66 protein-coding genes (2 of these 66 only partly in view) are annotated in these 53,220 nt (G+C 61.5%); 37 read left to right on the forward strand and 29 right to left on the reverse strand.

The window, feature by feature from the left end:
* From TNEU_RS05795 to TNEU_RS05825, 7 genes are all read left to right on the forward strand, one after another.
* Positions 1-744 carry the 3' portion of a Panacea domain-containing protein gene (locus tag TNEU_RS05795; RefSeq protein WP_012350504.1) on the forward strand. Its footprint begins 9 nt before the window's first position, so only the last 744 of its 753 coding nucleotides appear in the window; its start codon lies off the left edge, out of view; its stop codon occupies positions 742-744.
* Positions 745-749: 5 nt separating this feature from the next.
* Complete coding sequence (locus TNEU_RS05800; RefSeq protein WP_012350505.1) at positions 750-1,583, forward strand: hypothetical protein; 834 nt, start codon at positions 750-752, stop codon at positions 1,581-1,583.
* 77 nt (positions 1,584-1,660) lie between these two features.
* The gene (locus tag TNEU_RS05805; RefSeq protein ID WP_148682382.1) at positions 1,661-1,915 is read left to right on the forward strand and encodes a hypothetical protein; all 255 of its coding nucleotides are present in this window, start codon (positions 1,661-1,663) and stop codon (positions 1,913-1,915) included.
* Between the two features lie 21 nt (positions 1,916-1,936).
* Positions 1,937-2,938: a WD40 repeat domain-containing protein gene (locus tag TNEU_RS05810; protein ID WP_012350507.1), complete on the forward strand. Its 1,002-nt coding sequence runs from the start codon at positions 1,937-1,939 to the stop codon at positions 2,936-2,938.
* A gap of 61 nt (positions 2,939-2,999) precedes the next feature.
* Positions 3,000-3,203 (forward strand): hypothetical protein, encoded by a 204-nt coding sequence (locus TNEU_RS05815; RefSeq protein ID WP_148682383.1) that lies wholly within the window; start codon positions 3,000-3,002, stop codon positions 3,201-3,203.
* A 264-nt stretch (positions 3,204-3,467) separates the two neighbouring features.
* Positions 3,468-5,468, forward strand: coding sequence for a hypothetical protein (locus TNEU_RS10260; RefSeq protein WP_012350508.1), 2,001 nt, complete (start codon positions 3,468-3,470; stop codon positions 5,466-5,468).
* Positions 5,450-6,127, forward strand: coding sequence for a hypothetical protein (locus tag TNEU_RS05825; RefSeq protein WP_012350509.1), 678 nt, complete (start codon positions 5,450-5,452; stop codon positions 6,125-6,127). Before TNEU_RS10260 ends, TNEU_RS05825 begins: the two co-directional genes overlap by 19 nt.
* Here TNEU_RS05825 and TNEU_RS05830 read toward each other — a convergent pair.
* A complete protein-coding gene (locus TNEU_RS05830) occupies positions 6,066-6,299 on the reverse strand; it encodes a hypothetical protein (RefSeq protein ID WP_148682384.1) in 234 nt (77 codons plus the stop codon). The genes TNEU_RS05825 and TNEU_RS05830 overlap by 62 nt on opposite strands.
* Before the next feature lie 88 nt (positions 6,300-6,387).
* On the opposite strand from TNEU_RS05830, the gene TNEU_RS05835 reads away from it, so the two are divergent.
* Complete coding sequence (locus TNEU_RS05835) at positions 6,388-6,561, forward strand: hypothetical protein (protein ID WP_245521941.1); 174 nt, start codon at positions 6,388-6,390, stop codon at positions 6,559-6,561.
* On the opposite strand, the gene TNEU_RS05840 is transcribed toward TNEU_RS05835, so the two are convergent.
* Positions 6,505-7,314, reverse strand: a complete 810-nt coding sequence (locus tag TNEU_RS05840; protein ID WP_012350511.1) for an SPL family radical SAM protein — start codon at positions 7,312-7,314, stop codon at positions 6,505-6,507. The two genes, TNEU_RS05835 and TNEU_RS05840, sit on opposite strands and share 57 nt — an antisense overlap.
* Positions 7,315-7,393: 79 nt before the next feature.
* On the opposite strand from TNEU_RS05840, the gene TNEU_RS05845 reads away from it, so the two are divergent.
* Positions 7,394-7,873, forward strand: coding sequence for a vitamin K epoxide reductase family protein (locus tag TNEU_RS05845; protein WP_012350512.1), 480 nt, complete (start codon positions 7,394-7,396; stop codon positions 7,871-7,873).
* Here TNEU_RS05845 and TNEU_RS05850 read toward each other — a convergent pair.
* From TNEU_RS05850 to TNEU_RS05870, 5 genes are all read right to left on the reverse strand, one after another.
* Positions 7,838-8,734, reverse strand: a complete 897-nt coding sequence (locus TNEU_RS05850; protein WP_012350513.1) for an aldo/keto reductase — start codon at positions 8,732-8,734, stop codon at positions 7,838-7,840. The two genes, TNEU_RS05845 and TNEU_RS05850, sit on opposite strands and share 36 nt — an antisense overlap.
* A gap of 18 nt (positions 8,735-8,752) precedes the next feature.
* Positions 8,753-9,445, reverse strand: a complete 693-nt coding sequence (locus TNEU_RS05855; RefSeq protein ID WP_012350514.1) for a metallophosphoesterase — start codon at positions 9,443-9,445, stop codon at positions 8,753-8,755.
* Entirely contained in the window at positions 9,442-10,587 is a 1,146-nt protein-coding gene (locus TNEU_RS05860) for an aspartate aminotransferase family protein (protein WP_012350515.1), read from the reverse strand. The genes TNEU_RS05855 and TNEU_RS05860 overlap by 4 nt, the downstream gene beginning before the upstream one ends.
* A gap of 26 nt (positions 10,588-10,613) precedes the next feature.
* Positions 10,614-10,925 (reverse strand): FHA domain-containing protein, encoded by a 312-nt coding sequence (locus TNEU_RS05865; protein ID WP_012350516.1) that lies wholly within the window; start codon positions 10,923-10,925, stop codon positions 10,614-10,616.
* Positions 10,926-11,250: 325 nt separating this feature from the next.
* Positions 11,251-11,871 (reverse strand): uracil-DNA glycosylase, encoded by a 621-nt coding sequence (locus TNEU_RS05870; RefSeq protein ID WP_012350517.1) that lies wholly within the window; start codon positions 11,869-11,871, stop codon positions 11,251-11,253.
* 135 nt (positions 11,872-12,006) lie between these two features.
* Here TNEU_RS05870 and TNEU_RS05875 point away from each other — a divergent pair, with 135 nt between their 5' ends.
* Positions 12,007-12,675 (forward strand): PD-(D/E)XK nuclease family protein, encoded by a 669-nt coding sequence (locus tag TNEU_RS05875; RefSeq protein ID WP_012350518.1) that lies wholly within the window; start codon positions 12,007-12,009, stop codon positions 12,673-12,675.
* Positions 12,676-12,705: 30 nt separating this feature from the next.
* Complete coding sequence (locus TNEU_RS05880) at positions 12,706-12,960, forward strand: DUF504 domain-containing protein (protein ID WP_148682504.1); 255 nt, start codon at positions 12,706-12,708, stop codon at positions 12,958-12,960.
* Here TNEU_RS05880 and TNEU_RS05885 read toward each other — a convergent pair.
* From TNEU_RS05885 to TNEU_RS05900, 4 genes are all read right to left on the reverse strand, one after another.
* Positions 12,920-13,549, reverse strand: a complete 630-nt coding sequence (locus tag TNEU_RS05885; protein WP_245521942.1) for a phosphoribosylanthranilate isomerase — start codon at positions 13,547-13,549, stop codon at positions 12,920-12,922. The two genes, TNEU_RS05880 and TNEU_RS05885, sit on opposite strands and share 41 nt — an antisense overlap.
* A gap of 406 nt (positions 13,550-13,955) precedes the next feature.
* Positions 13,956-14,219 (reverse strand): DUF4405 domain-containing protein, encoded by a 264-nt coding sequence (locus TNEU_RS05890; RefSeq protein WP_245521943.1) that lies wholly within the window; start codon positions 14,217-14,219, stop codon positions 13,956-13,958.
* A complete protein-coding gene (locus TNEU_RS05895; protein WP_012350522.1) occupies positions 14,219-14,440 on the reverse strand; it encodes a hypothetical protein in 222 nt (73 codons plus the stop codon). The genes TNEU_RS05890 and TNEU_RS05895 overlap by 1 nt, the downstream gene beginning before the upstream one ends.
* Before the next feature lie 167 nt (positions 14,441-14,607).
* Entirely contained in the window at positions 14,608-17,061 is a 2,454-nt protein-coding gene (locus TNEU_RS05900) for a plasma-membrane proton-efflux P-type ATPase (RefSeq protein ID WP_012350523.1), read from the reverse strand.
* A gap of 54 nt (positions 17,062-17,115) precedes the next feature.
* On the opposite strand from TNEU_RS05900, the gene TNEU_RS05905 reads away from it, so the two are divergent.
* From TNEU_RS05905 to trpA, 5 genes are read left to right on the forward strand one after another with little or no spacing between them, the layout of a single operon-like run.
* Positions 17,116-18,372: a TrpB-like pyridoxal phosphate-dependent enzyme gene (locus tag TNEU_RS05905; protein WP_012350524.1), complete on the forward strand. Its 1,257-nt coding sequence runs from the start codon at positions 17,116-17,118 to the stop codon at positions 18,370-18,372.
* Complete coding sequence (gene trpD, locus TNEU_RS05910; RefSeq protein WP_012350525.1) at positions 18,373-19,383, forward strand: anthranilate phosphoribosyltransferase; 1,011 nt, start codon at positions 18,373-18,375, stop codon at positions 19,381-19,383.
* Positions 19,380-20,648 (forward strand): chorismate-binding protein, encoded by a 1,269-nt coding sequence (locus TNEU_RS05915; RefSeq protein ID WP_012350526.1) that lies wholly within the window; start codon positions 19,380-19,382, stop codon positions 20,646-20,648. Before trpD ends, TNEU_RS05915 begins: the two co-directional genes overlap by 4 nt.
* Positions 20,639-21,220: an aminodeoxychorismate/anthranilate synthase component II gene (locus TNEU_RS05920; RefSeq protein ID WP_012350527.1), complete on the forward strand. Its 582-nt coding sequence runs from the start codon at positions 20,639-20,641 to the stop codon at positions 21,218-21,220. Before TNEU_RS05915 ends, TNEU_RS05920 begins: the two co-directional genes overlap by 10 nt.
* A complete protein-coding gene (gene trpA, locus TNEU_RS05925) occupies positions 21,217-21,924 on the forward strand; it encodes a tryptophan synthase subunit alpha (RefSeq protein WP_012350528.1) in 708 nt (235 codons plus the stop codon). The genes TNEU_RS05920 and trpA overlap by 4 nt, the downstream gene beginning before the upstream one ends.
* On the opposite strand, the gene TNEU_RS05930 is transcribed toward trpA, so the two are convergent.
* Positions 21,913-23,175 carry an SLC13 family permease gene (locus tag TNEU_RS05930; RefSeq protein ID WP_012350529.1) on the reverse strand — a complete coding sequence of 421 codons (1,263 nt, stop codon included), beginning with the start codon at positions 23,173-23,175 and terminating at the stop codon, positions 21,913-21,915. The genes trpA and TNEU_RS05930 overlap by 12 nt on opposite strands.
* A gap of 41 nt (positions 23,176-23,216) precedes the next feature.
* Between TNEU_RS05930 and TNEU_RS05935 the strand changes: the two genes are divergently transcribed.
* From TNEU_RS05935 to TNEU_RS05965, 7 genes are read left to right on the forward strand one after another with little or no spacing between them, the layout of a single operon-like run.
* On the forward strand, positions 23,217-24,068 hold the full coding sequence (locus TNEU_RS05935) for a sulfite exporter TauE/SafE family protein (protein ID WP_012350530.1): 852 nt from the start codon (positions 23,217-23,219) through the stop codon (positions 24,066-24,068).
* Complete coding sequence (locus TNEU_RS05940; RefSeq protein ID WP_012350531.1) at positions 24,059-24,418, forward strand: DUF1634 domain-containing protein; 360 nt, start codon at positions 24,059-24,061, stop codon at positions 24,416-24,418. Before TNEU_RS05935 ends, TNEU_RS05940 begins: the two co-directional genes overlap by 10 nt.
* Positions 24,411-24,830, forward strand: a complete 420-nt coding sequence (gene tsaA, locus TNEU_RS05945; RefSeq protein WP_012350532.1) for a tRNA (N6-threonylcarbamoyladenosine(37)-N6)-methyltransferase TrmO — start codon at positions 24,411-24,413, stop codon at positions 24,828-24,830. The genes TNEU_RS05940 and tsaA overlap by 8 nt, the downstream gene beginning before the upstream one ends.
* A gap of 31 nt (positions 24,831-24,861) precedes the next feature.
* Positions 24,862-25,029: a 30S ribosomal protein S30e gene (locus TNEU_RS05950; protein ID WP_012350533.1), complete on the forward strand. Its 168-nt coding sequence runs from the start codon at positions 24,862-24,864 to the stop codon at positions 25,027-25,029.
* 4 nt (positions 25,030-25,033) lie between these two features.
* Entirely contained in the window at positions 25,034-26,170 is a 1,137-nt protein-coding gene (locus tag TNEU_RS05955; RefSeq protein WP_012350534.1) for a DUF401 family protein, read from the forward strand.
* A 16-nt stretch (positions 26,171-26,186) separates the two neighbouring features.
* The gene (locus TNEU_RS05960; RefSeq protein ID WP_012350535.1) at positions 26,187-26,741 is read left to right on the forward strand and encodes a thymidine kinase; all 555 of its coding nucleotides are present in this window, start codon (positions 26,187-26,189) and stop codon (positions 26,739-26,741) included.
* Positions 26,742-26,792: 51 nt separating this feature from the next.
* A complete protein-coding gene (locus TNEU_RS05965; protein ID WP_012350536.1) occupies positions 26,793-27,119 on the forward strand; it encodes a 4Fe-4S dicluster domain-containing protein in 327 nt (108 codons plus the stop codon).
* A 1,008-nt stretch (positions 27,120-28,127) separates the two neighbouring features.
* On the opposite strand, the gene TNEU_RS05975 is transcribed toward TNEU_RS05965, so the two are convergent.
* The 4 genes from TNEU_RS05975 to TNEU_RS05990 are packed head-to-tail and all read right to left on the reverse strand — an operon-like array spanning position 28,128 to position 32,138.
* A complete protein-coding gene (locus tag TNEU_RS05975) occupies positions 28,128-29,261 on the reverse strand; it encodes a DUF790 family protein (RefSeq protein WP_012350537.1) in 1,134 nt (377 codons plus the stop codon).
* Positions 29,258-30,613, reverse strand: coding sequence for a DEAD/DEAH box helicase (locus TNEU_RS05980; protein ID WP_012350538.1), 1,356 nt, complete (start codon positions 30,611-30,613; stop codon positions 29,258-29,260). The genes TNEU_RS05975 and TNEU_RS05980 overlap by 4 nt, the downstream gene beginning before the upstream one ends.
* Complete coding sequence (locus tag TNEU_RS05985) at positions 30,604-31,473, reverse strand: ornithine cyclodeaminase family protein (RefSeq protein ID WP_012350539.1); 870 nt, start codon at positions 31,471-31,473, stop codon at positions 30,604-30,606. Before TNEU_RS05985 ends, TNEU_RS05980 begins: the two co-directional genes overlap by 10 nt.
* Before the next feature lie 23 nt (positions 31,474-31,496).
* On the reverse strand, positions 31,497-32,138 hold the full coding sequence (locus TNEU_RS05990) for a CorA family divalent cation transporter (RefSeq protein WP_012350540.1): 642 nt from the start codon (positions 32,136-32,138) through the stop codon (positions 31,497-31,499).
* Between the two features lie 15 nt (positions 32,139-32,153).
* On the opposite strand from TNEU_RS05990, the gene TNEU_RS05995 reads away from it, so the two are divergent.
* Positions 32,154-32,657, forward strand: a complete 504-nt coding sequence (locus TNEU_RS05995) for a CPBP family intramembrane glutamic endopeptidase (protein ID WP_012350541.1) — start codon at positions 32,154-32,156, stop codon at positions 32,655-32,657.
* Here TNEU_RS05995 and TNEU_RS06000 read toward each other — a convergent pair.
* Positions 32,637-34,073 (reverse strand): B12-binding domain-containing radical SAM protein, encoded by a 1,437-nt coding sequence (locus TNEU_RS06000; RefSeq protein WP_012350542.1) that lies wholly within the window; start codon positions 34,071-34,073, stop codon positions 32,637-32,639. The genes TNEU_RS05995 and TNEU_RS06000 overlap by 21 nt on opposite strands.
* Before the next feature lie 30 nt (positions 34,074-34,103).
* Here TNEU_RS06000 and TNEU_RS06005 point away from each other — a divergent pair, with 30 nt between their 5' ends.
* From TNEU_RS06005 to TNEU_RS06030, 6 genes are all read left to right on the forward strand, one after another.
* The gene (locus TNEU_RS06005; protein WP_012350543.1) at positions 34,104-34,523 is read left to right on the forward strand and encodes a phosphate-starvation-inducible PsiE family protein; all 420 of its coding nucleotides are present in this window, start codon (positions 34,104-34,106) and stop codon (positions 34,521-34,523) included.
* A gap of 85 nt (positions 34,524-34,608) precedes the next feature.
* Positions 34,609-34,974 carry a 30S ribosomal protein S24e gene (locus TNEU_RS06010; protein ID WP_148682385.1) on the forward strand — a complete coding sequence of 122 codons (366 nt, stop codon included), beginning with the start codon at positions 34,609-34,611 and terminating at the stop codon, positions 34,972-34,974.
* Positions 34,975-34,976: 2 nt separating this feature from the next.
* Positions 34,977-35,168, forward strand: coding sequence for a 30S ribosomal protein S27ae (locus TNEU_RS06015; protein ID WP_012350545.1), 192 nt, complete (start codon positions 34,977-34,979; stop codon positions 35,166-35,168).
* Positions 35,168-36,178 carry a KEOPS complex N(6)-L-threonylcarbamoyladenine synthase Kae1 gene (gene kae1 / locus TNEU_RS06020; RefSeq protein WP_012350546.1) on the forward strand — a complete coding sequence of 337 codons (1,011 nt, stop codon included), beginning with the start codon at positions 35,168-35,170 and terminating at the stop codon, positions 36,176-36,178. The genes TNEU_RS06015 and kae1 overlap by 1 nt, the downstream gene beginning before the upstream one ends.
* A 19-nt stretch (positions 36,179-36,197) precedes the next feature.
* Positions 36,198-36,521, forward strand: a complete 324-nt coding sequence (locus TNEU_RS06025) for a hypothetical protein (protein WP_012350547.1) — start codon at positions 36,198-36,200, stop codon at positions 36,519-36,521.
* Positions 36,496-36,816 carry a hypothetical protein gene (locus TNEU_RS06030; protein ID WP_012350548.1) on the forward strand — a complete coding sequence of 107 codons (321 nt, stop codon included), beginning with the start codon at positions 36,496-36,498 and terminating at the stop codon, positions 36,814-36,816. Before TNEU_RS06025 ends, TNEU_RS06030 begins: the two co-directional genes overlap by 26 nt.
* Here the strand turns inward: TNEU_RS06030 and TNEU_RS06035 are convergent.
* Positions 36,774-38,012, reverse strand: coding sequence for a TIGR04013 family B12-binding domain/radical SAM domain-containing protein (locus tag TNEU_RS06035; RefSeq protein ID WP_012350549.1), 1,239 nt, complete (start codon positions 38,010-38,012; stop codon positions 36,774-36,776). The genes TNEU_RS06030 and TNEU_RS06035 overlap by 43 nt on opposite strands.
* Positions 38,013-38,043: 31 nt before the next feature.
* Between TNEU_RS06035 and TNEU_RS06040 the strand changes: the two genes are divergently transcribed.
* The 7 genes from TNEU_RS06040 to TNEU_RS06065 all read left to right on the forward strand — a co-directional run bounded on the left by TNEU_RS06040 (position 38,044) and on the right by TNEU_RS06065 (position 44,715).
* A complete protein-coding gene (locus tag TNEU_RS06040; protein ID WP_012350550.1) occupies positions 38,044-38,736 on the forward strand; it encodes a hypothetical protein in 693 nt (230 codons plus the stop codon).
* Between the two features lie 120 nt (positions 38,737-38,856).
* On the forward strand, positions 38,857-41,289 hold the full coding sequence (gene ppsA / locus TNEU_RS06045) for a phosphoenolpyruvate synthase (protein WP_012350551.1): 2,433 nt from the start codon (positions 38,857-38,859) through the stop codon (positions 41,287-41,289).
* 152 nt (positions 41,290-41,441) lie between these two features.
* A complete protein-coding gene (locus TNEU_RS06050) occupies positions 41,442-42,026 on the forward strand; it encodes a mechanosensitive ion channel domain-containing protein (protein WP_245521944.1) in 585 nt (194 codons plus the stop codon).
* A gap of 152 nt (positions 42,027-42,178) precedes the next feature.
* Positions 42,179-42,787: a 30S ribosomal protein S5 gene (locus tag TNEU_RS06055; protein WP_012350552.1), complete on the forward strand. Its 609-nt coding sequence runs from the start codon at positions 42,179-42,181 to the stop codon at positions 42,785-42,787.
* Positions 42,784-43,311 carry a 50S ribosomal protein L30 gene (locus tag TNEU_RS06060; RefSeq protein WP_012350553.1) on the forward strand — a complete coding sequence of 176 codons (528 nt, stop codon included), beginning with the start codon at positions 42,784-42,786 and terminating at the stop codon, positions 43,309-43,311. The genes TNEU_RS06055 and TNEU_RS06060 overlap by 4 nt, the downstream gene beginning before the upstream one ends.
* An 89-nt stretch (positions 43,312-43,400) precedes the next feature.
* Complete coding sequence (locus TNEU_RS10265) at positions 43,401-43,559, forward strand: hypothetical protein (protein WP_187146762.1); 159 nt, start codon at positions 43,401-43,403, stop codon at positions 43,557-43,559.
* Between the two features lie 19 nt (positions 43,560-43,578).
* Positions 43,579-44,715 (forward strand): Nre family DNA repair protein, encoded by a 1,137-nt coding sequence (locus TNEU_RS06065; RefSeq protein ID WP_012350555.1) that lies wholly within the window; start codon positions 43,579-43,581, stop codon positions 44,713-44,715.
* Here TNEU_RS06065 and TNEU_RS06070 read toward each other — a convergent pair.
* The 11 genes in view from TNEU_RS06070 to TNEU_RS06120 are tightly spaced (at most 31 nt apart) and all read right to left on the reverse strand, a layout consistent with a single transcriptional unit that may run on beyond the window.
* The gene (locus tag TNEU_RS06070; protein ID WP_012350556.1) at positions 44,712-45,011 is read right to left on the reverse strand and encodes a hypothetical protein; all 300 of its coding nucleotides are present in this window, start codon (positions 45,009-45,011) and stop codon (positions 44,712-44,714) included. The two genes, TNEU_RS06065 and TNEU_RS06070, sit on opposite strands and share 4 nt — an antisense overlap.
* Positions 45,005-45,274 carry a hypothetical protein gene (locus tag TNEU_RS06075; RefSeq protein WP_012350557.1) on the reverse strand — a complete coding sequence of 90 codons (270 nt, stop codon included), beginning with the start codon at positions 45,272-45,274 and terminating at the stop codon, positions 45,005-45,007. Before TNEU_RS06075 ends, TNEU_RS06070 begins: the two co-directional genes overlap by 7 nt.
* A 30-nt stretch (positions 45,275-45,304) precedes the next feature.
* Positions 45,305-45,805 (reverse strand): hypothetical protein, encoded by a 501-nt coding sequence (locus TNEU_RS06080; protein ID WP_012350558.1) that lies wholly within the window; start codon positions 45,803-45,805, stop codon positions 45,305-45,307.
* Positions 45,799-48,774, reverse strand: a complete 2,976-nt coding sequence (locus tag TNEU_RS06085) for a hypothetical protein (RefSeq protein WP_012350559.1) — start codon at positions 48,772-48,774, stop codon at positions 45,799-45,801. The genes TNEU_RS06080 and TNEU_RS06085 overlap by 7 nt, the downstream gene beginning before the upstream one ends.
* 30 nt (positions 48,775-48,804) lie before the next feature.
* Entirely contained in the window at positions 48,805-49,455 is a 651-nt protein-coding gene (locus TNEU_RS06090; RefSeq protein ID WP_012350560.1) for a hypothetical protein, read from the reverse strand.
* Between the two features lies 1 nt (position 49,456).
* Complete coding sequence (locus tag TNEU_RS06095; RefSeq protein WP_012350561.1) at positions 49,457-49,801, reverse strand: hypothetical protein; 345 nt, start codon at positions 49,799-49,801, stop codon at positions 49,457-49,459.
* 1 nt (position 49,802) lies between these two features.
* A complete protein-coding gene (locus TNEU_RS06100; protein ID WP_012350562.1) occupies positions 49,803-50,240 on the reverse strand; it encodes a hypothetical protein in 438 nt (145 codons plus the stop codon).
* Between the two features lies 1 nt (position 50,241).
* Positions 50,242-51,156, reverse strand: a complete 915-nt coding sequence (locus TNEU_RS06105; protein WP_012350563.1) for a hypothetical protein — start codon at positions 51,154-51,156, stop codon at positions 50,242-50,244.
* A 30-nt stretch (positions 51,157-51,186) separates the two neighbouring features.
* Entirely contained in the window at positions 51,187-51,645 is a 459-nt protein-coding gene (locus TNEU_RS06110; RefSeq protein WP_012350564.1) for a hypothetical protein, read from the reverse strand.
* A 31-nt stretch (positions 51,646-51,676) separates the two neighbouring features.
* The gene (locus tag TNEU_RS06115; protein WP_012350565.1) at positions 51,677-52,873 is read right to left on the reverse strand and encodes a hypothetical protein; all 1,197 of its coding nucleotides are present in this window, start codon (positions 52,871-52,873) and stop codon (positions 51,677-51,679) included.
* Between the two features lie 29 nt (positions 52,874-52,902).
* Positions 52,903-53,220: the 3' portion of a hypothetical protein gene (locus TNEU_RS06120; protein WP_012350566.1), read on the reverse strand. It continues 21 nt past the right edge of the window; the window shows 318 of its 339 coding nt (coding positions 22-339); its start codon lies beyond the right edge, outside the window; its stop codon occupies positions 52,903-52,905.

A 53,220-nucleotide genomic window follows, 5' to 3' on the forward strand; every position in this document is an offset into this window, starting at 1 on the left:
GTGTCGCTTAGGGATCTGGTGCTGTATGTGGTGTCGAGGTTCCCAAAGGGGGTAGGGCGCACCAGGCTGATGAAGATGCTCTTTCTTGTGGATATGTACGCGGGGGAGGGGCTGGGGAGGTCTCTTACCGGCGTAGATTGGTTCCGCTGGAAATTTGGGCCTTTTTCTAGAGAGGTGCTTGACGTTCTTGACGAGCTGGAGAAGGAGGGGCTCGTGGCGGTGGATCTGGGCCCCGAGAGGAGGTACATCGCCCTTGCCGAGCCCGAGGCCCTTCCCGACGACGTCCGTCGGGTTGTCGACCGCGTAGTTGCGGAGTACGGCTTTAAGCCGCTGAGGGAGCTACTTGCCGAGGTCTACGAGAGGTTTAAAATCAACGAGAGAGAGCTGGGCGAGAGAATCGCCGCGGGGGACGGGAAGCTGGAAAGATTGGTTAGGCTGGCTGAGGCGGCCGGGGGAGACGAGGGGGCCTATGTGGAGCTTATGGGTAGGCTCTACGAGGAGTATGAGGATGTGTTGGACGCGGTTCCGCCGGATATGCTTTCGCTGTATGGGCTGGCTGTGTTGGCGCTGCAGAGGAGCGGGAAGGGGGGTGAGGTTGAAAAGGTGACGAGGGAGCTCGTGGAGGTTCTGGACGAGGTGGGAAAGGTGTTGCGTAGCGAGCCGAACAAACCGCTTCCTCGCCCCATTAGGGAGAGAGTGAGCAGGCTGTATAGCGAGCTTTTAGACGCCGCGACTGGCGGCTGAGGGGCGTGCGGTTGCTATATCTTGACGCGTTTTACTACTACGCGCCAGTGAGGCGGGTTCTGGATCTTAGGGCTGTCTTGAGAGAGAGGGGGCTGGTGATTGATAGATTGCTTCATACGAGGTTTTCTTCTGCCACATTACTAAGAGACCAGATCAACTCTGTATTACGAAGTGATAAAATTGGTGAAATCTTAACGAAACTTTTTAGCGTTGTTTTGAGTGGCAAGAAAAGAAAAACGATTTTAGACACAGAAAATTTAGCAGTCGTCTTAGATGATGAAAAAACGCATCTTATTGAGTTTCTAATATTCATCGCTAAATACATCGATCTAGAGAGGCAGAATCTAAATATAGACGAGCTAAGTGATACATTAAATAGGCAGGTGTGTCCAGAGGGAACAGCTATTTCAGTTGATAAAGAGAGCGCTATGGTCATTAGAATGTTGCGTGAACCTAAATATCAAGTGTTGTTTAACACGGTGATCGGCAGGTATCTTGAGAAGATTTATGATTCCTTCGCTATCTACACGACCTGTAGAGTATGTAAGTTGCTAGGGCTCAACCCACCTGACTGTCTCACATACGCTGAGACCTTTAGAGAAGACCCCGCCATAGGAGGGCTGAGGTGGGAGGCGTGGTGTCCTCAATGCCGGAACCACCTTGATGACGTTGCAAAAGCCGAAATACTCCAACAATATGCTATTAGTAATAGAGGCGACAAGATCTATGTAGCGACTGTTGGGACGATAAAGCCGAGCAGAAGCGGCGAATGCTTTACATGTCTAGTTAACCACCTGAGTTCTCTGGTTAATAATATCGAGCACATAACTCACGGTTAGTCCCTCGGCCTGGCTTGTGCCGCATGTCTGGGGGTGGGGTGACCGCAATGTTTATATTGTTGTGTTGCGGGTGGGGGGTGCGGCGGGTGGTGCTGTTGGCGTTGGGGGCTTTTGCGCTGCTTGCGGCTGTGTCGTTTACGAATGTTGCTGTGTTTTCTGTGAACGCCTCTCTGCCTCCTGGGATGAAGTATGCGGGTGCTGACGCCTGTAGGGCGTTGGCCCCGTCGGGGCACAAGGTGGGGTTTTATGTCAATACGTCGTCTCTGTATCAGGGGAACGCCGTGTGGCTTAAGAAGCGGCATTTAATGGCCTTAAAAAGGAAACACATTTAATACGGTAATTGAAGAAATACTATGAAATTAGCGTTGAAATGGAAAACAGGAGTTGGCTATATAAAACACCTTCAATGGAATCCAAAGGGAGGTATCCTCGCCGTTGTTTATCGACCACTAGAAATGTCAAAAGATAAAAACAGCAAAGATTTATTGGTATTTTTCCATACTTCAGGTATAAGTTTGTGGCGTTTAAAGTCTACTTCGTTTGATGCTCTTGCGTTTTCACCTGATGGCTCTCTCATAGCTGTTGCCGCATATAATTATGAGAAATCTACTGTAACAATAAGAGATATCGAAGGTAGAGAGAAAAAACTAAGAGACTATGAAGAAGAAGAATATAAATTAGAAGTTTATACAATTACAGAAAAGTCGCTTCAAAGAAAGAATACCTTTAAAATTGCTTCAAACATACGCTCTATAGCGTTGTCAAGTGATTATATTATGGCAATAGTAACAGAAGACAACGTTGTATCGTTTTGGAATATTAAAAAGAACTTTGCAGAAGAACTCTGGCGTTGGAGAGTTGATACACAAGCTTCTATTACTAATCAGGGGACTCCTTTGGTGAGGTTCAACCCAGTCAATGCCAACCTAGTAGCTGTGAGTACTAGTAATGGTGAGATTATCTTCGTGGATCTAAACAGTAGGACTATTCACAGACATGTCTCAGCGACAAAATTTGTCGAGTGGAGTCCTGATGGTAAATTACTTCTGGTTAGCGGTAATGGAATACTAAGGGTATATGATGATCAAGCTAGGCTCCTCGATTCTGTCCCTGCCGATGGAGAATCTGCGACGTGGATCTCAAATGACACAATCCTAGTTGCCGGTTCCACCATTTCTACATATTCTATAAAAGAAGGCAAGTTGAAACCTTTAGACCAAGAATTAGATACGTTAAAGTGTGAATGTTTTGATGGCATTATGCATATGAGCTACAGCGCGCCGGATAATATGCTAGCGTTAGTATTTAAGCTAGGTAATGTTTCTAGACTTTGCACATATAATATTATTATTTAATATCGATCATAGAAATGGTCCTCAGGGAAATGTTTTTTAAGGCGTTTCCAGTGATAGGCTCATGTCTTTGAAAAACCATGATATAACGGAGGGTAAAGAAAAGAAAACACAACACATAATGAGGATGTCCTATGAGACATACCTAAGAGGGGTGATAGAGGGATTAATACAAGCATATAAAGTATCTGATGGTAAGACAAGCGAGATAGAAATAATCGACTGGATAACCGGGCAGAAAGTGATAATAAGCGTTAAGAGAACCTAGTAAATTTCTAACAAATGTAGTACGTGAGGAGCACCAGGGTGTACCTTGGCGGGGAGTACATGGAGTTTTCCGGCTCCTCCGTGGTGAAGGGGGCGACTGGGTGGCTGGCGGTTGGGGCGGACCAGTGGGGATCCGCCGGCTGAGGTGGTGGTCTCACCTGACCTCCCGCCTCAGTACTACGGGCGGGAGGTGGCGCGGTACCAGGTCAACGTGGAGTTTGCATCGGGCTAAGTAAAGCTTAAAAATAATTGTTTTACTGTATATATGCGGGTTTTGGTGGCGCTTCTCTTTCTGGGGGCTACGGCCTACGCGGCGCAGTATGTGGGGAACGCGTCTGTTTATATGGCGTGCGGCGCCTGGGTTGTGGACTTCGGCCACTGCTATGGCGACTGTATGGGGTATATCTTCATACCTGGCTACGGGGCTAGGGACGTGGTTAGGGTGTACGTGGGGGGTAGGGAGGTCCCTGTGAATTTGACCTCTATCCCCGTGGACGACTTCTATAGGCCGTACTTCATCGTTGGGTCTTTTAGGGCTAGGGCGGTGGGGCCCGTGAGGGTGGAGTCGGGCTACGGGGTGGAGGCCTACATCTTGGTGAACTTCGGCGTTGGGCCTTCGGGGTTCCACCAGCTGTATGTGACTCCCTTCATAGCTGGCCGGGGCTACACGAGGGAGGTGGTTCTGAACTTCACGCGGCCTGGGAGGTTCTGGGTCTGCACCGTGGGGAAGTACGCGGGGGAGGCATACGCCTTGGCCAACGGGACTTGGGTTAGGGCTTCGGTCGAGAGGGGCTACTACAAGGGGTTTGTGCAGGGTTTGGGCGAGGCGGTGCGCTTGTTGTGGGCGTATGTGCCGGAGTCCGCCGTGAAGGTGGCCTACGTCTACGTCTACACGCCTCCGCCTCCCGTGCCGCCGAAGAGGACCTACTTCGTGGGGCTCGACGGGGCGCCGGTGCCGGCTTGGGTTTTGTCGAGGCTCGTGGTGGGGGCGGACAAGGTGGGGGATGGCTACGTGGAGTTCTACAGGTCGGCCTACCTGAACCAGAGCGGGGCGCCGGTGCCTCTCGAGGCCAACAAGACCTACGTGGTTAACGGGAGGCACTGCCGGCTGGTGGCTAGGACCGACAGGGGGGACGCACTGCCCATGGAGGTGTATCTGGGCGGGGAGAGGGTGGCCAGCGGGGTGGGGGAGGTTAGGACCTACTGCCTGCCAGAGACGCGGGTGAGGTACAGCTACGTGAGGCGGACCAACGCCACGTACGTGGCGTACAGCGGCGTGTCTCAGGGCAACGTCACCCTGCCTCTGTTGCCCGTGGCGTTGGTGTACCAGAGCGTGTTGGGGTTGCCGGTGGCTAGGGAGGTGACCTACGCCCCGCCTGGGTCCGAGGTGTCTATAGACACCAGGAGGCTGGGCTACAGCTATGTGTCTAGGGTTAGGGTGGAGGCGCCGCTGGAGATCGCAGTGGCGCCTCTCCCCCCGGTGGGGGCCTTGGGGGCGGCGGTGGCGGCGGCTCTTGCGGTCATGGCGGCTCTGAGGAGGCACGCCCTTGTTGGCTCGGCGGTGGCGTCTGTGGTGGTCATATCTGCGGCGCTGGCCGCCGTGGGGAGCGCTCTGGGCGGGATGATGCCGGGGGAGCTGGCGGCGGCTATCGTGGGGAACACGCCGCTTTCTGGCGACATGCTCCAGCTCTGGGCTTTGCTCCTGGGGCCGCCCATAATCTCGTGGCTGTGGAGCGCCCTTGACGCGGCTAGGCGGATGGTTAGGCCTCACATGGTGTTTCACGCGGGGGCCTCCACGGCCTCCTCGGCGATTCTCTACCTAAGCCACGCCTCTCTTAAGCCGGCTGCCGCGGTGGTGGCCTTCTCCACAGCGGCGGCGGCGCTTCTGGTCTCCCTGGCTGTGTATACAAGGCTGGAGAGGTCCGTAGGCGGTTGCAGGGGGCCGTGCACGCCGCGGGTGGACCCCGCCGAGCTGGCGAGGGAGGTGGCGAGGTACGTCCACGAGGCTAGGCCCGAGGCCCGGCTACAAGCGCTGAGGGACATAGCGGCGAAGTACCTCCAGCTTGCCTTGAGGTCCTGCGGTCTCGAGCCCAGGGGCGACTTCGAACAGCAGCTGGCCTGCGCGGTTTCGGCGGGGGCTTTGACGAGGGAGGAGGCGGAGAGGCTTAGGAGGGTGTATCAGGGCAGGGGCGCTCCCGGGGAGCTCTGCCACGAGCTCTCCAAGGTGGTTCCACTGGGGGAGGGGGTATGCGTAGAGATCCCATAACCGACCTACTCCAGCGGGCGCAGGCCGAGGCGGTGCGGAGCCAGATAGCCAACGTGTTGCTGTATATGCTCCAGGAGGGGAGGAGGATGCTCGACGCGCCGGTGGAGGGGAGGCCGGTGTCTATCGTCCGGCAGAGTTTAAACTGCGAGGGGCGGGAGGCTGTGTTCGCCGTCAACGCCGGCGGGGCGCCTCTGACGGCCGTGGTGAGGTGGATCGCGGCGCCTGGCGCGGCGGAGGTCTTCTTCAGCGACGGCGTTAGGTTCGAGGGCAACCTGCTTAGGGACCCCTGCCGCGGCTTGGAGCTGGACCTCGCCCCCCAGCTGAGCTTCGTGGCTCTGTTTCTGCTGGCGTTTATATTCGGCGCGCCTTCTCTACCCCCGCTGGCGCTGGGCGTCCTGCTCGCGGTGTTGGCGTCGGTGATAAAGGCGGTCTACGCCGTGGCGGCTCAGGGGAGGAGCACGCCGGCTGGCTGGGCGCTGACCCTCGTCTTGTCCTTCATAGCGGGCTTCGCGGCGGGCCTCGTCTACGTCTTCGCTGTGCCTAAGCCGCTTGCTGATGTGTTTCCCAAGCTCGACCCGGCGGCCGCCGCTGTTTTGCTCAGCCTTCTTGCCGCCGTCTACTACCTCCCCCACGTGGCGTGGAGGAAGCTGAGGCGCTAGCGAGGATGTCCCACTCAAGTACGTAGTCGCGGGCGTCGGCGATAAATCTCGCGTGTCTTTTCGCCGAGTCGGCGGATCTGTGCACCCCCGCCAACCTCCAGCTGGGGTCCGCAATCCGCTCTCTAGTTATCAACACCCTCTGCTTTCTCTTGTTAACGTATACGTAGAACACAGGTCAAGAGAAGCCCCCAGTTATATATCCATCAGGTAAAACCGACGCCGCTACGGAGGGTTTTTTAAAGTGGATGTGTGCGGCGTTCGTGGTGGCGGTGGTCCACGTGTTGGGGGTTCACGCGTATACGCTCGCGAGATACGGCGTAGACCCCAACGACGACGTGGAAACAGCCGTGAAGAAGCTGGAGGCCAAGGCGCCCCACCTAGCCCGGCTTCTGAGGGAGGTCGCGTCTGGCTCTCCACTCCTCTTCCACGTCTAGGCACCTCGCCCCGGCCTCTCTACAGAGCTCTTCTATTGTTTTCTTTACCTGTGTCCACCACTGTCTGCCGGCTTCTTGTCTGTAGGCGGGGGGTAGCCTCGCGTGGGCTCTGGGCTTGGGCCTGTATCTGTCGTATATGAGCTCGGCGCCTATGGAGGCGGCGAGTTTTACAACCTCTGCGATGTCCTGCCGGCTGTCGTTGTAGCCCGGCACCACTGGGCCTAGGTATATCCACACCTTTACCCCCTCCTCGGCGAGCCTCGCGGCGGCTCTTGCCCTGGCTGTGGGGTGCGGGGCGGCGGGCTCCAACTCCAGGGCTTTGTCTCCCATGGCGGTGATGGTGATGCCCACGTCTACCGACTCCCTGTATCTCCTGAGGAGGTCTAGGTCCCTCAGCACGAGGGGGGATTTGGTCTGGACCGAGATGTGGAAGCCCGCCTCCGCCAGTATCTCGATGGAGCCTCTGGCCAGCCTGTATTTGGCCTCGGGGGGCTGGTAGGGATCTGTCACGGTGGAGAGCCCCACGACGCCGGGCTTGAGCTGGGCGGCCTCCCGCCTGAGGACCTCCAGGAGGTTGGCCTTCACGTAGAGGATCTGGCCCCAGGCGGCGCCGGGCGGCCCCCTGGTGTAGTCCTGGGCGTAGCAGTAGAGGCAGCCGTGGAGGCAACCGACGTAGGGGTTGAGGGCGTAGTGGTACTCCGGTAGGCCGGAGGGGGTTAGGGCGCGGCGCACCCTGATCTCATATATCTTCACGGCCCCGCCTCGTCTCCCATATATATGCCGATTCTGCACGTTTGAAATATCTTTTAAAGGGGCGTTGCCGCCCAGTGCCGTGGATAGGTGGCTTGTGCTTCTGGTGGCTTTTTCCGCGGGGGGCCTTGCCGCGTCTCTACTGGTGATCTACCTCTTCTACCTCCTCGGCGCCCTCCCGCCCGGCTGCTACGCAGATGTGGAGCTTCTGCCGGGGGTGACCATGGACTGCGTAAGGGTGTTGACCAGCCGCTACGCCTACATCGGCCCCCTCCCGCTGGACGCGGCAGCGGCGGTCTGGTTCGTGGTGAACATAGGGGCGGCTCTGTGGCTGTACAGAACTCTGTCTAGGCGGGCGGCCCGCTTCGTCTTCTGGTGGCGCCTCCTCGGCTTGGCCATACTGCCCTACCTCGTCTACCTGGAGTTCGCCGTGTTGAAGGCCGTCTGTATCTACTGCACGGTGATGCACATCTTCATCGTGGCGGACTTCGTCGTGATCACCCTCTTCCTCCGCCGCGTCGGCCCGTCAATTGGGAAGGTGGATGGACGCAAGCCGCTCTAGGTGGTCCGGGGGGAGGGGCTTGCCGTCTGAGGCGGCGGCGTACTCCTCCAGCTCGTCGGGGGTGGTGGCAGTTACGAAGACCGTCGTGATGGGGTGCGAGAGGAGGTACTTGACGGCGTATTGGCCGAGGGTCAGCCCCAGCTCCCTCGCCAGCGGCGCCACCTCCCTCTCCACCACCGCCCGGGCCTTGAGGAGCCACTCCCTCGGCCTCAGCGTTCTGTGGCCCTCCGGCGCCGGGTTGAACCTGTCTGTGAGCACGCCGGTGGCGTCGGGCACCCTGACCAGGAGCCCCCTGCCCCGGCCGCGGGCCGTCAGCTCTGCTCCTGGGTGCCGCTCCAGTATGTTGAAGACGTACATTATGGCGTCTAGGCCCTCCTCCAGAGCCGCAAGCCCCTGCTCTAGGACGTCGGTTTCAGGTCCGAGGGCGGCGCCTACGCAGTCGGCCACGGCGCCACGCCTGCTCCTCAGCCAGGGCGCGGCCTCCCTCACCTGCCGGGTGGTCGGGTTGTGTATCATGAGGAGGTTGGGCCTCCTGCCCAGCCTCTCGGCCGACCTCGCGGCGGCCATCTCCAGATACGGTGGGTCGAACCTCCTCTCGGGCTTGCCCCCGCTGTAGAAGTCGTACCCCACCTTCGTCGAAATCACCACGTCGTAGCCCGCCAGCCACCTCCCCAGCAGCTCCTCGCTTCTGCCTCTGCCGTAGACGTCGGCTGTGTCGAAGAAGTTTATGCCGAGGTCGACGGCCTTCTTGACGAGGGCTCTTGCCGCGTCGTCGTCGAGGGGGTAGAGGTCGCTTCCGACGACCCAGCCGCCGAAGCCGATCTCGGAGACCCGGCGGCCGCAGAACTCGCGGTACCGCATGTGGTGGACCCGACCTGTCTATAAAACCATCACCGCCTCCCTGCTACAGAACGCCCTGGGGGTCATCTCGCCGGCGCCCCTCGTGACGTACATTAGGGCTCCGCCCCTCCGGTAGAGGCCCCAGGTGTATCCAAAGCGGCTGTTGGTATAAAGGGGGACGTTGCCGGGCAGGCAGATGTGGCCGCCGTGTGTGTGGCCCGCGAGGTAGAGGCCGCCGGCGGCTGTGTGGAAGGCGTCTGGCGAGTGGACCAGCACGACGTCTGCGTCCTTGACCGGGGGGTAGTCCCTGGGGTCGTCCCTCCAGTCCAGCCCATATATCCGGAGACCCCCTATCTGGACCCAGTCGTCTGCGAGGACGTGGACCCCCGCCTCCTCCAGCGCCGCGACGCCGCGGCGGAGGGGGATCCAGCGGGAGGCCCAGCGCTCGTGGTTCCCCAATACGGCGATTTTGGGCCCGGGCAGGCGGCGTAGCGTCTCCGCGACAGCCGCGAGGTCTGGGGTGAGCTCGTCGTAGGTGTCTCCCCCTATCAGCAGGATGTCGTAGGGCGGGAGCTCCAGCCTCCTCTGGGCGTGGATGTGGAGGTCGGAGAGGAAGGCAACCCGCCTCCCTAGGCCCAGCTCCAGGGTGGTGAGCTCCGTGTGGAACCCGCCGGCGAGTCCGCCGGCCAGAAGTAGGGCGCCGGCGGCTGTGAACAGCTGGCGCCTCCTCACTGCGCCCTCTTGAGGGCTTCGGAGACCGCGGCGTGTACCAGCTCTATATCCTCCCTAGTTATCATATACGGCGGGAGGAACCTCAGGGTGTTGACGCCGGCGGTCAGCCCGAGGACCCCCCTCTCCAGGAGGGGCTGGAGGAACTGGTCGGCTTTGACCCTCAGCTCTAGGCCCAGCATGAGGCCCATCCCCTTCACCCTAACGGCGAGTCTGCTCTCCACCTCGCCCAGCGCCTTGGCCAACTCGGCGCCGGCCCTCTCGGCCTTGTCGGGGACGTCCTCCTCCCTGAGGAGGCGGGAGGCGGCCGCGGCGGCCGCCATAACCACGGCGTTTCCGGCGAAGGTGGACCCGTGCTCCCCCGGCTCGAAGACGTCGCCGAAGTCCTCCCGGGCCACCGCCAGGCCGATGGGTAGGCCCCCCGCCACGGGCTTCCCCGCCGTGAAGATGTCCGGCTCAACGCCGTATTTCTGGAAGGCCCAGACGGCGCCTGTCCTGCCGAAGCCCGTCTGCACCTCGTCTATTATGAGGAGGGCGCCCTTCCTCTGGGTCTCCTCCCTGAGGGCCTTTAGGAATTCGGGGGTGGCGGGGTTGACGCCGCCTTCTCCCTGTATCGGCTCCACCACCACGCAGCAGGTGTCCTCCTGCACCAGCTTGTCCACCTCCGTGGGGACGTTGAACTTGCCGAATCTCACGTGGGGGTAGAGGGGCTCGAAGGCCTTCCTGTACCTCTCGTTCCAGGTTATGGAGAGGGAGCCCATGGTCCTCCCGTGGAAGCTGTTGGTGAAGGCGACGATGGCGGGCCTCCTGGTTATCTTCTTGGCGATTTTGACGGCGGTCTCCACGGCCTCTGTTCCCGTGTTCTGTAGAAACACAACGCCGAATTTGGCGGGGAGGAGCCTGGAGAACTCCTCTATGAACCGCTCCCTTGCGGGGGTGTAGAAGTTGAGGGGCACGGCCCACACCTCCTCCAGCTGCCTCCTCACGGCCTCCGCTATCTTGGGGTTGGCGTGGCCTAGGAAGGCAACGCCGTGGTTGGTGTTGCAGTCTAGGTAGCGCCTGCCCCCGTCGTCCCAGACGTACTGGAGGAGCCCCCTGACTATCCTCAGGCCGTACTCCCTGTAGTACCTGGCGATCCTCGCCACGGGTAGGGGTACGGCCCGGTTAATAACTATTCCTCCTCTACGGCGAACTCCACCACGCCGGCTACGTTGACCACGTCTCCCCTATACAGCTCCACCAGCCCCTCCCCCCTGATGTCCACGCCGTTTACGTAGGTGCCGTTGGTGCTGCCCAAGTCTAGGATGTAGAGGGCGCCCCCAGCCCTCTTCAAGGCGAAGTGCCTCCTGGATATGTACATAGCCGCGGGGCCCAGCCATGCGAAGTGCTCCCTGCCGTAGACCCCCTCCCTCTCTAGAACCACAGGCCCCCTCAGCACCAGCCTCGCAGGGTGGAACACCTCCACCACGTACGCCCGCTCCATGCTGTAAGCCGCGCTGGAGGTATAAGCCACCAACGGACGGATATGTGGGACGTATACGCTACCGTCTGTCCCTAGGCGGTCACTGTCGACAGCTCGCGCCTAGGGGCCTTCTCCTCGCCCGAGCCGTCGTGGACATCCAGGATGCCTCGGGCGTGGGGCCGGACGGCACACGGCCCTTATCCAGGCCCGATTGGGGCACTGCTCCTCATGAGATACAGCCTCTCACCGCTATGACCTCCCTCCCCGCCCTAAGGGGCGGGGCTTTCGGTTGTAACACGCATGTATTTAAGCCCTCCGCCCGCGTAAAACGCAGAACTCTAAGAAGTCAGCCCACGCCGGCCAGCCTCTTCGCCAGCTTGAACACCTCGGCGAGCTCCTCCACGGTGGTCCTCCCTGTGTTTATATTGCGGGGGCTGGGGTGGTAGGCACCCACTAGGTACACGCCGTTTTTCTCCACCACGGCCCCGTGTCTAAATTCCTCCCGAACGCCGAGGATCTCGGAGAGTGCCCGCCAGGCCACTCTGCCCAGGGCCACCACCACCCTGGGCTTTACGATCTCCACCTCCTCCCTCAGCCACCGGCTGCAGTTCTTCACCTCCTCGGCGGTGGGCTTGTTGCCGGGGGGCGCGCATTTGACGGCGGAGGTTATGTATACGCCGTGGAGCTCCACCCCGTCGTCCCGCGAGATGCTGTACGGCCTAGAGGCGAGGCCCGCCTCGTAGAGCGCCCTGAAGAGGTTCTGGGAGCTCCTGTCGCCGGTGAACATCCGGCCTGTGCGGTTCCCCCCGCGGGCGGCGGGGGCTAGCCCGACCACCATTATGGGGCCGCTCCCCCACGGGGGCACCGGCTTGGCCCAGTAGCCCGGGGGAAAGGAGCTTCTGTACTCGACGAGCCGCGAGCATGCTCTACACGCCGTCAGCCTCCTGAGGAAGTCTCCGAAATCCACGCTCAGTGGTACTCCACCACGTATATCTTCTGCGCCTTCTCCCTAAGGAGCTTAACCCAGACGTTCCCCCTTGGGTCCATGCCCATGGCGGCAACCGGAGATATATAGCCAGCGGATAAAGTTATTTTTATACCTATGGTAGACTTCGTGGGAGTTGACTTGAAGAGGGAGTTCCTAAGGCTTCTTCGGGAGGATGAGGAGTTTAGGCTGGCTGTAGCCGGCCTCATAGGGCTGGGGGAGGTGCTACAGGAGCTGAGGAGGCTGAGGGAGGACTTCCAAACCTACATAAAAGAACAGGAGAGGAGGTGGAGAGAAAACGAACGGAGATGGAGGATGTACGAGAGGCGGTGGAGGGCCAACGAGCGGAGGTGGCGTGAGGCTTTTAAGAGGTTTGAGGCGCTTGAGCGGGGTCTCCAGAGGGTGGATAGGCGGCTTGTCCTTCTGGGCGCCCGCTGGGGGGTGGAGGCGGAGGAGGCTTTTAGGGAGGCGGTGCGGGGGATCGTGGAGGATGTATTGGGGGTTGGGGAGGTTGTGCGGTGGTCCTACTTCGACGGGGAGGGGCTGGTGTTCGGCTTCCCCTCGCCCGTGGAGGTGGACGTGTTGGTTAAAGACGGCGTGCATATACTCGTGGAGGTTAAGGCCTCCGCTACGGACAGCGACGTGGCTAAGCTGTGGCGGATAGGCCAGCTCTACCGCCGCGCCACCGGCGTAGAGCCGAAGCTGGCCTTGGTCACCCCCCACATAGACGAGCGTGGTAGAAAAGCCGCCGAGGCGCTGGGCATCCAGGTTTATACCTATTTATAGGTCTTCCCCGAGCTCCACGTGGGCAACCCAATGAGGCAGATCTTTAACCGGGTTAAGTGGAGCGGCCGGCGGGCCTACTTCTGGTTCATAAGCAGGGGGTCGCCGGGCGGCGAGGAGGTGCTCTCCACCGACGACGTGGTGGAGGTGGGGGCCAACGGCGTTGTCGTTTCGGTGGGCGGGAGGGAGAGGTACATCCCCTACCACCGAATCGTCGAGATTAGGCTGGAGAGCGGCGAGGTCCTCCTCAGCCGGAGAGGCGGCCGAGAGCCCTCAGGAGGGCCTTGACCTTCCCCGGGTCCTTCACCCCCGGCGACGACTCCACGCCGCTTGCCACGTCCACCATGTAGGGCCTCAGCGCCGCGACGAGGTGGGCGTTCTCCGGCGTGATGCCTCCGGCGAGCGCCACCTTCCCCATGTGCGCCACCTCCGCAAGCACATGGAGCGGTATCTTGAGGCCGCCCTCGAACCTCTCCCCGCTCCCCTTCTCCGCGTCTACTAGGACGTACTCATGGGGCTTGGAGAGGAGCTGCGACACGGCGGCTCTCAGGTCGGCCCCCCGCCTGTACACCGCCACCGGCGCGAGGGCCACGCCCCTCTCCTCCGCGTAGCTGAAGTGGCCGTCGCCCAGAGACCCGTGGTGCTGGACCACCGGGATCCCCAGCGACGCCGCCAGATCCACGGCCTCGGCAGGCGGGAGAGAAGCCGTCACCAGCACGGGCCTGCTCTCTCTAACCAGCCGCGCCAGCCCCCCGAGCCGCCTAGGCTCCACCGACCGGGGGCTGGAGGGCTCCACTATAAAGCCGATGTAGTCCACAAGGCCGTCCAGAAGCTCCACATCCTCCGGCCTCGCCACGCCGCAGATCTTAACCAACACAAGAGAGTGAGAAAATAGGACTATAAACATATTAAGAATTGCCCCGGCAAGATTTCCAAGACCCTCCGAAAGGTTTTTAGACGTTAAACTCAGCGACGTTTAATACTGGGCGCTACCGCTGGCGAGACTCGCTAAATTACAAACAACGCGGCCGTAGGCCATGCGGCGTCGTCTGTCTTAGGCCAATTTCGGTTTCATGGCCATTAATCCGTAGGGGCTTACGTGTACACATGAGTCTCTAGCCGCTGAAGCTCTGCCCCGAGCACTGCGTTGAAAGAGGGGGCTGTGCCGTCGTCACCCATGCCCCATGACCCCACACTTTAGAGTGCAGAGCCCTCTGTGAAGACATGGGCAGTCCCTAGGCGTCGCCTAGGGACAGACCGCGATTTACTCTACAAGGCTGTGTTTAGGAAAAAAGTAGTTTTTTTGTGTAGAATAGGAGCGATCTGCGGTTTAGTATCACGTGCGCCGTCGCTAGGCCTATTATCGAGAAGCCCGTGTAGGTATGTAGGTTGTTCCAGAAGTGTTTTGTGGCGCCTAGTATCACGGCGTTGCCCGACCCCGGGCCAGAGGGCGCGAAGTACAGCACTACGCCGGAGATGGCCATAATCACGCCGCTCGCTATGAGCAACATTATGACTATTGCTCTTATGAATAGGCTCGGCCTCATCATGAGCCCCAGCCCTTTCTCTGTCTCTTAGCGGTCTGGTTGCCCACCTCCGTCGTGTGGTTCCCCTGGGACCAGCCAACGTTTTCCACGCCGTGGTCCACGTGGCTTTCTTCGCCTTGTGACATGTAGTACGAGACGGCCACTAGAAGCCCAACGTAGGCCGCTACCACCGCCGCTGCTATTATCAACGCCAGCGGTATTTTCCTAGTTTTGGACTCCATAGGCGTTTTGAACAACTCATAGTATATAGAATACGGCCGGAACCACGTGCGGAACAGACCTTCGCAGTGGTTCCTCCTGTATCCCCGTGTCGGCGGCTGTCTGCCACACGTTACATATATATAGAATACGGCTGGAACCATGTGCGGAACAGCTCCTGGGGGTTCTCCTATCTCGCAACCCCCTTTTTCGCCAGGAGTACCTTGGCTGGGTCGTTTATGGCGAAGGTTGCGACTGCTGAGTAGAGCGCCACGGCCGCGGTCTGCGCCGGCGTCAGCGGTTTTAGCAGGTTGGGGATCCCCGCTAGCGCTATGGCCGTGGTGGCGGCGGCGTCTGCCGTCGTTGCAACAAGGAGCCACCTGCCGGGTTTTGAGCTCCAGAAGGGCCCTCTTTCTCTCACCACTAGTGGCGTAAGTATGCCCGTGTACATTATGGCTACGAAGAAGATGCTGTGTAGAACTCCTGGATCCTCTACACCCATGGGGCCTGTGGCTAGGTAGTAAAGCCCAAACATCTCTGCTACGGAGAGACCTCCGAGGATGGCGCCGAGCATCACCAGCTTTTTGAGGTTCCACCTCTCGGGGATAGAGGAGCCCCTGGCGTTGTCTAACGATATAGATATCGTTACGAAGTCTATCAGGAATAGGAAGAGGGTGACTTCGTTTGCCGTTATCGGCATGGCCTTCTCCGGGGGTAGGTGATACGCCAGCGTGGCCACGAGGTATGCCACGGCGACGAAGATGGCTATCTGGAAGGTTTTGACGATCTTGTTGAGCACCCACGTGACTATCTTCTGGAATGTGGATCGGCCGATACGCACCAACTCGACGATGCCGGCGAGCCCCTCCACCGTTAGAACCGCACTGGCTGAGGCTTTGGCTACGTCAGTGGCGTTTGCCACGGCGATGCCGACCTCAGCTTGTCTTAGGGCTGGGGCGTCGTTTACGCCGTCTCCGGTCATCCCCACCACGTGTCCGCGGTCCTGGAGCTTCTTCACTATGTAGTATTTATCCTCTGGATATACCTCTGCAAATACGTCCATCTCATGAGGATCGCCGGCGTCCTTCGCTGTTGCAACCCTCTCGCCTATGCCAAGCTCCTTCGCGACCTCTTTGGTTACGGGGGCGGCGTCTCCAGTGAGCATCTTCACGGCGACGCCCATCCTCCGGAGCTCTTGGATGAGCCGAGGAGCGTCTTCCCTCGGCGGATCGTACAAGGCGGCTACCCCCACCAACTCCCAAGGCCCCTCCTCCACAGATCGGGCCACGGCGATGATCCTGAAGCCGCGTGATGCCAACTCCTGTATATGGGGGTCCTCCGCCGCCGTTTTGCAAAGCTCGGCGATTGCTCTAAACGCCCCCTTTGCCACCCTTATCCTAACGCCAGTCCGTAGATCCACCGCCTCAGCCTCTGTCCTCCTCGTAGTTGGGTCGAACGGCTTAAACTGGGCGATTTTGAAACGGCTGAGGTCTAGGCCTCTCCGCCTCGCCTCGTTTATGAAGGCAAGATCTATGGGGTCTTGGTTGGCCTCTTGGGAGGCTAGAGCTCCGTAGAGCACAACCTCCTCCTCCCCATACGGAGGCCTCGACAGCGTCTGGACCAATGTGAGTTTGTTGTATGTGAGGGTGCCCGTCTTATCTACACACAGGACGGTCATGGTGGCGGCGTCCTCCACAGCGCTTAGTCTGGTGACCAATACACCCCGTTGCGCCAGCTCCCTTGCCCCCAGGGCCGTTGCCACAGTAAACATAGTTGGAAGAGCCACGGGGACAGCGAACACCACCAACATAAGAGCCAGAGGTAGTACATGGGTTAGGAGGAACAGGGGGTCCCCCGTAGATATGTAGGCTACGAAGAAAACCGCCGCCAGAAGAGCCACCACTACGGCCATGAGAGACGCCACCACCTTAGACACGATCTCCTCCATGTGAAACCTCGGCTTCGCGGTCTGAACCAACTGTGCCGTTTTCCCAAAGTAGGTGTTGACGCCCGTCTGCGCCACCACGGCGGTGGCCTCGCCTCTCCTCACGACGGAACCTGAATACGCCACGTCGCCCTCCTTCTTCCTAGCCGGGAGGCTCTCCCCCGTGAGGGCGGATTGGTCGACCTCTATCTCCCCCTCCACTACTACAGCATCGGCTGGTACAAAGTCGCCGGCTCTAAGGCGGATCACGTCGCCAGGCACCAAAAGCCTTGCCTCGACAACGCGCCATACGCCATCTCGAAGAACCCTCGCCTTTACCTGAAGCTTCTTTTTTAGCAACTCTACCGCCTTTGTAGCCTTGACGTCGTGTATAAAGCCTACGACCGCGTTTAAAACAAGCAAAGCCACAATTATGACGCCGTTTAGAAGCCGCTGTTGATACAGCTGGGGCTCCACCGGAAGCGCTCCGTTGCTCCCTAGGTAATACAGAAGGAAGGAGACGGCCGCGGCGGCTTCAAGCATCCACGCCGTAAACCCCCAGAACTTAGCCGCAAATAGCCTTAGGGGGTGCGGTCTCCTCTCTGGTATCTCGTTGTAGCCGTACCTCCTCAGCCTCGCCTCCGCCTCCTCCTCAGTGAGCCCCCTAGAGAGGTCTACAGACAGCTGTTTAAGGATATCCTGAGGAGAGAGCTTGGACACTAATCTCCTTGGTCAAGATTTATATATCTGTGACTTTCCCTACGCCATGTCGGGGTGGTAGACCGCTGGTACAACATCGCCGCTGATCTGCCCGGGGTCCTCGCTCCTCCTAAGGATCCTGACGAGGGTGAGAGCAGAATCGCTCTTCTCACCAGGATCCTGCCCTCCGCGCTGATTGACCAGGAGTTCACCGCAGAGAGGTGGGTGCCCATACCTGAGGAGGTGAGGGGGGTCTATAGGCGGGTGGGCAGGCCTACCCCCCTTCTGAGGGCGGAGGGGTTTGAGCGGGCGCTTGGGACAAAGGTGCACATTTACTACAAGTACGAGGGGGTTCTGCCGGTGGGTAGCCACAAGCTCAACACCGCCGTGGCTCAGGCCTACTACGCGAAGGCGGATGGGGCTGTGGAGGTGGCTACTGAGACGGGGGCGGGGCAGTGGGGGATGGCTGTGTCCCTCGCCGCGGCGCTCTTCGGCCTCAAGGCGACGGTCTTCATGACCCGCTCCTCCTACAACAGCAAGAGGCAGAGGCTGGTCTTCATGAGGGCATACGGCGCCACCGTCTACCCAAGCCCCAGCGAGGTGACCGAGACGGGGAGGAGGCACTTCCGGCCCGACCACCCGGGGTCCCTCGGCATAGCCATATCTGAGGCCGTGGAGTACGTCCTCTCGGGGGAGAGGAGGAGGTATCTGCCGGGTAGCGTCCTGGAGTTCGTCCTCCTCCACCAGACGGTCATAGGCCTTGAGGCCATGGGGCAGTTGCCCGAGGAGCCGGACTACGCGGTGGCCTGCGTCGGCGGGGGGTCCAACTTCGGCGGTTTTACATACCCGATGCTTGGGGCTAAGCTCAGGGGGGAGGGGTTTGGAAAAACCAAGTTCCTCGCCGTGGAGTCGGCCGCCGCCCCCAAGCTGACGCGGGGGGAGTATAGGTACGATTTCCCAGACGCCACGGGGATACTGCCGTTGATCAAGATGTACACCCTAGGCCACGACTACGTCCCCCCGCCTGTCCACGCGGCGGGTCTGCGCTACCACGGGGCCGCCCCCAGCCTCTCTCTGCTTAAACGGCTGGGCCATGTGGAGGCGGTGGCCTACGGCCAGGAGGAGGTGATGGAGGCGGCTCTGCTCTTCGCGAGGTCAGAGGGCTTCCTCCCAGCGCCTGAGTCGGCGCACGCCGTGAAGGCCGTGGCGGATCTCGCGAGGAAGCTGCCGCCGGGGTCCGTGGTGGTCTTCAACATGTCCGGCCACGGGCTTCTAGACGTCGACTCGTACGAGAAGGCGTTGAGCTGGGATAAACTTTATAAACAGGGCTAAGTGGAGGGCTATGGCTTCGGGGTGGCTGACTTGTTAAAGAGGTTGGCCTCGGGCGGCTCTCTAAACGCCGAGGAGGCCTACGCCCTCTCGCGCGAGATCCTCTCCGGGGGGCTAAACGACGTCGCCGTGGCGGCGGCTCTCACGGCGATGAGGTGTAGGGGGGAGACGGCGGAGGAGGTGGCTGGTTTTGTGAAATCGGCTAGGGAGGCGGCTGTTAAGGTGCCGCTTAGGGTCGAGGCTATAGATACGGCGGGGACGGGGGGCGACGGGGCTGGTACTATAAACCTGTCCACGCTCGCCGCTGTGGTCGCCGCGGCGGCGGGGGCCAGGGTGTTGAAGCACGGGAACAGGTCGGCGTCGGGGTTCTTCGGGAGCGCAGACTTCATGGAGGCTGTGGGGTACAACCTCGAGGTGGGGCCTGAGAAGGCGGCTGACATGGTTGAGAAGATCGGCTTCGCCTTCGTCTTCGCCCCGCGGTACCACCCGGCTTTTGCGAGGGTCGCGCCGGTGAGGAGGCAGTTGCCCTTCCGCACCGTCTTCAACATCGTGGGGCCGCTGGCGAACCCAGGACTGGTCAAGCGGCAACTGATCGGCGTGTCGGAGAGGAGGCTGCTGGACGTGGTGGGCGGCGTCGCCTCCCTCTTGCTGGACCGCGCCCTTGTGGTGTACGGCTCCGGCGTGGATGAGGTTAGCACGGAGGGCCCCACCGAGGTGGTGGAGGTGAGGGGCGGGAGGACCGAGCGCTACGTCCTAGAGCCGGAGGACTTCGGCGTTGGGAAGACGCCTCTTCCCCGGGCCTCGACTAGGGAGGAGGCGGTGGGCCTCGCCCTGGCTGGGCTCAGGGGGGAGCGTAGGGAGGCCGAGATCGCCATAGCCGTCAACGCCGCTGCGGCGCTGTATGTGGCCGAGGTGGTGAGGGACTTCAGAGACGGCTTCGAGCTCGCCGTTAAGGCAATTAGGGAGGGGGCCGCGTATAGGAAGCTGAGGGAGGCTGTGGAGGCGTCGAGATGAAGATCCCGCTGTCTAAGCTCCCGCCTCCGAGGGATCTGGCCCACGGGCTGTACCAGTCGGGGGAGGAGTTCGTGGCTCTTCTGGAGTCGGGCCAGGGATTCGCGGAGAGGGCGAGGTTCACCCTCGTGGCGTGGGGGGTGGAGAGGGCGTACGTCTCCTCTGGGCCCGACCTCCAGCAGGTGCTCTACTCGGCGCAAAGGGAGCTGAGGGCGGACGGGGGGCCCTTCGGCGGCGACGTGTTAATCGGCGCCTTGACCTACGAGGCGTCCTACTACGTGGAGCCTCTGTTGCTTAGGTACAACAAGGTGGACCGGTCTATCCCGGCGGCGTTTCTGGTTAAGCCCAGGGGGTACATCCTGTACGACAAGATGCTGGGGAGGGGCTACCTGAGGGGCGAGATGCCGAGGGTCTCCGTGGGGCGGGGGGAGGCCAGGGTGAGGGGGCCGGTGGCCATGACCGACCCGGGCCGCTTCAAGAGCTGGGTGGCGGAGGGGAGGGAGAGGATCGCGGCTGGGGAGATCCTCCAGGTGGTGCTCTCCAGGTGGGTGGACTACAGGGCGGAGGGGGACCTCTTCCCTCTGTACAAGGCGCTGGCGGAGGGGAACCCCTCGCCGTATATGTACTTTGTAAAATACGGCGATATCCACTTGATTGGGACGTCGCCTGAGCTGTTGGTGAAGGTGCAGGGCGGCCGCGTGGAGACCCACCCCATCGCCGGGACTAGGCCGAGGGGCGCCACCGAGGAGGAGGACCTGGCGCTGGAGGAGGACATGCTCAGCGACGAGAAGGAGCTGGCTGAACACATCATGTTGGTGGATCTGGCTAGGAACGACATCGGGAGGGTGTGCCAGCTCGGGTCTGTCAAGGTGGAGGAGCTGTTCGCCGTGGAGAAATACAGCAGGGTGCAGCACATAGTGTCTAGGGTCATGGGCGTTATGGACAGGCGGTTCACCCCCGTCGACGCCCTCTTGGCCACCCACCCGGCGGGCACCGTGTCGGGCGCCCCCAAGGTGAGGGCTATGGAGATAATCGCCGAGCTTGAGGACGAGCCTCGGAGGTTCTACGCGGGAGCCGTGGGCTTCATGTCGCCTTCTCTCCTGGAGTTCGCCATAGTCATAAGGACCATGGTGGCCGTGGGCGACTCCCTCCGTATACAGGCGGGGGCGGGGGTTGTGTACGACTCCACGCCGGAGCGGGAGTTTAGAGAGACCGAGTCTAAGCTGGCTGCGCTTAAAGCGGTCGTGGAGGGTGGGCCATGGACCTAACGCTGATCGTCGACAACTACGACAGCTTTGTCTACAACATCGCCCACTACGTCGGCGAGCTGGGCAGCCGGCCGCTTGTGTTGAGAAACGACGAGGTGACCGTCAAAATCGTCGAGAGGATTAGGCCGGACAGGATAATAATTTCGCCAGGTCCTGGACATCCGGCTAACCCCCGCGACGTGGGGAACTCGCCCGACATCGTGAGGGAGTTCAGCGGGAGGATACCCATACTTGGCGTCTGCCTAGGCCACCAGATCATAGGACACGTCTTCGGAGCGAAGATCAGGAGGGCGAAGACTATAAAACACGGCAAGACCAGCCAGGTGCGCCACCTCGGCGGGCCGCTGTACAGGGGCGTGCCAGAGGTTTTCCAAGCCGCCCGGTACCACAGCCTCGTGGTAGACGAGCTCCCCCAGGTTCTGGTCGCGGAGGCCTACTCCCTAGACGACGGGGAGGTCATGGGGCTTCGGCATGTGGAACACCCCGTTTACGGGGTCCAGTTCCACCCCGAGTCCGTGGCGACGCCGCTTGGGAAGAGGATTTTAAAGAACTTCCTAGACCTGGCCATATGAGGAGGCCCGGCCTCGGCGTATATATACTGGCGGGCTGGCCCAACGCTGAGGTTTTCAAGAGGGCGCTTACCGCCGTGGGCGAGGTGGCCGACTTCGTGGAGCTGGGTCTACCGAGTAGAAACCCGAAGTACGACGGTCCCTACATCAGGCGGGCGCATAGGGAGGCGGAGCCCTCTGCGGTGGAGGCAGCGCCCGGCGAGACGTACGTAATGGCCTACTGGGAAGACTTCGCCGGGGAGCCCCAGAGGCTTTTCGATGCGGCGCGTGCGGCGGGGGCTAGGGGGGTCCTCGCCCCGGATCTCCTCATCGACTTCCCCGGCGATCTAGACCGCTACGTGGAGCTGACCAGGAGGTACGGGCTGGAGCCGGCCTTCTTCATACCCAGCAAGTTCCCCTACGCGTTGCTTAGGCGCCTCGCCTCTCTAAAGCCGGCCTTCATATACCTCGGGCTGTACGCCGCAACCGGCATAGAGCTACCGGTCTACGTCGAGAGGAACATAAAGACTGTTAGGGAGGTGGCGCCCGATGTCTACCTCGTGGCTGGCTTCGCCATAGACAGCCCTAGGAAGGCCGCCGCCGTGGTGGAGGCGGGGGCAGACGCCGTGGTGGTGGGGACGGCCTTCCTAAGAAGGCTTAGAAACTCGGTGGAGGAGGCCATCGCCTTCCTCAAGGAGATAAGGGGGGCGTTGTACCTACAGCAGTAGGAAGGGGAGGTAGATCGCTATATTTACGGCGGTGATCGCCGCGCCGTATTTGAGAAACTCGGCGAAGGAGACCGACGTGTGGTACCTCTTTTCGAGGACCTCCAGGATTATAATGTTCGACGCGGCGCCGAGTAGAGTGAGGTTGCCGGCGATGGTGCTGGCCATGGCGAGGGTGAGCCACGCCCTCTCGTCTGCGCCGGCCTGCGTCAGGTAGGCCGAGAAGAGGTTGACGAAGGGCACGTTGCTCAGGATCTGGCTGAGGCCGAGGGAGAGGGCGGTTATGGCTAACACGTCGTGGACCGTGCCTTGGTAGGTGGGGAGGGCGGCGGAGATGATCGGCTGGAGGACGCCGCCGTCCCACACGGCCTTCATGGCGATGAACATGGTGGTGAAGAAGAGTATCGTGCCCCAGTCCACCCTGGAGAGGAGATCGCGTGGGTCGCTTGCTAGGAAGTAGACGAAGGTCGCCACGACGAAGGGTATCAGCCCTATGTTGTGTATATGGGGGGCTCCGCTTACGGCGGCTACGTCGTTTGCCACCATGGCCGCCACAGCCGCCGCCAGCCCGGCGGCGGCCACCGCCGCATCCCTCTTGTTTTTAACGGCCTCCCATGGGCTTGCGGCTATCGCCACCCTGCCGTTTTCCACCCCCATCATCTTGGCCAGGAGTAGCGGCGTGACGACTAGGTTTATGAGGGTGGGCAACGCCAGCGTTTTGAAAAAGGCGATGAAGGGCGCTTGTATGCCGGAGGTGACCGCGATTAGCATGTTCTGGGGGTTGCCCACCGGCGTCATAACCGACCCGATGGTCAACGAGTAGGCCAGGAGGAGGAAGGCGAACTTGGGCGGTAGCCCCGCGGCGCGGGCGAGCACAGCGGCTATGGGGGGCCCCATCAGCGCCACCGTGTCGTTTACGGCCACAGCCGCCAAAAGGCCGAAGAGGAGGGAGGACCCCACGGCGAGGCCGTATCTAGACTTGAAGAGGCTGAGGAACCAGTAGGCCGCCGCGTCTAGCAGCCCGCTGGACTCGGCTAGGGCGACTATGGAGAACATCCCCACGAGGAAGAAGAGGACCTCGAAGTTCACCACAGACGGTATTTGGTCGATGGAGAGGGGCCCCGGCACAATGGCTATGAAGGCGGCGAGCGACATGAGAGACCAAACCGGTAGCTTGGGGTACAACGGGCGGAGGAGCATGCCGATTACCACCACCGCTATTATGGCTATGGAGTAGACCTCGCCGAGGTACATCACCTCTACAAACTTTAATACTTTAAGCTGTTGCCCCGTATATGAACGCCGCGTTGCTTTTCGCCGCCCTCTTTACGACAAGCGTCTTCGCAGGCTTCGTGGGGGCTCTCACGGGGTTGGGCGGCGGGGTGGTGTTGGTGCCTATTTACGTCCTCGCCCTTGGGGTGCCTGTGGAATACGCCGCAGGCGCAAGCCTCGTCTCTACCATAGCCACCTCTCTCGCCACCAGCGCCGCGTATGTGAGAGATAGGCTTACCAACGTCAGAATAGGCATGTCTCTAGAGATCTCCACCACCCTCGGCGCTCTGGCGGGCTCCCTCACAGCCGCCTGGATCTACGCCTCGGGTCTGCAGAGGGTGGTGTATTTGGTGTTCGGCGCCGTGCTCATTTTCTCTTCCTACATGCAGTGGGCCGTGGCTAAGCTAGGCGAGCGGCCTAGGCCTCCGCCGGACCGCTGGACTTCCTTTCTAAAGCTTAGGGGTAGGTATTACGACGTGGTGCGGAGAGAGACTGTGGAGTACTACGGGGTGAGGTGGTGGCTCGGCGCGCTGATCATGTTCGGGGCGGGTCTCGTGTCTGGCTTCTTGGGCATAGGGGGAGGGGCGCTCAAGGTGTTGGCCATGGACTGGGCGATGGCCCTCCCCATCAAGGTGTCCACCGCCACTAGCAACTTCATGATAGGCGTGACCGCCGCCACGGGTACGGCCGTCTACTGGGTCCACGGCTACATACAGCCCTTCCTAGCCGCCGCCACAGCCCTCGGCGTACTCGCCGGCGCCTACGTCGGTAGCAAGGTACTGCCGCGCCTCAGGGGCAGATCGGTCCGGCTCTTCTTCGCCGCCGTGGTGCTCCTGTTGGGGGTTCAGATGATGTTGAGGGGGATATGGAGCTAGAGGACGCGATCGTTGTCGTGATGAGGGTGGGGCTCGCCGCCAGCGTCGCCCTTCTACTCGCCGGCCTGCTCCTCCTGGGGGCGGGGCCGGATGCCTCGGCGGTGGCGAGCCTCCGCTCTCCCGTCAACTCCTCCCTGTACCCCCCGGCCCGCCTCGCGGCGAATCTGCCGTCTCACCCCGCCGTAGCGCTGTTGTTTATGGGCCTGGCGGTGCTGTTGATCACCCCGCTGGTGCGGGTGGCGCTCGCCGTGGCGGAGTTCGTAAGGGAGAGAGACGTCATATATACGGCGCTGACCATATTCGTGTTAGCAATGTTAATAATCTCGCTTGTTCTACCGGGGCATGTATAGCGTTGTGCCGATTGGCCACGTGCGGCACGGCTACTCCGACGACGAGGTTAAGAGGAGGGGGGCGGTGGACGCCGTGATAGAGGTTTTGCCCGAGTTCGAGGCCGGCCTCGCGGGCGTCGAGGAATACAGCCACATCATCATGGTGGCGTATCTCCACAAGTTCCGTGGGAGGCCCCTAGTGGTGAGGCCTAAGAGGGTGCAGGGCGCGCCTGAGGTAGGCGTCTTCGCCACAGACAGCCCCGACAGGCCCAACCCCATCGCGGTGACGGTGGCTAGGCTGGTTAGAAGGGAGGGCCGCCTCCTCTACGTGGAGGGGGTCGACCTCTTCGACGGAACGCCGGTGCTCGACATAAAAGGCTTTTCGCCGAAGAGGTGCCCCGAGGGCGCGAGGGCGCCTTGGTGGGCCGACTAGAAAGTTTTTAAAGGGAGGCGTTTCTAGGGATATGCCGTCTCACGGGTCGTTGACCAAGGCCGGCAAGGTGAGGAACCAGACGCCTAAGATACCTGCTAAGCCGAGGAAGAACCTCACCCCGAGGAGGAGGAACATCAGAAACTACAGGAGGAGGGTTCTCTACGCCTCCTCCCAGTCCACCCCGGCGGCCGAGGCATAACTAGATGTTGCTTGCTTTTTTGCTTTCCGTCCTAATAATCATAGCCGGCACCCTGTCCCGCAAGCTCGACGTCTCGGCGTCTCTCGCGGCTGGGGCTCTCCTCTACGGGGCGGCCGCGCTTGGGCCGAGGATGCCGGCGGCGACGGCGGCCGCCTTCAACGAGTCTATGGCGTACGTCATATCGTCGCTTGTCTTCGCCATGGCGCTTGGCTACCTGCTGAAGGAGCGGGGGGAGAGGCTCGCCAGTGGGCTAAGCGCGCTGGGGCCGAGGGCCGCCGCCTTTTTGATCCCGGCGTCTATAGGCCTTCTGCCTATGCCCGGCGGCGCCTATGTAAGCGCCGTGGTTGCGGAGCCTCTGTACGAGAGGATGGGGCTGGGCCGGAACGAGAGGACGTTCCTCAACTACTGGATGCGCCACATATGGATCTCCGTCTGGCCGCTTTTCCAGGGGGTTTTGATCACCTCGGCGGTTTTGGGGGTGCCGGTGTGGCAGGTCGTCGAGTGGGCTTGGCCGGCGGCGGCGTTTGCGGCGCTTGCCGGGGTGGCCGTCGGAGCCCCTATTGTGAAGAGGGCGGCGGCGTCGGGGAGGGCGAGAGATCTCGCCGCCCTCTGGCCGCTGGCTGCGGTGGCTGTTCTCTCCTTTACGGCGCCTCTTCCGCTGGCCGTCGCTCTTGTGTATCTGGCGTATGTGGCTCTCTACCGGGTGCCCAGGCGGCAGGTGGCGGCGTCGTTTAGATACGCCTTGAGTCCCCGGATCTTGGCGATTCTGGTGTTCTCCCTCGTGTTTTCGCAGTACATCAAGGAGAGCGGCTTGAGCCGCCAGCTACTGGAGATCCTCGCCGGCTACGCCGGTCTAGCCGTCTTCCTGATACCGTTCGCCATCGGCTTAGCCACGGGGGTGGAGTTCGCCTTCGCCGGCTTGGCCTTTCCCCCCATTTCGCCTCTGATCCACGGGCCCGCGCTCGCTCTAGCCTTCGCCGGCGGTTTTGTAGGCGTGATGCTGAGCCCGGCCCACTCCTGTCTAGTCCTCACCTGTGAGCACTACCGGTGCGAGGCGGGGGGCACCTACAGGCTTTTGGCCAAAGCCGCCGCGGTTGTGGCGGCTCTCTCGGCTCTATATTACGCGTTGGCGATTTATTAGAGGGGGGCGTAGCTACGTGCTTGTGGCAATCGTCGGGCCCATGTTCGCTGGGAAGACCACCGAGCTCATTAGGAGGGTGGAGAGGTACGTCATCGCTGGCCGGCGCGCTGTTGTTTTCAAGCCGTCGATCGACGCGCGGTACGACCCCGCAAGCGTCGCCGCCCACAACGGGCTGAAGCTCAACGCCGTGGTGGTCCCCCCAGACGAGGGGGGCGTCAAGGCAATATATAAGCTGGGCCAGCGCTACGACGTAGTGGCTGTTGACGAGGTGCAGTTCTTCCCGCCCGCCCTTGCGGACGTCTTAAACAAGCTCGCCGACGGCAGAGTGGTCATCGCGGCGGGCCTCAACCTAGACTTCAGGGGGGAGCCCTTCGAGACCACCGCGAGGCTGATGGCCTACGCAGATAGGGTCATAAGCCTGACGGCTGTCTGCAAGATATGCGGTAGGCCGGCCACCAGGACGCAACGGCTGGTGGCCGGGAAGCCGGCGCCTAGGGATAGCCCCCGTATCGTAGTCGGCGGTGTAGAAACTTATGAAGCCCGTTGTAGGTTACACCACAGAGTGAACTAATTTACAATTTTTGAGAACCAAAATTTATATAGCGCAATCAAGTGTGGGCCTATGGCAGAACTGGCGAAATACGAGAGGGTGGTGATTGACCAAGACACGTGCATCAGCTGCGGCGCCTGCGTGGCCACGTGCCCCTACCAGGCTTTAGAGCTCGACGACAACGGCAAGTCGAGGCTGATCTGGGACAAGTGTAGAGACGACTACTCCTGCGTCGCCGTCTGCCCCGTCAAAGCCATCTCGAAAACCAGCGAGGCCACGCCTGAGGCTAAATCCAAGAAGGGCTGGTACAGATTCGGCAGACCTCTGTCGCCAGACGAGCAGAAGGCCTACGAGGAGTGGAAGGCCAAGTTCGGCATCACAGCGCCGCCGGCGGCGTAACGCGGGAAACTCCTTTTTTCCTCCCGGTTCTCGCTATTTCTCCCCCTCCACATATGCGCCTAAAAACGGCGGTATACGCGGTTGCGGATCTCGCCGACGCGGCGACCACGGCAGTTGCGCTACAAGGGGGCTTCGCCGAGGCAAATACGCTTTTCACCGGCGAGCCTCGCCGTGTGGGCCAACGTCGTAATAGCCGCCGTCTTGCTCGCCTTGGGCAATGCCGCCGCAAAAGCGGCGAGGGCGCTCGGCGTTGAGAGGCACGTTGCGGCGGTCTTCGCCGCCGCTAGGCGAAAGCCGTCTTGGGCCTACTCGCCGGCGTTATACTCCGCCCCACGCCTTCATACCGGCGATACCCATTGCGGCATTGGCGGCGCTCACGGCGATAACCGCCATAAAACAAGCCCGTGCCCGCCCGGGTCTCTTACCGCGGCAGAAAAACGCTACCACAGACACGCGCCTCTTTCTACTTCTTCGGTTCATCTGCCCGACGTCGTCGTTGCCAGGTAGGTGAGTGAAATGGACATCTCTCTGGCTCCCCCCGCCCTTTACGCACATGGGCCAAACGTACAGAGTGCGTTGGGAGACAGGCGGCCAGCTTGCCCTACATCTCTTGGACAGGGCTGTCGACATTTCGCTTAAGTCGGGGGCATCGTGAATTGACCTAAAGGCGTTTACGCCCAGTGTATACAAGGCACTTACCGACGGGGAGGTGGACGTGGCGTTTCAAGGCGGCGGCTCGGCGTTTTAGAGAGCGGCGCGAGGCCCCCCTTGTGGTGGCCTCCATCCTCCTGGTCCCTGGCTACGTCGACGAGATCGAGGTGGATCTGCTTACTAAGTTCACCGCCCGGGTGGAGCCGGAGGTGCCCACGAGGCTTCTGGCCTTTCGCCCCGACTATCTTCTTGACGATCCACCGCCCACCTCTAGAAGACACGCGGAGGCGGCCCTGAAGACAGCAGGAGAGAGCGGCCTCGCGGATGTGTCTCTGGGGGACGAGTGGCTTTTAACTACTACTGACGTCTGCAGTGGGGCTTTATGTACCTGTACACGTCCTCAAGCCGCGGCCTCCCCTTGTACAGCACGACGTTGGGGAGGAGCTGCTTCCAGGTGGACATGGCGAGCTCCTCGTCTACTAGGACGAGAAGGGGCTTGCCGACTTTCACAACCTTTTCATACTTCCTCCTCAGGTAGTCGGGCGTCCAGAACCCCACAACCTCTATGTACAAATCGCCGATTTTGAAATCCGGAATGTAGACCCTGCCCTCCACCACCAGCACCTCGGGCTCCCTCTCCACTGGGCACACCCTGGACACTTGGCGGTAGAACTCCTGCTCCACGTAGCTGTCGAACTCGTCGGCGGTCGGCGGCTTGCTGGCTAGAGGCGGCGCGGTCTGGGAGCTCTCTCTGAAGTGGTAGATGCGGTCGCCCAGCTTCACCTCGGCCTCCAGGCTCCAGCTAGACGCCGCCGCGATGTATGGCACGAGCTTGGCGAGCCTTGTGCCGTAGCGCTCTGTCTGCCTTAGGGCGGAGGCCGGCCCGTCGAAGTGGAGCGCCAGCTGGCCCCCGGCCTCCTCCGCCGTGTACATAAGCCTCAGCCCCTTCACGGCCCTCACGAGGGTTTTCACGAGCGGGGGGTCGTTGGGCAACTTCGCCCTGACCCACAGCGATTTGAAGAGGAGGGTCTGGATGAGGGAGAGGTTGTAGAGGCGGAGGAGGTCCCCGGGGGTTAGGTCGGGCGGCTGGAGGATGGCCCTGTTTTCCTCGTAGGCCTTGGAGAAGAGCCGCTTCACCTCGGCCACGTCCATCCTCAGCTTGGCGGCCGCCGCCTGGAACACCCTCTCCCGGTCCTCGGGCGCTAGGGCGTAGCCCGCGGCGGCGGAGGCCTTGAACACCTCCAGCCTCACCTTGGCCACTAAGCGGGTGTCCACCTCCTCCACCTTGGCGAGCTGCTCCACTATGTGGGCTAGGCCCCCCGCCAGCTTCCGGTCCCAGCCCAGCGCCTCAACCGCCTTCCTGAACTCGCCCAGGGTGGCCGACCTTCTTACGGCCTCTAGCACCGCCGCGGCTGGGGACTCGTCGCTTAGGTAGAGGGGCTTCACCTCGCCTCTCCTCCTGACGGCTCTTAGGTAGTCCAGGGGGATCACGCCAGGCCCCTCTTCCTCCTCCTGGCCGCCCCGACCTCCCTGGTGCTGGCGGTCACCACCTCGTATATCTTGGCCTTGTGCGGCTTTAGCCTGAGGGCGCGGCCCATCCTCTGTATGAACTGTCTTGTACTGGAGGTTCCGCCTAGGATTACGACCACGTCTACGTCGGGGACGTCCACCCCCTCGTCTAGCACCTTCCCCGTCACTATTGCCTTGAATTCCCCCCGCCTGAAGGCTGACATGACCAGCTCTCTCTCGTAGGGCGTGGTGTCGTGCGCCACAAGGGGGATGAGGTAGCGCTCCGACACGGCTCTGGCAAGGGAGGTGTATTCGGTAAATATGATCACCTTGGAGTCTCTATGTTTCGCCAGTATGTCCCCCACGGCGTCGACCTTTGCCTCTGTCTCGAAGATGAGCCGCCTCATGCCGTGCCAAGCGGCGAGGGCCCTCCTCGCCTCGGGGTCGCGGCCGGCGAGAACGACGAGTTTTTGGAAGTCAGACGGCGATCTGAACCTCAGACCCCTCTTCCTGAGGTAGGCGAGGTACCGCCTCTCCAGCTCCTTATACAGCGCCCTCTCCTCCTCCCTCAGCTGCACCTTTACAACCTCCACCTCGTAGTCCGCCGTCCACAAGCCCCTCACCTCGGCGGCTGATAGCCTATACACCACGGGGCCCACCAACCAGTCCAAATCTACGTGTAGCCCGTCTGCCCGCTCCGGCGTCGCCGTAAGCCCCATGCGGTAGGGGGCTGGGCTCAGCTCCGCGATCTGCCGGTAGGACTGGGAGGGTAGGTGGTGCACCTCGTCGAACACGAGAAGCCTAAACCTGTTTCCTATGGTCTCAACCGCCGCGTAGGCCGAGTCGTAGGTTATGACGGTGACGCAGCTCTCCCTCTTCTCCTCGCCGTACCACACCCCCACTCTCCCCGGGAAGTAGTGGGATAGGCGGGTCCTCCACTGTTGAACCAGCTCCACCGTGGGCACCACCACCAGCGCGGGCTCCCCAAGCTCTGCTATTGCCGCAATCGCCACGTGTGTTTTGCCGGCGCCCGTGGGCATGACCACAACGCCCCGTTTTGTCCTCATCCAAGCCGCGAGGGCCTCCCTCTGGTAGCTCCTGAGCTTGACCTCGGCGGCTGGCCTAACCTCTCTGCACTGGGGGGCCCAGACCCTGTCCTCCACCTCCGCCCCCGCCGCCTTTGCGGCGGCTAGAATCCTCTGGTAGTATATGGCGAGAGCTCTGTATCTGCCCACCCTGGGGTCCAGTTTTACGAAAGATAGCCTTCTGAGCTCCTCGGGGAGCTGGCCCTCCAGGAGTATAGTCCCCCTGTCCCAGAGGAGCGTCAGTCCCACCGCACCTCCACCCCCGCCCCCGCCCTCTTGGCCTTCTCCAGCAAGTAGTTGGCCATGGCGGCGTCGAAGAGCGGGTTGCCCACCGATTTGTAGACCTTTATCTCGCCGAATCTGCACTCCCTCCCCCTTAGGAAATCCCCTATATACACCCAGCTACCGCCCACGTCGTCGGTCTCCTCAGCCGCGTGCGGATTGTCCACAAGCATGCAGCCGGCCCTCCTCTTGACCTCGTCGTCTAGCTCCCTCACGGGCCGGGGCGCCCCTATGGAGATAACCGCCGCCCCCTCCCTGAGCTCCCTCCCGGCCACAACCGGCGTTTTGGATGTGGTGGCCGCTATCACCAGGTCGCTCCTCAGCGCGGCCGGCAAGCTCGCCGCCTCTCCTCCCCACTTCGCCGCCACCTCCCTGGCCCTTTCCTCCGACACGTCGTATATCTTGAACCGCGCGTGGGGGTACAGGGCCTTGAACACCCTAATGTGGTACTCCCCCTGGACGCCGGCTCCCACGACCCCCACCTCCGCGGGCCTGGCGCCTAGGGCCTGGGCCGCCACGGCGCTTGCCGCCGCCGTGCGCCAAGCCGTCAGCTGGGTCCCGTTTATCAACGCCTGGGGCGTGCCGGTCTCCGGGTCGAAGACCATGACCACGGCCTTGACGGTGGGCCTCGCCTTGGGGTATATCCCCACGAGCTTCACCGTGATTCCCTGGCCCGCGATGTGCCCCACCATGGGGGCGAACCAAGTCTCGCCTACTGTCAAGGCCTGCCTCGGCAGAAACTTGGCCTCTGCGAAGTAGGCCCTTCTTATGGCCTCCACAGCCTCGGCGGGGTCGACGAGGAAGTCGATATTTGGCAGAACTAGCACGTCTGCCTCAGGGCACCACCTTTTTAAATTTTATTCAGTAGGTAGGCGAAGGCCAGGGTGGATGCGGCCAATATGGCGAAGACCGCCGGGGGGCTGTCCGCCAGGGGGAGCCACTTGAGGTTCATGCCGTATATGCTGGTTATGAGGAGCGCCGGAAGCGCCACAGTGCCCAGCCATGTGAGCTTCTTCATCGACGCGTTCAGCGACACCTGTACCATCGTGGCGTAGAGGAGACGCAGATCTCTCGCGTATCTCCTCAAGACGAGCGCCTTCCGGTAGAGCGCCCTCGAGTAGTTCTGCGCCCTGTGGCCCACCAGCCCCCTCCTGCCCAGCTCTCTGCCGAAGTTGTACAGCTGCGACGCGACGTAGTAGAGGTGGTGCGCTAGGTAAGACGCCGTGTATATCTCGCCCGGCCGCACCGCCTCCTCCATCTCAAGCCTGTACTCCAGCTGGTCGAGGAAGCTCTCCGTCTGGTGGAGAGCCGCAGAGAGGCTCTCGAGCGCCCTCTGGAAGGCCTCCTGGACAGTTGCGTAGGGCCCCTTCGCCACCCTCCCCTCCCGATCCACGACGAGCTCTATCTGCTCCTCCTTGACCTCCCCCTCCTCCACCTTCACAAGGGGGAGCTGGACGACCGTGGCCCCGCCCTCTTCAAATATATAGACCATGTCTCCCCAACCTACGTGGCATATAAGGCTGACCTCGGCGTTGCCGGCGCGGCGGCGCTCGCCGCCATGTTGACGGCGCTGGCGCTGGTGCCGAGGCCATATGGGGAGCTGGCCGTGTTGGCGGCGGCCCCCCTCCTGCGGAGGCGTGTGGCGTGGGTTAGGTTTTCGCCCACCCACATCGCGGCCTCCCTCGCCGTCTACGCCGCCGCCTTCGCCCTGGATTATGTCACCGTGGGTCCTCCGGCGTATGTCCCGACGTGGTGGGACGCCGCTGTTTTGACCCCCTTCGCAGAGGAGCTGGTCTTCAGGGCAGCGGCCTTCGCCCTCCTCCCCCCGCCCGCTTCCTGGATATTCGCAGTGGCGGTCTTCGGGGCGTTGCACCCCGCCAACCCCCTCCTGGCGTCTCTCTACGGCCTCGCCTTGGCGTTGATGTACCGCGGCGGGGGCTACGCGGCCTCGGCGGGTCTACACGCCGTCAACAACCTGGTCTGGCTTACGCTAGCCGCAGGCCGCCTCTAGGTAGCGGAGGTACCGCCTCTTCAGCTCGCCGTGTGGGTGGTGGCCCTCTACATGGCCCCAGGGGAGCGGGTCGTCCCTCGGGGCGAAGACGTAGCCGAAGGCGCCCTCCCTTAGGAGCCGCTTTAGGTAGCCCACGGGGGAGGGGGCCCCCGCGGCCTCCTCTATATGCCCAGCGACCTCCCTCCCGCCTAGGGCGAGCGCCGCCTGTACCGCGCCTAGCTCCGGCTCGTAGTAGGTGAACTCGTCGTGGGGGGCCCTCCTGAGGAGGGCTATCTTCTCCCTGAGCCTCCTGGGCTTCTCCATGGCGCTGTATTGAAGCGGGGTCTGGGGCTTGGGGATGAAGGGGTTGACGCTTAGCGCTAGGCGGGCGCCCCTCCTCTTCGCCTCGGCCGCAAGCTCCGCGACCTCCTCTAGGTCGTCGTCTCTTTCGCAGGGGAGTCCCACCATCAGATACATCTTGATCTTTAGGCCTAGAGACGCCGCCTGCTCCGCCACCCTCAACACGTCTCTGTCAGAGATGTCTTTGCCCAGGGCCTTCCTAAGCCTTTCGCTGGATTCCGGGGCTATGGTTAAGGTCCTCTGCCCAAGGGCCGCGATCAGCTCCAGCGTTTCGCCGTCGAGGAGCTCCGCCCTAAGCGAGGGCAGAGATAGGGGCACGCCTCTGCCCAGGGCCTCCCTCAGGAGATCTTTGAAGTGGGGGTGGGCGTTTGCGGTGAGGGCGACTAGGGAGGGCCTTATGCCGTATTTCCCGTAGAGCTCCTCCGCATCCCGGAGCGCCGCCTGCCAGTCCCTCGGCCTATACGGCTTAGTTATGTAGCTCTCCATGCAGAAGAGGCAACTGTAGGGGCAGCCCCTCGCCAGCTCCACCGAGAGGCTGAAGGCCGCCTCGGGCTCGGGTATACGCCTGTAGTCGTAGGCCGCGTCTGCGGCGTGGGCGATCTTAACCCTGTGGGGGCCGCGCGCCGGGTAGTAAAGCCCCTCGGCCTCCTCCCCCGTGGCTATGTATCGCACGAGGGCTCCCCAAAGGGGCTCCAGCTCCCCCACGGCAACGGCGTCGGCGAATTCGGCCAGCGGCTCCGGGTTGGCGGAGACGGGGGGCCCGCCGACCACCAGCCGCGGCTTTTCCCTCCCGGCCGACCTGGGCGAGAGGCCGGCCTCCCTCAGCATCTTCACCAGGTTGACGTAGTCAAGCTCGTAATGTACCGTGGCTACGACGTAGTCGAAGTGGGAGAGGGGGGTGCCGTCTTCTACGCCCCTGGGGCCTCGATCCGCCGTGAACCGCTCGACGTAGAACCCCTCGTCTTGAAGCTTGAAGTAGAGCATGTGGAAGACCGCGGAGGACATGGCCACCGCGTAGGTGGAGGGGTAGAGGAGGGCGACCTTGATAGCGTTTTTCCTATACGCGACGCGTCTCACAGCTTAAATACCGCAGATATATAAGAGGCTATGGACCTTGTGAGGGGGTTGCGCCAAGGCGAATACCTGGTCTACTTCATGATCCTGATCCTCACGGCTGTTCTACTCGCCGTTTCTCTATACCTATCTGTCTTGAGGATCTACGAGCTGTTCGCCCTCTCGTACAGCACAGATAAGCTGGCGCAGGCCATCTACATCGCGCTCTCCGACATATTCCTAGCCGTCGTATTTGTGGAGCTCATCGACACCTTCGTGACGTACATAGAGCGTAAGAAGATCGTGGTGTATAAGATCATCGACGTGGCCTTGGTAGCCCTGGCTAGAGAGCTCTTCGTCTACCTAGCTCCCGTCAACAAGGAGTTCCAGATCGAGAAGGCGGCCGCCATCGTCGCCGCCACCCTCGTAGTCGGCATAATAGACTTCCTCCAGAGAAAAACCTCTAGACGTTGACCTTCTCCGCGGGCGGCCGCCGCCTGCTGACGTCTGGTAGGCGGTGGGGGCGGTAAAGTTTATTAACACGGCCCTTTTCCATCCCGTGTCTGCGCCGGCATTCAACATAGTTTCAGTGCGTGAGAACAAGCTCCTCGGCAGGAGGGAGTTGGTGGTGGAGGCCCTCCACAGGGAAGCCTCTACACCCACGAGACAGAGCGTTAGGGAGTGGGTGGCGCAACAGCTTGGGGTCGACGTCGTCAACGTCTTAGTGAGGAAGATCAAGACCGAGTTTGGAGTTGGGAGGTCTATCGCAGAGGTGCACGTATACAGCGACTCCAAGCTGGCGCGTGCTGTGGAGCCGCTCTACGTACTTGCCAGAAACCTCGGAGAGGAGGGCAAGAAGCTCGTCGAGGAGGCCAAGAAGAGGAGGAGCGCCAGGAGGGAGAAGAGGAGGAAGAGGAAGAAGTAGCTATGTCTAAGAAGGCGCCTGCACAGAAGAAGCTCCCCCGCGCCGCGGCTTGGTACGAGATCGATATGCAGAAGGGCGTCTTTAGGTTTAAGAACAAGCTCTGCCCGAAGTGCGGCTCCGTCATGGCCTTCCACAGGGAGCCAGTGCCGAGGTGGCACTGCGGTAAGTGCGGCTTTACCCAGTTCCAGAGGTAGTGCTGGTCCTCGGCGTTGAGTCGACCGCCCACACCTTCAGCATAGGGGTCGTTAAAGACGGCGTGGTGCTCGGCCAACTGGGGAAGACCTACATCCCGCCGGGGGGCGGGGGGATACACCCCCGCGAGGCGGCTGAGCACCACGCCAGGGTGGCCCCCTCCATACTCCGCCAGCTCCTGGGCCAGCTGGGGGTGGGGCTGTCGGACATCGGCGCGGTGGCCTACGCCGCCGGCCCAGGTCTAGGCCCCGCCCTCAGGGTGGGGGCCGTACTGGCGAGGGCCTTGGCCATTAGGCTGGGCGTGCCGGTTGTGCCCGTGCACCACGGCGTGGCGCACATCGAGGTGGCCCGCTACGCCACCGGCGCGTGCGACCCGCTGGTGGTTCTGATCTCCGGCGGCCACACGGTGGTGGCGGGGTACTCCGATGGGCGCTATAGGGTTTTCGGCGAAACCCTCGACGTGGCTATCGGAAACGCCATTGACATGTTTGCGAGGGAGGTGGGGCTGGGCTTCCCGGGGGTGCCGGCGGTGGAGAAATGCGCCGAGTCCGCGGAGACGGTGGTGCCCTTCCCCATGCCGATAGTTGGGCAGGACCTCTCCTATGCGGGGCTCGCCACCCACGCGCTTCAGCTCGTGAAGAGGGGGGTCCCCCTCCCCGTGGTCTGCAGATCGCTTGTGGAAACCGCCTACTACATGCTTGCGGAGGTGGTGGAGAGGGCGCTGGCCTATACGAGGAAGAGGGAGGTGGTGGTGGCGGGGGGCGTCGCGAGGAGCAGGCGGCTGAAGGAGATCCTGCGGGCCGTGGGCGAGGAGCACGGCGCCGTTGTGAAGGTTGTCCCCGACGAATATGCGGGCGACAACGGGGCCATGATAGCCCTCACCGGCTACTACGCCTATAGACGCGGCGTATACACCACGCCGGAGGGCAGCTTCGTGAGGCAGAGGTGGAGGCTAGACAGCGTGGACGTGCCCTGGTTCCGCGACCTCTGCCCGGTCACAACGTATATATAGCTCTCCCCGGGGCGGGGCGATGAAGCTGGCTCTGGCGTTGATAGGCGCCGGCGCCGCCTTGGTGGCCTTCGCGCTGGCGAACGCCCTATACCTCTACTTCTCTGCTGTGCCTAAGACCGCCCTAAACGTCACCGCGCCCCTTATAGGCCAGGTCAAGATCTCGGGGGTGCCCGACCCCTACCACGTGGGGGTCGGCGTGTTGAGGGGGGTCCTTCTGCTGGCCATAGGCCTTATTGGGGGGAAGCTGATAGACACGGGCCTCGCCGAGCTTAGGGAGAGGAGGCGGGAGGAGGCCCTCAGGAGGTACTACGAGCAGTATGGATATCAGTACCAGCAGTATTGACGAGCTTGTCCTCGAGTACTTTAGACGTCTGGAGGAGAGGGGGCTGGGCCGGTGGGTCGACGAGGTCTTCCCAACGTCGTCTAGACTCGACCGCGTTAGGGAGCTCGCCGGCCGCTCCGCCGAGGACGCCGTGGAGGCGCTGGCGGGCGAGATAGCGGGCAAGATAGTTGCGGAGGTGGCGGCTGAGGTCGTGGGGGCGCCGGCCGAAACCGCCGTGTGGCTTCTGGCGCGGAGGATCGCCCTGTGGTATCTTCAGCTGGCGGTGGAGCTCGGCGTAGTGCGCGCGCGTAGGTAGACGTCGAGTTCTCTGTAGGTCTCCACTATCCTTCTGCTGAGCTCGATCTGCTCCCTCCAGTAGCCCTCCACCTTCCTCCTATGCCTCTTTATGAATTGTTCGTAGAGGGGGTGGGGCGGCGCGGGGCGGCGGCCCCACAGCGGGGTGCCGGGAAGCGGTATGTAGTAGTGCATGCGGATGTTGGCGCCCATGGCCACCAGCTTCTCCATCTCTCTCACGGTCTTCACGACGTCGTCTTCCTCCTCGCCCGGCAGACCCCCTATTACGTCGACCACCGGCTTGAACCCCATGGACACCGCCGTCTTGACGGCCTCCTCCACGGCGGCTACGTCGTGATCCCTCTTGGTCAGTTTGAGGAGCTTGTCTGAGGCGGTCTGGAGGCCGAAGGAGATGCGGCGGTTTGCCACGTAGGGCTTCACCGCCTTGAGGACGTCCCGGGTTACGGTCTCCGGCCGCGTCTCTGAGGGGAACGTGCCGAGGTGGGGGACCCCTCCCACCTCTCTGACGGCCTTAAGTAAGGCCGCCAGCGCGTCTGGGCTTGGGGTTCTGCCGTCTGGCGAGCCGTAGAGGAAGCCCACCGGCGCTATAAATCTGATGGCCCGGTGGCCGGCGGCTACGTAGGCCTTGGCCAGCTCCACGACGTTCTCCAGCGGCCTGAAGCGGACGCGGCCTTGGGCCCACGTCTGGCAGAAGGCGCATCTGTAGACGCAGGACCTCATTATTTCGATGGGTGGATAGACCTCCAGCGATCTGCTGTATGTCCTATGGACAAGCTCCACATATACCCTGCGGCCGGCCCTCGGCCTCCCATCCACGGCGGTTATCGTGTTTGGGGGCGGCTCCTCTCCCCCCTCGGCTTCTCTCTCGACGATGGCGGGGAGGGCGGCTTCCCCGTCGCCGACAACTACGTACTTCACCCCCAGCTTCAACAGCGTCAGCGGGTCGCCCACCGCGTGGGGTCCGCCCGCCACGACGGGATATCTAGAAGCCACCTCCGCGATCTCGCGCCACTGTTCTATAAACACCGGCGTGGAGAGGCTGTACAAAACCAGGACCCTCTCCCCTTTTTGAGACAGCGCCGCTGCGTCGGCTAGGGGGTCGCGCGTGGGCAACACCCGGTACCTATCCTCCACCGGAGCGACGGCGTACGCCATGCCGTTGTTCGGACCCTCGTACAGCCTCGCCAGGAGGATCACGATTTATTTATTCTCTGTTTTTTAAAAAGCCATGCCTCTGGCCTACGTCGGGGGTCCTCCCGTGGCTGTTTTCGCCGGCTCCTGGCTCTGTTCCAAATCTCCCATCGACGGAACGCCGATAGCCCTGGGGGAGCCCTTCGGCGACTGCGACCCCTCCGTGGCGCGGCTCATGTCCATCGCCACCTCCGTCAGGTTAGCTAAGCAGGCCGGCGCCAGGGTTTTTGTGAGCAGAGAGCTGGGGGAGGACGGCGTAGACGCCGCTTTCGCCGGCGGGGCCGACGGCGTGTTGGAGGAGCTGGACTACGAGGTGGGGAGGTACCGCGAGGGGGCTAAGTTCGTGCTTTTCGAGGGCCGCGACGTCGCGGAGGTGGTGAACGCCGTTCGGAGGACGGCCGAGGAGGCCCGTAGGCCCTTCGACGTGCTTGTGGCCGTCGACTTAGGGCAAGTGGGGGTGTTCGCCCCCTACGTCGACGGGGTGGTTCTTAGGGGCGGGTGGGTGGAGGTGGAAGTGGGGGCTACCGAGGTTCTCCCCGAGGTTGGAAGATGTGTACACTGCGGCGTTGACTACCTAATGTACAGCGGGGCGCTCCGCAGATGTCTATACTGCGGTAGAAGGCTGGCTAGGGTTGTGACCTCGGTGAGACCTCCTAGGTCTAGGGCCGTGTTCCGCTCTATATATCGAAAATATGCAAGTTTGCCAAAGATACGACTTAAAATTGTTTAAACTAGTCGGCGGAATCCGCCGGATGTATACCCCTCGGGCTCATAAATGTACTTATCTATAATAATAATAGTTTTCCCTATATAGCGAGTTATACTTATATAACCGGGTATACTCAGCCGTATGCGGTTTATTAAGTGGATTAGCGAGGTTGGGAAAAACGACATCGTGTTGGTGGGGGGCAAAGGCGCTAACCTCGGCGAGGTGGCGCGCATAGCCCAGGTACCCCCGGGCTTCGTAGTAACCTCGGAGGCTTTTCGCTACTTCCTAGAGGCCACGGGGCTTAGGGAAAGGATCAAGGGGGTGCTCTCCGAGTTTATCACTAAGGGCGAGCCTGAGGAGTACGAGAAGGCGAGCGCCGAGATCCGCAAGATGGTGGAGAGCTCCCCGCTCCCCGCCGACTTGGAGAAGGAGATAGCCGAGGCGTACGCGAGGCTGTGTGAAATCACCGGGGTGAAGAACGTCGCTGTCGCCGTGAGAAGCTCAGCCACGGCTGAGGACATCCCCGAGGCCTCCTTCGCGGGCCAGCAGGACACCTACCTCAACGTGCGGGGGGTTGAAAACGTGGTGACGTACGTCAAAAAGGTCTGGAGCTCCCTCTACACGGCGCGCGCCTTGTACTACCGCGAAAAGATGGGCATCCCCCACGAGAAGAGCCTCATGGCCGTCGTCGTGCAGAAGCTCGTCAACGCCAGATCCGCCGGCGTTATGTTCACCCTCGACCCCACCAACGGCGATAGGTCGAAGGTGGTGATCGAGGCGAGCTGGGGCCTAGGCGAGGGGGTAGTAAGAGGCATCGTAACCCCCGATGAGTACGTCGTCGATAAGGCCACGATGAAGATCGTCGAGAAGAGGATATCGACTAAGAAGGTAGCCGTCGTGAGAGACGACGGCGGTCTCACCAAGGAGGTGGAGCTTCCTCTAGACAAGGCCCAGGCACCGGCTCTCGAAGACAGCGAGGTGGTTGAGCTGGCGAAGATGGCCGTCAAGCTGGAGCAACACTACGGCCACCCCGTGGATATCGAGTTCGCCGTAGATGCAGACATGGCGTTTCCACAAAACCTCTTCATACTGCAGGCTAGGCCTGAGACCGTGTGGTCGAGGAAACAAGCCGAGGTTAAGAAGGAGGAGGGGGCGCCGGCCGGCGCTGTGGTTGTGAGGGGTATCGCCGCCAGCCCGGGCGTTGCCGTGGGAGCCGCCAAGGTGTGTCTCACCCTTGACGACGCTAAGAAGAAGCTGAAGAAGGGCGACATCTTGGTCACGAAGATGACGGACCCCGACTGGGTGCCTTACATGCGTCTGGCGGCCGCCATCGTGACGGACGAGGGCGGTCGGACGTCGCACGCCGCTATCGTGAGCAGAGAGCTGGGCATACCGGCGGTGGTGGGCACTGGAAACGCCACCTCGGTGTTGAAAGACGGCGAGATCTACACGGTAGACGGGAGCAGAGGCGTGGTGCTCGCGGGGGCGGCGGCTGAGAAGGCTGAGGAGAGGAAGCCTGCAGAGGGGGCGGCGGTGGCGCCTAAGGAGATAATCCTCCACATATACCGCTCCATCCCCACCGGGACCAAGGTCTATATGAACCTAGGCGAGCCGGACAAGATAGACGAGTACAAGGACTTGCCCTTCGACGGAATTGGCCTCATGAGGATTGAGTTCGTCATCTCCAGCTGGGTGGGGCAACACCCGCTGTACCTCCTCTCCATCGGGAAGGAGGACAAGTTCGTCTCGAAGATGGCGGAGGGCATCGCTAAGGTGGCCTCGGCCATATATCCAAGGCCCGTCGTGGTGAGGTTCAGCGACTTCAAGTCTAACGAGTACAGGGGGTTGGAGGGGGGCGAGAAGTTCGAGCCCGAGGAGCGCAACCCGATGTTGGGCTGGCGCGGCGTATCGCGCTACATCTCGCCGCAGTATGAGAAGGCGTTTAGGCTGGAGCTGAAGGCCATAAAGAAGGCGAGGGAGGAGATGGGCCTCACCAACGTCTGGGTTATGGCGCCCTTTGTGAGAACGGTGTGGGAGGCTGAGAGGTTCGCCAAGCTCCTCGAGGAGGAGGGCCTCGTCGGCGACCGCGACTTCAAGGTGTGGGCTATGGCGGAGGTGCCGTCTATCGCCTTCATGGTAGAGGAGTTCTCCCAGTACTTCGACGGCTTCTCCATAGGGTCTAACGATCTAACTCAGCTCGTGCTCGGCGTAGATAGAGACAACGACATCTTGGTGCGCATCAACCCGAAGTACTTCGACGAGCGGGAGGCGCCAGTGCTGAGGGCTATATACGAGCTCATCAGGAGGGCCCACAAGATGGGCCGCACAGTCTCGATATGCGGCCAGGGCCCCTCCGTCTATCCGCAGCTCGTGGAGTTCCTGGTGAGAGCTGGCATAGACAGCATCTCTGTAAACCCCGACGCCGTGTTGCAGACCAGGGTACAGGTGGCGTCTGTGGAGCTCAAGGTCTTGAGGGAGAGGCTTGACGCTATATACAGCGCTTTATACAAACACGACGAGCAGGCCGAGTTCTACGAGATTTTGAAGAAGGTATTTGGGAAGGTTAACTACTAAAATTTTATTTTACCGGCTCTTTACCCCCTATGGATCTCGCTCTTGTGAGCCTTATTTCGGCCTCCTTAGCGGCTGCGACCTCCTTTCTGGTGCTTCTCTTCTTTGTAAAGAGGATCTTTTCCAGGCTACTCTCTAGGGAGTAGCTATACCTCGTGGAGGTTTTGGCGTCTCTGTTCTCCTTTTCGCTTTTTCTAGCTATTGTGTCCCCGGTGGCGCAACTCCACTTCCTATTCTATCTCGTCTTTGCTGTTTTCGTGATCGCCATGGGGGTGTTGGCTCTCGGCACGAGGAGGATACTGGAGCAGTTTCTGACTGGGCTGTTTGTGGCTAGAGTTGTGGATCTACACGTGGGCGACTACATAGAGCTTGGCGACATGAGGGGCTACGTGACGGCGCTTGAGGACGCGTATATAGTGCTGAAGGACCCGCGCCGGGAGTACATCTACATCCCGTACACTGTGCTTCTCCAGAGCCCCTTTAGGCGGGTGAGGTCGCCCGAGGGCCACGAGGTGAGAATTAGGCTTTTCATCCCGCACGGCCGCGACCTTAGGAGGATACGCGAGGTGGTTTCAGAGACGGCGCGGGATTTCGGCCTCGACAAGCTTAGCGTCGACGTCGAGAGGATCGGGATAAGGGGGGTGTTGCTGGCTGTGCGGGGGCTGTTGAGGGACCCGCGTCAGGAGGACGAGCTGAGGTACGCCATTTTGGATAGGGTTTACGCCGAACTACAACGCTAGGGCGGCCGCGCCCCGGTGGGCGCCCCCGGCGTCTCTACGAGTTCGGGTATGTATGCGGGGAGCCTGGGCGGCCGCTGTCGGCGCCTCCGCCGGCGTCGATGTCGTATAGGGAGGCCGGATAAATATAAAAAGGGGTGGTGTCTGGCTGGTTCGTGAGCGTCGTCGATTTAAGTATTTGGGAGCCAAGGACAGAGCTTGGGCGTCTGGTGAAGGAGGGGAAGATAAGGACTATAGACGAGGTCTTTGCCAATAACTACATCATCAAGGAGCCTGAGATAGTGGACGTGTTGGTGCCTGGGCTGAAGCAGGAGCTCTTGAATGTGAACTTGGTGCAACGCCAGACGCATGCCGGTGAGCGCAACCAGTTCCAAGCCGTGGTGGTTGTTGGAAACGAAGATGGCTATGTTGGTGTTGGGATCGGCAAGGCTAGGCAGGTGAGGCAGGCTATCGAGAAGGCCACTAGGGAGGCGAAGCTCAACTTGACCCCGGTTAGACGCGGCTGCGGCTCCTGGAAGTGTTCCTGTGACGAGCCCCACAGCGTGCCTATCGTGGTGAGGGGGAAGTCGGGGAGCGTAGAGGTGACGTTGATCCCAGCGCCGAAGGGCGTGGGTCTTGTGGCTGGAGATGTGGCGAAGGCTGTCTTGAGGCTTGCTGGCGTTAGGGACGTCTGGACAAAGACGCGTGGGGATACTAGGTCGACTCTTAACTTCGCCATGGCGGTCTACAACGCTCTGAGAAACACCTACTACTTCAGGGTATGATAGCCAAGGTCGTATACCCGAGATACGCCGTAATACGGCTGAGGGGTATACCCACCACGCCCCGGGACATCGCCGCAACCCTCGACCTCCTCCGCCTTAGGAGGAAGTTCACAATGACCGTCGTGGTGGGGTCCCCCGACGTGTTGGGCATGATAGAGAAGGCCAACGACTGGATCACCTGGGGCGAGATAGACGCCAACACCCTGGCCGAGGTGTTGAAGAGGAGGGGGCGGCTCGTGGGCGATAGGCCTCTTACGCTGGAGCATCTGCAGAGGTGGGGGTGGAGATCCTTCGAGGAGGTGGCTCTGGCCTTTGTAGCCGGCGAGATTGACCGCCTCTCCTGCGGCAGGAAAGTCCCCGCGAGGGAGGGCCAGAGGGCCCCGTGTATACCATACCTAAAGCCCTTCTTTAGACTGCACCCGCCGCGGGGAGGCTTAAACAGCCTAAAGCTACACTTCTCCGTGGGCGGAGATCTGGGATACAGAGGACCTTTGATAAACGACCTAATCAGGAGGATGCTCTAGGCGCAAGCGCCTGCGCGCAAAACCCTGCCCGGCACCTGCCCATCCTCGCCGCTACGGAGGGTTTTTTAAAGTGGATGTGTGTGGTGTTCGTGGTGGCGGTGATCCACGTGTTGGGGGTCCACGCGTATTCGTTTGTGAGGTACGGGGTAGACCCCCACGACGACGTTGAGACTGCCGTGAAGAAGCTGGAGGCCAAGGCGCCCCACCTGGCCCAGTTTCTGAGGGAGGCTAGCTACTACCTACATTAACCTCTGTTTGTATTTTTCCGTGTCTATCTGTGTGAAGTGTGGCGGGCGTAAGCTCTTATGCGGCCTTCGGCGCTGTCCTATCGAGGATAGGGTGGCTGCGTTTAAGATAGCCTTGCGTAGAAGCTGGGGGCTTGAGGTGTTTGGCTCCACGCCTCCTGCGGCTGTGGTGGGGGAGGCGGGGTGGCCAGCTGTATCGGTGTATTTTGGGGAGCCGCCCGATGTGTTTGGAGAAGAGGCTAGGTTCTACGACGACCCGACATCGATGTGGGGGCTTCCGCTTGAGGAGATAGCGCGTCGGAGGAGCTATATGGCCTTCGGCGTGAAGAGGGCCAAGTCGCCTTGGGAGCTGGGGGAGTTGCCCTACGTGTATATCTCCGCTAAGCCCGTCGACGTGGAGATGAGGTTCGCCAAGGCCCCGCTACCGCAGATACGGTTTGACCTGTTTGAGAAGCCTATGGGGCCGAGGGCCCCCCTTGAGCGGGCTAGGGTTGTTGAGAACCCATCGGTGCCTCCTCCCCTCGACAGGCTTATCTGGGACGACGTATCTGCTTCTGAGGCGGCGGTGGAGCTCTACGCGAGGGGTGTCGACATCTATACAATCCAGAGGGCCTTCTCCCTCGGCCTACTGGGCGCTAGGCACAGGAGGCGGCTTGTGCCGTCGAGGTGGGGGATTACGGCGGTGGACGTGGCCGTTGGCAACTGGCTCGCCGGCAGGGTAAGGACGTTGCCGGAGGTTGGGGGGATCTTATACGGCTACGGCGAATACCTCGACAACCGCTATCTTGTGGCCGTGGTGCCGGGTCCGCTGAGGTTTGTCTACCTTGAGCGTTGGCAGTCGGGGGGCGAGGTGGCCGAGATCTTGGTAAAGGAGGACGTGAGGGGGGCGCGCTCTGCCATGGACGGGGGGTTCGAGGCGGCTAGAGTTGCCCTTTTGGAGAAGCTGGCTTCCATGGGCCGGAGGGGCTCCGTCGCGGTGGTGAGGTGGATAGGGGAGGGCTACTACGTCTCCGTGGGGAACTGGCAGATTAGGGAGACGGTTAGGAGGATCCAGCTGAGGCCTATGGACGAGGAGTATAGGCGGTATGTGGAAAGAGTTGGGAGAGACCCCCTCGACCTTTTGCCGAGGGGGAGAGCCCTAACCGACTTTCTGTCCTAGCCTATGTAGAGTCTTCCATCGGCCGTGGAGCCTATTTTCAGCAGGCCCTCGGTCTTGTTTATATAGAGGATGCGGCTTCGGGGAAGCGTCAGGCCGCAGGAGAGGAGGACCGCTTCGCCGTCGTAGGCGATATTGACTCGGCCGTAGACGTGGATCTCCGACCCTGGGTTTTCCAGCGCTATCTTGGCCGCCTGGCATACCGCCGGCGTGCTGGGGGCATGCTGGGCGATAAACGCGGCGAGGGCGGCTATCGCGAGCGCGTTTACCGCCGCGAGGTGGATGACGTCGTCTACCATGGGCTAAAGCGGCAGCTTAGGTTTAACGCCCTGTATGCAACGCCCGGAGGCGCCTCTATGGGCCCAGACGCAGAGCAACGGACCAAGCCGGTGACTCTATACACGGCTGTGGGATCGCCCATCTCGGCGTAGCGCAGTGCCTCGGGCCAGTATATGAAGAGGGGTGAAAGGTCGACTCTGTATATCTGGATGGGCTTTATAAACGCCAGCGTTGACACGGCAACGGCGAAGATCATGGGGATTAGGGCCAGCTCTAGACGCATGGCTGTGGTGCGCCGCGCGGGAGAAAAACCTTAACACCAGACCAGTACTGCCCTTATTTTGACGGTCATGTTGGCGTAGATGTAGGACTCCTCCGCCGTCTCAGGTCTGAAGTCTGTGCCCACGTCGCACATGGGAACTACGTGGGTAAACACCGTGGTGTTCCCCCGCGCCTCCGCCGTTGGGAAAATTATGGAGCACCTCGTGAGATATACCGTGTTGTTCCGCGCCGTAAACGTCTTGTTCAACATTTCCCATATGGGCGGACACTGCCCAATGGCCACCGCGTAGAGGGGGAGGCCCGGTCCGCCTCCTTCCACGATCCAGCGTCCTCCTCTGTAGACGTAGTAGACAGTGTAGGCCCGAATAGACAGGGGCGTCTCCGCCTTCGCCGGCTTTCCGCTTGCTATGGAGGAGGCAAGCGCCCGTAGTGAGAAGTCGGCGGAGGCAACGGCGTTGATCGTAGAAGTCGCCACAAGCGCGGTGGCTACTACAGCCGCCACCAACGCCAGGAGGTACCTCGCCGTCAACATCTCTTCACGGCCGAGAGGGAGCTGGGCCTCCCCCTGGGGAAGCCGGATGGATCTGCCCACGTCTTGTACAATAGGATGGGTTTCGGCCGCCAGAGCTCAACGACGTCTCCAGGCCTCGCCTGGGCCTCTTCCCTAACTATGGGGAGTATCAACACCGGATCCCACGGGTAGGTGGCGGTGGCGTTTACCACCACGCATCTCCCACGCCACTCGCCTGCTTTAGTCCACGCGCCGCCTCTCATTAGGTAGAACGCGAACCCGACGGCGGGGGCGTCCACCGAGATCTTGACGAGGGAGCGGCTTGGGTCAACCAACTCCACCTTCGGCTCCACGTAGCGGTCAACCATCCTCAACCCGCCCAGGAGATGCACTTCGCCCCAGAAATCCCCGCTGGCGGCCAGCTGGGAGCTGTATTCAACCCCCCACCGCGACTCCGAGGCCGCGACGACGCATAAGCTTCTCCCCAGCCTACCCCCCTCCCCCACGGCGTAGTAGCCGTGGAAGTAGGGTACCCCGCCCGCTGTGAGATAGATAGTCGTGTTTAAGTGGAGGGATGTCAACGTCTGAGGCGCTGCCGAGCTGGCCTCGATCTTGTAGGAGACGTCTCGCGTGACGAAGAAGACGTAGCTGTAGCGCTTAGACGACCCCTCTGCCTCCACCTCAAGAGTCACCGCGATTGGCCCGGTCCAGTTAGCCGGCGTGATGTACACGGGCCTTTGGCCTATGTGGATCGAATGACAAGCCCCGAGAGGCGTGTAGCCGATCCACCAGCCCGGCCCCACGTAAACGCCGTCGAGAGGTCTCCACGTCTTTCTCACCTCTGCCAGGGGTGTCCCCCCGACGTCTCGGTACCTCAAGCCGCCCGGCTCGGCGACCTTGCCCATCTCCACGTACAACCTCAAGGTGGCGTTGATCTCGCTGCCTGTGTAGATCACGAGGAAGGTATAGCCCGCGTTGGGCAACGCCACGTCGGGGATGGGGCCGGGGGCGGGGCCCCAGATGCGGGCGTCTACGGCTGTGCAAATCGGCGCGTCACACAGAGTCGTTGGCGCCAGGTAGACGAGCCACGGGCCTGTTGAGTTGGACACCATCGAGGGGAGGCCTAGGGGCAAGGCGTCTGTCCAGCCCGCGGGGTATTCATTGCCCGCAACGCCCTCGAAGAGGTAGTTGTAGAAGGCCCCGCCCTCGGCTGTTTGGAAATAAAGCCTTTCGAAACCCCTGGTGGTGTTGCGGTAGGCGGAGGCGCCGTAGACGGCGCTGAGCATGGACACATGGTGTGGAGGCGGCCGGACGCAGACCTCTGGTATATCCCAATCCCCCGTGTTGGGGTTGAAGGCGTAGGCCCTAAGCCTGTAGACGTGCCAGAAGTACAGGACGGGGTCGCCCGCCGTCAACTCCATGAAGTCTCTGTATCCATCGCGTCCACATACACCCTGCTGGGGGATAAGCCAATCCACCAGGGGCAATCTGGCGATCGGCCACTTCGCAGATGTGCCAACTCTCGAGTAGCCGACCCACGTGCCGTTCACCTTTGAATAGACGTGTTGAGAGTATACGCAACTCAAGATCTCCTCGGGCCACTGTCGACAGGGATTGGGCGGCGAGAACCAAGCCGTTTTTATCTCCCTCAGCGCTGGGTCCACGGCCGCGTTGAAGCTTGCCCACTTTATGCCCGGCTGCGTTGAGGCGGGCACCGCTCTGTAGCTGAGCTTCCCCAGCGCCCCGGCTTTTTCGTAATCAACAAGCTTCCCCGCGTCATCCACGGCGCGGAGATAGGTGCCCGGCGTTGAGTCTATCCACACGGCTCTCCCGCCAGCATCTAGACGCCAGACCACCGCCGCGTCGAACGTTGCGGCGGAGCCCAGCGGCGCGTAGACGGATAGAGCTCGCGACAGCGCTGAGGAGTTGGCCTCGTGTTGCCACCTCACCGCCACGTACGGCGTTAGGAGATAGGGGCTTTTCACGGCCACCGAGGCTAGAGTCCAGTTCCACGCCCAACTTCGCCCCGCCCACGTGGCGTTGCCCGCCGTAGCCACGGTGAAGCAGTCGGGGGGTTGGCAACTCAGCCCCCTCATCTGCACCACTCTAGAGACGTAGAGAGGTACCTCCCTCGGAGGCCTAAGCTCGATTTTTCCCCACGCCAGAGGCGCCGCGACAGCCGCGAGCTCCACCTTGTAGGAAAAGGGAATGTTCTGTGCCGCGCCCGCCGGCGCTACACCTGCGTCCGTGGCCAGGGTAGATCTACAACCCAGCATGTCGCAGTCGCCGTATAGCCACGGGTCGGGGATCCTAGCATATACGCCGCCTATCTCAACCACGTCGCCTGGTCTCTTCCCAGCGATCTCTAAAGCCCTCCACACGCCGGGTGTGGAGACCCTCAACACCAGGTTGTCCCCCGTGTAGTACGTCCGGCAGCTGGGCCAGCTGGAGGCATCCGGCAGGTCTACACACAGCGGGGTCATCCAGCTGAAGAGGCGGTCGGGGCGTAGAGACAGCCGTATTTCCCTCGTCTCCCTATAGGAGGAGCTTGATCGGGGGACTACGAAGGCGACCTCCTCCAACTGCCTCGGGGGCTCCTCCTCGACTTTGTAGTACACGCCCTCCACCTCCGCTCCGTTGTCGAACCTCGCCCTACAGAGGTACTGGGCCACGGACCACAGGCCGGGTCTGAAGTAGCTCAGCTTGATGGCGTACTTCAAGTCTCTATCCCACAAGCTGGAGGTGGCTCTAGAGGCCACCGCCACCTCTGATGCGTTTAGAAACCGCTCGCCCCAAACCTCCGTCGGCTGGCTGAGGGCGGTGAAGGCGACCACGCCTCTCCCAACGCCTAGAGGCGCCAGCGATGTGAAGGTGAAGGCGATGTGGGCATACGTCGACGTGTCTATGCGAAAGTCCCAGGTTTTTATACACGTCACGGAGACGGCGGCTTGTGCTAGCGCCGGCAGGATTAGCCAGAGGAGCAGGCGCATGGAAGATCTCCGAGGCTCCGGGGAAAAAGGTTAGGCAAAGGCTGTTGGACAAGCTATGGGGAGCTTCAGCGGGTAATCAACGATATATATAAGGGGAGACGGCGCTTCGACGTACAGCGTAGCCACGTCCCCCGTCGCGTTGTAGACAAGCGCCTTGGGGACTAGCACGTACGTGGCGTTGGGAGGGGGCGGCACGCCGAGCACAGGAGGCCGCTTCTGCTTAAGCCACAGCTGGCGGTAGAATCCTAGATCCAAGCCAACCGGCGCCTCCACCTCTATCCAAGGCAGAACGTCCACCGAGTGCCTCAGCTCGATCGCGTAGAGGTATGCGGAGCCGCCGCTCGGCAACGGCGCCCTCTTGCAGAAGATGAGGTTTACGTAGATCTGGTAGAGGATGGGGCCTCCGCGGCCCTCCGCCTTGTATCCAAGGGGCAACGCCGCCGGGAATAGGCCAGAGCTGGTGGTGATGTTCACAACGAGCGCCCTCGCGACGTTGCTCCCCTTCTGGAAGACCTCCTCGTCTTGCGTATAGTTGAAGCCTCTGGCGCCAATGCTGGCCTTGGCAAAGTAGAGCTGATCGGCCGTGTTAACCCCGGCGATATACGGCGTGTGGGACGCGGCGTATAGCAACGCAAAAGCGACTAGCGCGGCGGCTATTACGCCGTAGGCCGTAGACCACATATCACCAAAGCCTTCTGCCTATTACCACCTCCTCTCCGCAACTCACGTAGGCGAGCCCCGCGGCCAGATATAGATACATGGGGTCGCAGACGACTCTATCTCCTACGCTCAGCGGCCTCCCCCTATAGTAGGCCCACCCAAGCCTAGCCACCTCCCTCGTGCCTAGGTAGAGCACCGCCGAATCCCCCTCCTGCACCACCGCGTAGCCTCCCCTCAGCTTCAGCAGACAGTCCGTGCAGGCTGGGACGTCGGAAACCCCCTCCCTGGCCGGGAAGAGAGAGGCCACCACGGCCGCGGCTAAGGCCATCAAGCCGGCGAGGATCAGAACATCTCTAGCGAGGTACATACTACGGGCAACGGTACTGTGCCACCAACCAGCGGCCTCTAGCCGCGATGGCCACCGGCACGCAGTCCGGATCCACGTGGGGGCGAAACGGCGGAGGGCACCACAAGCCGGTGTACGGGTCGGCGCCTAGCCTCACTGCGCGGCTCCCGTAGAGGCTACATCTGTACCCCCCGGGGTAGACCTCAAACACGGCGACGAGATCGCCAGGCACTCCCAGCGAGCGCCTAAACTCCTCCACGCCGGCCCCCTCGTACTCAACGGCGTAAAGGCCTGAGGACGAGTTGTATACATATATGTGCCTAACAGGCGCGTCGCGCGCCGGCGCGATAGGCGCTTCCACAACCGCCGCAGGCATAAACGGCTTTAAAACGAGGGCTGTATAGACGGTCAACGCGGAGAGCGCAACTATAAACGCCGAGGCGGCGACGAGGTCCTCCATGTCACTCCGCCGAGCGCCTCTTATACACGAGGAGGGCCGCGCCCACGGCGGCGACGGCGGCGATCAACGCCAGGTGGATGGGCCAACCGCCCGCTTGTCCGCCTTCCGCCGACGTGACGGCGGGCGCGGCCGCGGACGTGTTCACAATCCTGGCGGCTAGCTCCCTGTTGCGCCTCTCCAACTCCTCCAATCTGTTCCTCAGCGCCTCGTTGTCGGCGAGGCAGGCGCGCAGGTTGGCGGAAAGCGCCGAAAGCTCGCCGTCTTTCTGCCTTAGGAGCTCGGCCAGCCTCTCCTTCTGCATCTCCAGCGCCTCCAGCTGGCTCCTCAGTTGCGCAGCCACGTTGGCCAACTCCTGGCGTTGAGCCGAGTATTTTTCCAGCTCCGACTTGAGGCTTTCCACAGTCTTTTGAAGCTTGTCGACCTCCTCCACTATAGCGGCGGTGGAGCTGGGCAACCTCACCACGGCCTTAGTCGCTCTGTCGAGGTACCACCCCGCCGGCACGTAGCCTGAGTAGACGCCGATCGGCGTAGCCACTGTGAGGTTCTCCCTTACGAACTCGACGTAGCCTCTATATGCTGCGAACCGGAGAGGCAACCACCTAAGCCAGAGCCAAGAGGTGCCGTCTTTAGTGCAGTATATATCCCCCATCCATTCCCCACTCGTGGCGTTGTGGACGTCAAAAGCCACGTATCTACATTGGGCCATGAGGTACTGCACCGCGGCTTGGGCCTCCGCCTTAGAGCCGTTGAAGACGAGCCCCACCTGGGTTAGGTAGATCGGCCTCCCCTCTAGATACAGGACGAAGTGGGTTGCGTTGTAGATGTAGATCTGTCCAAGTTGGGCATGGGGAGGGACCCAACTGACGAGTTGCCCCCAGACCAGCGCCGCCAGTAGGAGTAGGGGGAGTTTACGCATGAGGGTGGGAGACGCGGCGGGGGAAAAACCTTAGGAGATTCCTACTGTGACTACGCCCTTAGCGATCTGGACAGCCTTGCCGCTTGTGGCGTCTACGGCGTAGACAACGTAGGTGTATTGTGCGCCGGGCTCCAGCTCTCCTCCGAATCTACAGGTTGCGGACTGGCCCGCCACGAGGGGCGGCTGTATGTTGGCCGAGTCGACTGTGAAGACGCCGGAGTTTGCAACTATGCACCGCCCAGTGACCAAGTCGGCGCCTGGTGAGCCCGACTTGCCGTATCTGATGTAGACCCCCGAGGTTTTGCCGTTAAGCACCTCTATGGTTACGTCGAAGCCGCCCCGGTCAGCGGTCACTATGGCGTTTGCCCTCAGCGACTCCGCGGCGGATTTCCCAATGCCCTGGAACGTCAAAACGCCTATTACGCCCACGATTATAAACGCCGCTGCTATCAGCAGAGACTCCACCGTTGTAAGCCCTCTCGCCCTCATGGATCTACGGCGTTTGCGCTGGGGAAAAAGTTTAGATGAGTATCTGGAGGGCGTGTTGTAGCGCCAAGCCCGCCGCCCCTCCCAACGCGGTGGACCTGTGGAGGCCCAGCGGGCTTAAGACCACCGCCACGTACCCAGCTGCGACCAGCGACATGGCCGTGGACAAAACCTGCCGTATCTCGTCGTAGGGCGGCGGGGAGAAGAAGGGGTTGTAGCCGGTCTCCACGGCCGAAAGCTGCTTGACAGCGGAGGAGGTCGCCATGGCGAGGACGAAAACCGCCGCTATAAACAGGGAGAAGTAGGCGGTGGAGAGCTTCGCGACGCGCTTAACCGAGGCCGACTCTATGTCGATGAGGGCTTGTATGTACTCCACGGCCTTTGAGGCGGCGGCGCCTCCGGCCTCGACGATGGCCTTATACATCGCCTTCGCCAACACGAAGTAGCGCGACGGGACGAAGTACCCGTACGCTATCTTGGCGGCTGTCTTGTAGCTCCCCACAAGGCGGCCTAAGATGACGTCCGGCGGAGCCCCCTCCTTCAACATAGCCGCCACCGAGCGCAACATGGGCGGAACCTCCCTCCTAATGGAGAACCACCAAGCCCTATCTCTAGCCCTTAGCCAAAGCCAGGTGGTTACCCCAAAGGCGATAAACGCCGCGGGCGGGCTTATAAACGCCGCTAGCGCGGCGGCGCCGGCGCCCAGGACCAGAGACCACTCGTAGGTCCTCCAGAGGTCTAGGTCGTGAGGAGCCGCCGCCACCGCCACAGCACCCAGTGCCGCTGTTACGCCGTATATCAACGCCAGGAGGAGCAAGGGCTCCACGGATAGAACACCAACAGCCCAGAGAAAGAGCAGGAACAGGGGCAGTAGAAAGACGGCGCCCAAGGAGGAGGTTATCGACTCGTAGAGCCTCGCCCTCGCCTCCACCTTGGCCACAGCCAGCGCCCTCATGCCCTCTAGGTATGAATAAACCAGCACGGACCTATCTACGCCGGCCTCTTCCTGGGCTAGGGCATAGCCCATCTGCCGGGCGGCCTCCTCCTTCTCCTCTAGAAACGCCGCCGACGGCGAAGGCATTAGGGATGAGACGAAAAGCCTCCGCGCCTCGACCTCGTCTAGCTCAGCGGCGTTGAAGGAGGTGTACTTAAGCGCCTCTGCTCCCGAGACAGCCCCTAGGTAGGTGGCGAAGATGGGGGCCGCCGCGATGTAGAAATCCTCTCTACGCATGTGGAGGCCCTACACCGGCGTGAAAAAGGTTAGATGAGGTTCGAAACCACCTCCCTGATGTGGGACAGCCTCCCGGCCTTTTCCACGGCCTTCGGTAGCTCCTCGACGGCCTGTGCCGGCGGGATGCCCGAAGAGACGCGGCGGATCACGTAGTCCACCGCCATGTCCAAGTGCCTAGTTAGATCTAGGGAGCGGGCGGCGACGCGCCAGTCCTCCTCCTCAAGCCAAATTCCGTGTTTCGCCAGCTTCATAACCGCCTTCAGCATCTCCCGCTCTCCGACGCCCAGCTCCTTCGCCAGCTCCTCAAGCCATCTGGCCGTCGACGCCGTGAGACCCCTCTTAACTGC

The sequence above is a fragment of the Pyrobaculum neutrophilum V24Sta genome (assembly GCF_000019805.1).
Taxonomy (GTDB): Archaea; Thermoproteota; Thermoprotei; order Thermoproteales; family Thermoproteaceae; genus Pyrobaculum; species Pyrobaculum neutrophilum.

What these genes read in the sequence shown, in the direction of transcription:
- TNEU_RS05865 (WP_012350516.1), bottom strand. Translation starts at nt 10,925, where the DNA reads ATGGAGCGGGCGTACGTGGTGGAGGTGTTCCACCCTGCGAGGCTGGTG.
- TNEU_RS06040 (WP_012350550.1), top strand. Translation starts at nt 38,044, where the DNA reads ATGCCTCTGGCCTACGTCGGGGGTCCTCCCGTGGCTGTTTTCGCCGGC.
- TNEU_RS06100 (WP_012350562.1), bottom strand. Translation starts at nt 50,240, where the DNA reads ATGGAGGACCTCGTCGCCGCCTCGGCGTTTATAGTTGCGCTCTCCGCG.
- TNEU_RS05875 (WP_012350518.1), top strand. Translation starts at nt 12,007, where the DNA reads ATGGTAGACTTCGTGGGAGTTGACTTGAAGAGGGAGTTCCTAAGGCTT.
- TNEU_RS06030 (WP_012350548.1), top strand. Translation starts at nt 36,496, where the DNA reads ATGGATATCAGTACCAGCAGTATTGACGAGCTTGTCCTCGAGTACTTT.
- TNEU_RS05825 (WP_012350509.1), top strand. Translation starts at nt 5,450, where the DNA reads ATGCGTAGAGATCCCATAACCGACCTACTCCAGCGGGCGCAGGCCGAG.
- TNEU_RS05880 (WP_148682504.1), top strand. Translation starts at nt 12,706, where the DNA reads ATGAGGCAGATCTTTAACCGGGTTAAGTGGAGCGGCCGGCGGGCCTAC.
- trpA (WP_012350528.1), top strand. Translation starts at nt 21,217, where the DNA reads ATGAGGAGGCCCGGCCTCGGCGTATATATACTGGCGGGCTGGCCCAAC.
- TNEU_RS05935 (WP_012350530.1), top strand. Translation starts at nt 23,217, where the DNA reads ATGAACGCCGCGTTGCTTTTCGCCGCCCTCTTTACGACAAGCGTCTTC.
- TNEU_RS06080 (WP_012350558.1), bottom strand. Translation starts at nt 45,805, where the DNA reads ATGTTGACGGCGAGGTACCTCCTGGCGTTGGTGGCGGCTGTAGTAGCC.
- TNEU_RS05890 (WP_245521943.1), bottom strand. Translation starts at nt 14,219, where the DNA reads ATGAGGCCGAGCCTATTCATAAGAGCAATAGTCATAATGTTGCTCATA.
- TNEU_RS06115 (WP_012350565.1), bottom strand. Translation starts at nt 52,873, where the DNA reads ATGCGTAGAGAGGATTTCTACATCGCGGCGGCCCCCATCTTCGCCACC.
- TNEU_RS06070 (WP_012350556.1), bottom strand. Translation starts at nt 45,011, where the DNA reads ATGGTAGACGACGTCATCCACCTCGCGGCGGTAAACGCGCTCGCGATA.
- tsaA (WP_012350532.1), top strand. Translation starts at nt 24,411, where the DNA reads ATGTATAGCGTTGTGCCGATTGGCCACGTGCGGCACGGCTACTCCGAC.
- TNEU_RS05920 (WP_012350527.1), top strand. Translation starts at nt 20,639, where the DNA reads ATGGACCTAACGCTGATCGTCGACAACTACGACAGCTTTGTCTACAAC.
- TNEU_RS06090 (WP_012350560.1), bottom strand. Translation starts at nt 49,455, where the DNA reads ATGTGGTCTACGGCCTACGGCGTAATAGCCGCCGCGCTAGTCGCTTTT.
- TNEU_RS06085 (WP_012350559.1), bottom strand. Translation starts at nt 48,774, where the DNA reads ATGCGCCTGCTCCTCTGGCTAATCCTGCCGGCGCTAGCACAAGCCGCC.
- TNEU_RS06005 (WP_012350543.1), top strand. Translation starts at nt 34,104, where the DNA reads ATGGACCTTGTGAGGGGGTTGCGCCAAGGCGAATACCTGGTCTACTTC.
- TNEU_RS06110 (WP_012350564.1), bottom strand. Translation starts at nt 51,645, where the DNA reads ATGAGGGCGAGAGGGCTTACAACGGTGGAGTCTCTGCTGATAGCAGCG.
- TNEU_RS05915 (WP_012350526.1), top strand. Translation starts at nt 19,380, where the DNA reads ATGAAGATCCCGCTGTCTAAGCTCCCGCCTCCGAGGGATCTGGCCCAC.
- TNEU_RS06015 (WP_012350545.1), top strand. Translation starts at nt 34,977, where the DNA reads ATGTCTAAGAAGGCGCCTGCACAGAAGAAGCTCCCCCGCGCCGCGGCT.
- TNEU_RS05850 (WP_012350513.1), bottom strand. Translation starts at nt 8,734, where the DNA reads ATGCGGTACCGCGAGTTCTGCGGCCGCCGGGTCTCCGAGATCGGCTTC.
- TNEU_RS05940 (WP_012350531.1), top strand. Translation starts at nt 24,059, where the DNA reads ATGGAGCTAGAGGACGCGATCGTTGTCGTGATGAGGGTGGGGCTCGCC.
- TNEU_RS05955 (WP_012350534.1), top strand. Translation starts at nt 25,034, where the DNA reads ATGTTGCTTGCTTTTTTGCTTTCCGTCCTAATAATCATAGCCGGCACC.
- TNEU_RS06105 (WP_012350563.1), bottom strand. Translation starts at nt 51,156, where the DNA reads ATGCGTAAACTCCCCCTACTCCTACTGGCGGCGCTGGTCTGGGGGCAA.
- TNEU_RS06075 (WP_012350557.1), bottom strand. Translation starts at nt 45,274, where the DNA reads ATGCGTCTAGAGCTGGCCCTAATCCCCATGATCTTCGCCGTTGCCGTG.
- TNEU_RS06025 (WP_012350547.1), top strand. Translation starts at nt 36,198, where the DNA reads ATGAAGCTGGCTCTGGCGTTGATAGGCGCCGGCGCCGCCTTGGTGGCC.
- TNEU_RS10260 (WP_012350508.1), top strand. Translation starts at nt 3,468, where the DNA reads ATGCGGGTTTTGGTGGCGCTTCTCTTTCTGGGGGCTACGGCCTACGCG.
- TNEU_RS05990 (WP_012350540.1), bottom strand. Translation starts at nt 32,138, where the DNA reads ATGGTCTATATATTTGAAGAGGGCGGGGCCACGGTCGTCCAGCTCCCC.
- TNEU_RS05895 (WP_012350522.1), bottom strand. Translation starts at nt 14,440, where the DNA reads ATGGAGTCCAAAACTAGGAAAATACCGCTGGCGTTGATAATAGCAGCG.
- TNEU_RS06060 (WP_012350553.1), top strand. Translation starts at nt 42,784, where the DNA reads ATGATAGCCAAGGTCGTATACCCGAGATACGCCGTAATACGGCTGAGG.
- TNEU_RS05930 (WP_012350529.1), bottom strand. Translation starts at nt 23,175, where the DNA reads ATGTACCTCGGCGAGGTCTACTCCATAGCCATAATAGCGGTGGTGGTA.
- TNEU_RS05815 (WP_148682383.1), top strand. Translation starts at nt 3,000, where the DNA reads ATGTCTTTGAAAAACCATGATATAACGGAGGGTAAAGAAAAGAAAACA.
- TNEU_RS05950 (WP_012350533.1), top strand. Translation starts at nt 24,862, where the DNA reads ATGCCGTCTCACGGGTCGTTGACCAAGGCCGGCAAGGTGAGGAACCAG.
- TNEU_RS05965 (WP_012350536.1), top strand. Translation starts at nt 26,793, where the DNA reads ATGGCAGAACTGGCGAAATACGAGAGGGTGGTGATTGACCAAGACACG.
- TNEU_RS06095 (WP_012350561.1), bottom strand. Translation starts at nt 49,801, where the DNA reads ATGTACCTCGCTAGAGATGTTCTGATCCTCGCCGGCTTGATGGCCTTA.
- ppsA (WP_012350551.1), top strand. Translation starts at nt 38,857, where the DNA reads ATGCGGTTTATTAAGTGGATTAGCGAGGTTGGGAAAAACGACATCGTG.
- TNEU_RS05810 (WP_012350507.1), top strand. Translation starts at nt 1,937, where the DNA reads ATGAAATTAGCGTTGAAATGGAAAACAGGAGTTGGCTATATAAAACAC.